This is a genomic window from Cohaesibacter haloalkalitolerans (assembly GCF_003574655.1).
Classification (GTDB): Bacteria; Pseudomonadota; Alphaproteobacteria; order Rhizobiales; family Cohaesibacteraceae; genus Cohaesibacter; species Cohaesibacter haloalkalitolerans.
Map to the genome: position 1 here is coordinate 1 of NZ_QNUM01000013.1, position 57,150 is coordinate 57,150.

Genomic DNA, 57,150 nt, shown 5'->3' on the forward strand with positions numbered 1-57,150 from the left:
ATTCATCGTGCATCGCTGGTACGACATCTCGCTCAACGGTCTGGCCAAGTTCCACACCCGCAACCTGCCGCGTTTCGAGAGTGCAATGGCTGCCACCGGCAAGGCGCCGCGCTGCATGAGCCTGTCGCTGGCCGCCTGGCTTGCCTTCTACACCGGCGCCTTTGCGGGTAGTGCCGAGCTGCCGCCGCGGGATGCCGAGGACGTGATTGCGACCATGGCAAGGATCGGTGCGCTGAAGGACAGTGATGGTGTTGCCGCGATGGTCAAGGCCTATCTCGCCGAAGAGAGCATCTGGGGCAAGTCCCTTGCGTCCGACACCCTCGTTGCCGCCGTGGCCGACGCCTATGAATTCCTGACCGGCGAACCATTCGTGATGGATCGTCTGGTGCAATGGATTGAAGAATAACGATCAAGATAAGGAGTCTCTATGATGATAGAACAATTTGATCTTACTGGAAAAATTGCAATCGTAACCGGCTGTGATACCGGCCTTGGCCAGGGAATGGCCGTCGGGCTTGCCAAGGCAGGCTGCGATATTGCTGGCGTCAACATCGTTGAGCCAACTGACACCAAGGAAATGATCGAAGGTCTGGGCCGCAAGTTTCTCGACATCCGCGCCAACCTGATGAAAATGGACGACATTCCCGACATCGTTGCCAAGACGGTTGCCGAATATGGCCGCATCGACATTCTTGTCAACAATGCTGGCATCATCCGCCGCGAAGACGCAATCCAGTTCTCCGAGAAGGACTGGGACGACGTGATGAACATCAACATCAAGTCGGTCTTCTTCCTGTCTCAGGCTGTTGCCAAGCAGTTCATTGCTCAGGGCCGCGGCGGCAACATCGTCAACGTTGCATCCATGCTGTCCTTCCAGGGCGGTATCCGCGTTCCGTCCTACACCGCTTCCAAGTCTGGTGTGATGGGTGTAACCCGCCTGCTGGCCAATGAATGGGCCAAGCATGACATCAACGTCAATGCCATTGCTCCGGGCTACATGGCCACCAACAACACCCAGGCTTTGCGTGAAGATGCTGCCCGCAGCAAGGAAATTCTCGACCGCATTCCTGCCGGCCGTTGGGGGCTGCCATCCGACCTTGCCGGGCCGGTTGTCTTCCTTTGCTCGCCTGCTTCTGCCTATATCAACGGCTATACCATTGCTGTTGATGGCGGCTGGCTGGCACGCTAGGATTCTTTGAAGGAAAAGTTATCGGTTTCGCCAAGAAAAGAGTCGCGAAATCATAAACTTTAGTCTAGTTCTTGTCCTGCAAGAACCAGACATGGTCTGGAGGTCGCGTCATGTGCGTACGCGACCTCTTTGTGCCAATGCCTGAGCCGCTTTCTCGCTTGAGGCAGAGAGCTGCATCCATTGAAACAAGGTGTGATCCCGCCACCTGCAGCATGCTCACGGCCGTTTGGCTGCGATCGTGTCCGGATCTGCCCGAGAATTGCCTGACTGGCTTTCAAGTCGCAGGCGGTGCGCGGGCATCGAAGGGGCGCGGAGACGCTCAAGGGGGCCCGGATTCCCTCCGGCGCTTATGTATGACGAAAACTGTCAGTATCGCCTGCATTGGCGAATGTATGATTGAATTGGCGCCCGCCGGTGACGGTCTGTTCAAACAGGGATTTGCCGGGGACACCTTCAATACGGCTGCTTATCTGAGCCGGCAATTCTCTCCGGAAATCGAGGTTTCCTATATTACCGGTCTGGGTGTCGACCCGATGAGTCAGGGCATTCGCAAGGCTCTGGAAGCCGAAGACATCCTGACGGATTCCGTCACTGTGGTGAAAGACAAGAACCCCGGTCTCTACATGATCGAGAATGACGAGACGGGCGAGCGCTTCTTCACCTACTGGCGCAACGATGCTGCTGCCAGGAAGATGTTTGCCGGTTGGTCTGCCGATCAGATCGCAGAGCTTCTCAAAAAGTTCGATGTCATCTATTTTTCCGGCATTACACTGGCTATTCTTGATGATGCTCAACGCCAGGCGCTGTTTGATGCTCTAGAGAAGGTCAAGGGGACGGTGAAGGTGGGATTCGATCCCAACTACCGTCCGAAACTGTGGCCCGATTCCGATGTTTGCCGCGCAGCGTTCGAGCGTGCCGCCGCATTGAGTGATTTCGCTCTGGTGACCGCCGATGATCATGTCGCGCTGTGGGGTGATGCGGACGGTCTTGCCATTGCCAGGCAGTGGAAAGGCTATGGGGCCAGCGAAGTGGTGGTCAAGGAAGGGGCATCGAGCTGCCTTCTGGTCACCGGAGAAGAGGTAAGAAATGTTCCTCCTGCGGCGAAGCTGAAGCCGAAGGATACGACGGGGGCAGGGGATTCCTTTGCTGCCGGCTATCTGGGTGCGCGCGCTTTGGGAGCCACACAGGAAGAAGCCGCAAGAACGGCGCACGGTGTCGCGGGGCAGGTCATCATGCATCCGGGCGCCATCATCGATAAATCAGTTTGGACCCGCGTTAAATAAGAAGGATCGATCATGCGTGATCTGGTTTCCAGCATCTGTAAAGGTGCTAAAGTCATCCCCGTCGTCGTCATCGAAAATGTCGAGGACGCTGTGCCACTGGCTCGTTGCCTCGTCGAAAGCGGACTGCCTGCCGTTGAAGTAACCCTGCGCACGGCTGCCGCCCTTGACTCCATCAAGGCGATCGCTGCCGAAGTCAAGGATTGCGTGATCGGGGTTGGCTCCATCCTCTGCGAAGAGCAGCTGAAGGCTTCGATCGAGGCTGGCGGGCATTTCGGTGTGTCTCCGGGCACCTCGGCTACGCTGCTCAGCGCTCTCAAGGCAACCGACTGGCCGTTCCTGCCCGGTTCAGGCACCATCAGCGAAATGATGACCCTGCGGGAAGCCGGCTTCAAGGAACTGAAGATGTTCCCGGCCAATATCGTTGGCGGCGTTGGCATGCTCAAGGCTGTTGCCGGTCCGGTCAGTGATATCAGCTTCTGCCCAACTGGCGGTGTGAAACCTGAGAATGCCGAGGAATTCCTCTCCCAGAAAAACTGCTTCGCGGTTGGCGGCACCTGGATTGCTCCTGTTGCCGACGTCAATGCCAAGAATTGGGATGTTATCGCCGAGCGCGCCAAGGCCGCTGCCAAGCTTGGGCAGGCATAAAAACCCTTTCATTATCAGACAGTTCATTTTTGGCCATCCGGATACAATTATTCCGGGTGGCCTTTTTTGTTTCATTTTGTAACAAACGCCGGTGCTCGGCTTGAGCTCCAATTTAATTCGTGGTACGAAAAAATTACCGAATTGGTCTGGTCCTGGAAAGGGTCAAGGAATGTGCATGTCTGCTATGTGCGCCATATTTGTGCATGTAATGGGCCGCATATAATTTCGGAAACAGCATTTATGTGCCTGGCTCTCGCCCGATTTGTGGAGTGACATGACAAATGACATGGGTCTTTGGTTCGGTATATTCTTGTAAAATTCCGCTATTTCGGTCCTGTGGCTTTTCTGTCGAAATAGAAGATCGCGGATAGCTTCCGGCTTTTAGAAAAAATGCCCTTAATTCATTGGATGTATATCAGTCTTGACTGTCCGGCTTTGATGGTTGCTTTGAAATCGGACCTTGAAGGAGGATTAACTGACGGCTGCGCAATAATACTATTGGCTGCTTGACTTTAGGACTAGGTAGTCGGTCGACTGTGTAAAAAGTTGCTGCGCAGGAGGAAAGGGAGAGAAAAGCTGAATAATCCATATTTTTGACTAAATGCCGCCTTTCCAAAATTGGCATTTCAAGGAAATATGGTCCACGGAGGATTGAAGGAGTCCAGATTGCTGTTAGGGGCGTCTGGTTTGGGAGGAGACTTGGTGCGCTTGCGCCGGGTGCGGGTTTTTATTGCCCAAATTTTTATAGGGCAACCCTAGGCTGCTATTCCCATCTACTTGCATTTCTATTGCGCGCTTTGATCCGCTCAGTTTGCGTTCCGTTCAACACGGGCGCGATATTGCACCATACGTGTATTCAAGCAAGGGAGGACAACATGCTTGGACTTGGTAAACTCTTCAACACAGTAACGATGGGGGCCATGGCTTTGGCTCTTGGCGCTTCGTTCGCCGCTTCCCCTTCGGTTGCTGCCGATAAGGGTTTTGTTGGTATTGCTATGCCTACTCAGTCATCAGCTCGCTGGATTACTGACGGCAACAGCATGAAAGAACAGTTTGAAGCCGCTGGCTATCAGACCGATTTGCAGTATGCAGAAGACGATATTGCTAACCAGCTGCGTCAGATCGAGACCATGATCCTGAAGGGCGTCAACGTTCTCGTTATCGCTTCCATCGATGGTACGACCCTTTCGGGCGCTCTGCAGCTGGCCGCTGACTCCGACATCAAGGTTATTGCCTATGACCGTCTGATCCGTGACTCCGGCAACGTCGACTATTATGCAACCTTCGATAACTTCCAGGTTGGCGTGCAGCAGGCTTCCAGTCTCGTACAGGGCCTCAAGGAACGCTTCCCGGATGCAAAGCCATGGAATGTTGAGCTGTTTGGTGGCTCTCCGGACGACAACAACGCCTACTTCTTCTACAATGGCGCCATGTCTGTTCTGCAGCCGATGATCGATGCTGGTGAAGTTGCTGTTCCTTCCGAACAGTTCGGCATGGACAAGGTCGGTACCCTGCGTTGGGACGGTGCTGTTGCACAGGCCCGCATGGACAACCTGCTCTCTGCTTTCTACACCGACAAGACTGTCCATGGCGTATTGGCTCCGTATGACGGCCTGTCCATTGGTATCCTGTCTTCGCTCAAGGGCGTTGGCTACGGCTCCGGCGACATGAAAATGCCGATCGTGACCGGTCAGGACGCTGAAGTCCAGTCCATCAAATCCATTCTGGCTGGCGAACAGTATTCCACCATCTTCAAGGACACCCGTGAGCTTGCTCGTGTGACCGTAGGCATGGTGAACGCTCTGCTCGAAGGCGGAACCCCTGAAATCAACGACACCAAAACCTATGATAACGGTGTCAAGGTTGTTCCTTCCTATCTGCTGAAACCAGTTCCTGTCGATGCTTCCAACTGGGAAAAAATCGTGATCGGCAGCGGTTACTACACAATGGATCAGGTCAAGTAAGGGTCCTCCCGGGGGAGGGACGTGGAGCATTCCACCCCCTCCATCCCGTTCTTCAAGAACAATAATGACTGTTTGCTTGAGGCTGACATGAACACCATCTTAGAAATGCGAGGAATCACCAAGACCTTTCCGGGTGTAAAGGCCTTGAGTGATGTGAACCTGACTGTCGGCGAGGGTGAAATTCATGCCTTGGTCGGTGAGAATGGCGCTGGCAAGTCCACTCTGATGAAGGTTCTCTCGGGCGTTTATCCTCACGGTACATACGAAGGGGACATCGTCTACAAGGGAGAGGTCCAGAGCTTCGCCGGGATTCCCGACAGCGAAGAAAAAGGCATCATCATCATTCACCAGGAACTGGCTCTGGTTCCGCTTCTGTCTATTGCCGAGAATATTTTCCTTGGGAACGAACGAGCCAAGAAGGGCGTCATCAATTGGCGGGTGGCTCATTCCGAAGCTGAAATGCTGCTCAAGATCGTCGGGCTCAACAAGCCAACCGGTACTCTGGTGACGAACCTCGGTACTGGTCAGCAGCAGCTCGTGGAAATTGCCAAGGCGCTTTCCAAGGAAGTGAAACTGCTGATCCTTGACGAACCGACGTCGTCCCTGAACGAGAAAGACAGTGAGGCTCTGCTGGAGCTGTTGCTGGAGTTCAAGAGCAAGGGCATCTCCTCGATCCTGATCTCTCACAAGCTCAACGAGGTTGTGAAGGTTGCGGACAAGATCACGGTCCTGCGCGACGGTCAGACCGTCAGCACTCTGGACTGCGACAAGACCGAGGAAATGGAAAACAGGATCATCAAGGACATGGTCGGTCGCGAGCTGACCAATCGTTTCCCCCAGCGGACCCCCAACATTGGCGACATGCTGCTCGAGGTGAAGGGCTGGAACGTCTATCACCAGATCCATGCAGATCGTCATCTGATCCGCAATGTCAATTTCAATGTGCGCGCAGGCGAGATCGTCGGGATTTCCGGCTTGATGGGAGCCGGGCGAACCGAGCTTGCGATGAGCATCTTCGGTCGGGCCTATGGCCAGAAGATCTCGGGCGAAGTTCAGTTGCGCGGTCAGCCGATCGACGTCAGCACGATCAACAAGGCAGTTGCAAACGGCCTTGCCTATGTGACCGAAGACCGCAAGGAATACGGTCTGGTGCTCGAAAACAGCATCAAGGTCAACACCACGCTCTCCAATCTTGAGGGGGTGTCGAAGGGTATCGTGATTGACGACAATGCGGAAACCCGCGTCGGTCTGGAATACAAACAGAAGCTTAATACCAAATGCTCCGGTTTGATGCAGCAGGTGGTCAACCTGTCTGGTGGCAATCAGCAGAAGGTCGTCTTGAGCAAATGGCTGTTTGCCAACCCGGATGTTCTCATCCTCGATGAGCCGACGCGCGGCATCGATGTGAACGCCAAATACGAAATCTACACGATCATCAATCAGCTTGCCCAAGAGGGCAAGGGTATCATTTTCATTTCTTCGGAATTGCCCGAGTTGCTGGGTATGACGGATCGAATCTACGTCATGAACGAGGGCAGAATCGTTGGTGAAATGCCGACACAGGAAGCTTCGCAAGAGAAAATCATGCGGATGATCATCAAGGACAAAGGCTGATACAATGTCACAGGTGGAAAACCCGTCTCCGGCACATTCTGACGAAGGCCCTCAAGTTGCCAGCGTCGCCAGTTATCTGAAGTCTAACGTACGTGAATATGGCCTTTTGATTGCGCTGATCGTCGTTATGGTCTTCTTCCAGGTTGTTACCGACGGTATTCTGATGAAACCGCTCAACCTGACAAACCTCATTCTCCAGAACAGCTACATCGTCATCATGGCGATTGGCATGCTGCTCGTCATCGTGGCCGGTCACATCGATCTGTCGGTCGGTTCGGTCATGGGCTTCGTTGGCGCCCTCGCGGCGGTGATGATCGTCAATTACGAGATGAACTACGTCGTCACGATCATCATCTGCCTGATCGTTGGTGTTGCCATCGGTGCGCTGCAAGGGTTCTGGGTTGCCTACTACAAGATCCCGGCCTTCATCGTGACGCTGGCCGGCATGTTGAGCTTCCGCGGTCTTACGCTGGCTTTGCTCAATGGTCAGTCCATCGGGCCATTTCCGACCGGCTTCCAGAAGCTCAGCTCGGGCTTCATTCCGGACCTGTTCGGTGTTGGTCGTCCGCATATGCTGACCATCGTTCTGGGTGTCGTTCTCAGCATTTTCCTGCTCTATGCCAGCTGGAAGGACCGCACGGAGCGCGACAAGTTCGGCAACCTTGAAGAACCATTCTCTTTCTTCGTGCTGAAGAACCTGCTCATCGTGTTCGCCATCAACTACCTGTCCTACATCATGGCAGGTTACAGAGGCTACCCGAACGTTCTGATCGTGATGGCCGTGTTGGTCGCTGCCTATGGCTTCCTGACCTCCTCGACCACGGTTGGCCGTCGAATCTACGCTCTGGGTGGCAACGTCAAGGCTGCCAAACTCTCTGGTGTCAACACCGAACGGCTGACCTTCCTGACCTTTGCCAACATGGGCCTGCTTGCCGCCTTCGCCGGTCTGGTCTTTGCAGCTCGCCTCAATACGGCTACCCCGAAAGCCGGTTATGGTTACGAACTTGACGTTATCGCCGCCGTCTTCATCGGTGGTGCGTCGACCACGGGTGGTGTCGGTACTGTGACCGGTGCGATCATCGGCGCCTTCCTGATGGGTGTGATGAACAACGGTATGTCCATTCTGTCCATCGGCATCGACTGGCAGCAGGTCATCAAGGGTGTCGTTCTGCTCGCAGCCGTTATCTTCGACGTCTACAACAAGAAGAAGGCCGGTTAGTTTCCGGCGACCAAGTATCGAGTGGGCCTTGCAAGGCCCACTCCCTCCCGGACGCAGCAGTGCCCGGGTTTGCAGATCGGGCGGCACGAGATGAGCTGGAAGGCAGATTGGATCTGCACCGTATCTGACAAGCGTTTTGATCATGTCCGTTCGCAGTCGAAAAGTGCTTGTAGCAAGCAATCACATTGGTGATGCGGATAGCAAAATAATCCATAAGTACAACCTTATAGGCTCTAACTGCTCTCGGTATATCTGTCCATATTTTGGATGGCTTCTGACGCGAGAGCGAGAAGGCCAACGGGACGGTTATACGCAGAAATGGACTGGAAGCCTTGCGATTGTGAGCGGCTAGGCGCGATCGGGGCGGTTGAGGAGGATATTCAGATGCTGAAAGAATTGAGAGAAGAAGTTTTCCGTGCGAATATCGAGCTGAATGATCGCGGTGTTGTCATCTACACTTGGGGCAATGTTAGTGCGATCGACCGCGAAAAAGGGCTGGTTGTCATCAAACCGTCCGGTGTGCCCTATGATGCCATGACTGCCGATGACATGGTGGTGGTGGATCTGGACAACAATGTTGTCTGGGGCAGCAAGAAGCCGTCTTCCGATACCAAGACCCATACTACACTCTACAAGGCTTTCCCGCAGATCGGCGGTGTGGTGCATACCCATTCCCGTCATGCTGTCGCCTGGGCTCAGGCGCGCCGGGAAATTCCATGTCTTGGCACAACGCAAGCCGATTATTGTGCCGGTCCGGTGCCTTGCACAAAGCCACTGAGCGAAGAGCAGGTCAATCGCGATTACGAAACAACGACTGGCGAGGCCATTGTCGAACGCTTCAAGGGGCTTGATCCCGTGGCGGTTCCGATGGTTCTGGTTGCTGGTCATGGTCCTTTTGCCTGGGGCAAGAATGCCGACGACGCCGTGCACAATGCTGTTGTGCTGGAAGAGGTCGCCCACATGGCAACCATCACAGCCACTATTTCCAATCCCATACCGCCGCTGGAGCAGTATGTGCTCGATTATCACTATGAGCGCAAACATGGCAAAAACGCCTGGTATGGCCAGAAATAGTCAAGTCTTGCGGTTCCGAGGGGGGAATGCCTAAGCATCTCGGAACCGCTTTTTTGCGCAAAGGGGAGGGACCTTGGCTTTGCATCCTTGGCGCAAACATATCCAGACCATATGCGCGAAAACGCCGGTCGAAAATTGAAAGGGCATGGAAATGTTTGGTTTGAAACCGTTGAAATTCTGGTTTGTGTGCGGCTCGCAGCACCTCTACGGCCCGGAAACTCTGGCCGAAGTTGCAGACGACGCACGCAAGGTTGTTGAAGGGCTTACAAAAGACGGACGCCTGGTGCTGCCTATCGAGTTTGCGACCGTTGCCACCACCGGTGAGGAAATTGCCGATGTCTGCCGTCGCGCCTCTGCTGACCCCGAGTGCGGTGGTCTGATCCTGTGGATGCACACATTCTCGCCCGCCAAGATGTGGATCCGTGGTCTCAATGCGCTGACCAAGCCGATGTTGCATCTGCATACTCAGCTCAATGCAGCCCTGCCATGGGACTCCATTGATATGGACTACATGAACCTGCACCAGTCCGCCCATGGCGACCGTGAAGCAGGCTTCCTGCATACCCGCATGCGCATTGGCCGCAAGGTTGTGGTCGGTCACTGGAGTGATCCCGCCGTTCAGGACCGGATTGACAGCTGGATGCGTGCTGCTCGCGCCTGGGACGACTGGCAGGGCGCAGGGATCTGCCGTTTCGGCGACAATATGCGCAATGTTGCCGTGACCGATGGCGACAAGGTCTCTGCCGAAATGGCCTTTGGCTTCAAGGTTGATTACTGGCCGGTTGGCGATCTGGTTGCCAAGATGGCCGAATTCTCGGATGCTGAAGTGGAGGCGCTGGCAGCTTCCTACGACGACCAGTATGAACTGGTGCCTGAGCTTCAGGCTGGTGGCGCCAAACGAGCCTCCCTGTTGGATGCTGCGCGGCAGGAACTGGCGATTTCCGCATTCCTCAAGGAAGGTGGCTACAAAGGTTTCACTCATACCTTTGAAGACCTGCATGGCCTGCAGCAACTGCCCGGCTTTGCTCCTCAGAGGATGATGGAGCAGGGTTTCGGCTTCGCAGGTGAAGGCGACTGGAAAACCCCGGCGCTCGTGCGTGCCATGAAGGTCATGGGCCATGGCAAGAGTGGCGCCTGTTCCTTTATGGAAGACTATACCTATGATGTTTCCAAGCCGGGCGAAGAACTGGTTCTTGGGGCTCATATGCTTGAAGTTTGCCCGACTATTGCCGAGAACAAGCCGCGCATCGAAATTCATGAGCTGGGTATTGGTGGCAAGGCCGATCCTGTTCGCATGGTCTTCAATTCTGTCAAGGGTAACGCAGTCAACGCCTGCCTCGTCGACATGGGCAATCGCTTCCGTCTGATCGCCAATGCCGTAACGGCTGTTGATCATCCGGATCTGCCAAAGCTGCCGGTGGCGCGGGCTGTGTGGCAGTGCAAGCCGGACTTCAAGACCGCCTGTGAGGCCTGGATTCTGGCCGGTGGCGCCCATCATACCGCTTACAGCTATGACGTGACCGCTGAAATGCTGGAAGACTTTGCAACCATCGCCGGTATCGAACTGGCCCTGATTGACGATGATACCAAGATTTCCGACTTCAAGCAGTCTCTGCGCATGAATGAAGTCTACTGGCATCTGGCCAAAGGTATCCGCGTCTAGGACGGAGCCGAAGGTCAAATAAAACCTTGCCCGGCCAGGAAACTGGTCGGGTTTTTTGTGTCTGTTTTTGCGGCGATCAAGGGGGGCAGCCTTGGGGCAAGGCTGCGCCTGATTGGGAATGGCTAGAGCCCTGAGCTTTTGGGCAGAGGCACCTCGGCGGCAAAGACCGCAGTTGCCTTGTCCAGTGCATCGTCGATCTTTTCGCCCTCGGAGCGGACGATCATTGACAGGCTGCGTTCGCGGAAGGTGCGCGGGCTCATGTTGGTATGGCGCCGGAAAACGCGGGAGAAATAGAGCGGGTCATCGTAGCCGACCATCTGGGAGAGGGCCTTGATGGGCACGTTGGAAACGCGCAGAACCTGCATGGCATACTGGATGCGCTGACCGTCGCGCCACTGGACGATGCCGGTGCCGATATATTTGCGGAACAGATGCGACAGGCGCGAAGGCGAAAGGCAGACGTGATTGGCGATCTCGTTGACTGTCAGCGGTTTGTCCAGATTGTTGGAAATCAGCGTACAGGCGGCGAGAACGCGCTCGTCGATCTCGATGTTGGACTTCTTTTCCGCTCTGTTCATCCTTGCGCAAAATAGCAGGATATGTTCCAGTCGGTTGAAGGCAAGGTCGGCTGACAGGCTGTCGGAAAGGCCTGCCCATTTCTCCACTTCCACGAACAGACGGAACAGCTCGCTGAAGCGGCTTTCGTCCTTGTGGCGCATGATATAGACGCCATTGACCGCCTCGTCCCACTCCAGCCATGGCTTCCAGAAGGCGCGCGGCTGGAAGTAGATCCAGCGGTGCCACCATTTGTCGGCATCGGGGTTGCGGCCATAGAAATGCTGGGCGTCCGGCGGGAAGAGCGCAAGGTCTCCGGGGCTCAGAATCGTTGTATTCTTGCCATCGAACAGCTTTCCCTGACCGTCGACGGTCAGGTTGATGATCCAGCCATGCATGCCATTGGGTCGGTCTATATGGAAGTCGAGCGGACCTCCCTTCTCGATCGGGGTGATCCCGGCGACCAGACGGATACCGAACTCGAATCCCGGAAACAGGGCGGCGACTTCCTTGTCGTAGTTCTTGATGGAACTGCGATAGGAAAGCTTGTTGAATATTCTCTGGACCTGCGGATCTTGGGCAGGATCGAAATAAGAGTGATCGTCCATGTCTCTAGCCTGATGCTGCATTGTGGAATATCAGGATCGTCCATATTGTAGACGAAATCTACAGAAATGAAAAGCTGTGTTATGGGTGAGTTTGAGGAGAATTATCCATAGGGACAGCGTTTTACACGCGTTGGCGCTAGAATGACAGGGAGGACAAACGAATGAGTGCAACCGGTGACAACTGTGTTCTTGGTCTCGACTTTGGATCGGATAGTGTGCGGGCCGTGGTTGTTCGGGTCGCTGATGGGGAAGAGCTTTCCTCCGCCGTTGCCAATTACCCCCGTTGGGCTGAGGGGAAATTCTGCGATCCTGCTCGCCAGCAGTTTCGCCAGCATCCTTCAGACTATCTTGAATCGATGGTGTCTGCCGTGCGCGAAGCGGTCGCTGCACTGGACAAGCAGCCGAATGTGATCGGTATTGGTGTCGATACCACCGGCTCTTCGCCAATGCCGGTAACGGCAGACGGAACTGCGCTGGCGCTGAAGGACGGATTTTCCACCGACCCGGACGCCATGTGCATTCTCTGGAAGGACCATACCTCAGTTGGCGAGGCGCAGGAGATCAATGATCTCTGCCATTCCGGCAAGTTCCCCGACTATACCAAATATGTTGGCGGCATCTATTCGTCCGAATGGTACTGGGCCAAGATCCTCAATGTCGGTCGTCGCAACCCGACCGTTTTCCGCGCTGCTGCCAACTGGGTCGAACTGTGCGACTGGGTGCCAGCCGTGCTGTCCGGCGTGACGGATGCTGCCAAAATCGTGCGCTCGCGCTGCGCCGCTGGCCACAAGGCGCTGTGGCATCCCGAATTTGGTGGACTGCCGAGCCGCGAGTGGCTGCAGGCCCTTGATCCATGCCTTGGCAATCTGACCACGCCGCTTTATAGCGAAACCAAGACCAGCGATCAGGTCGCCGGTACGCTGTCGTCCGATTGGGCTGGCCGGTTCGGTCTCAACGCGGGCATTCCGATTGCCGTTGGTGCCTTTGACTGCCACATGGGTGCTGTGGGGGCTGGTATCGAGCCTTATTCGCTGGTGCGCGTGATGGGCACCTCGACCTGCGACATTCTTGTGGCGCCACCGGAAGAGGTTCAGGACACCCTTGTTCAGGGGATCTGCGGTCAGGTGCCGGGTAGCGTTTTGCCTGATTTCATCGGTTTTGAAGCCGGCCAATCCTCGTTTGGCGACGTGTTTGCATGGTTCGAGCGTCTGCTGCAGTGGGGGCGCAATGGCCGCGGCAAGGCCGGGTCGCTGCTGCCTGAGCTGGAAAAGGAAGCTTCCGAACTGCCGCCGGGTGGTTATGGCGAGCGGGCGCTTGACTGGCTCAATGGCCGTCGCACGCCGGATGCCGACCAGACGGTTAAGGCCATATTGGCCGGCCTGCATCTGGGCTCGACGGCTCCCTCGATCTATCGGGCGCTCATCGAGGCAACGGCCTATGGCTCCCGTGCCATCGTTGAGCGGTTCGAGGAGCAGGGCGTTCAGGTCAAGAGCATTGTCGCCATTGGCGGCATCGCTCGCAAATCAAACTTCATTTCCCAGGTTTGTGCCGATGTCATGAACCGTCAGGTTGATGTGGTGCTGTCCGATCAGGCCTGCGCCCGTGGAGCGGCCATTTTTGCCGCAACCGCTGCCGGTGCCTATGAAGACATTCACAAGGCCAAGGCCGCCATGCTGAGCCCGATCGAGAAGAGCTTTGTTCCCGATCCCGAAAAGCACAAGCTCTACAATGCGATTTATGAAGACTACAAGCGCATTGGTGCCTTTGCCGGTGATCTGGCCAAGGGATGATCGGTGTTTCCTGCCGATTTGTCTGAAATTGAAAAGCCCGGATGGTTTTCTGTCCGGGCTTTTTCATTTTTCGTTTTTTTCCGACAATATGCTCTAGGCATTTTTTGCGAAATGCTGCTAAAGATAGCGCGAATTTGTAATCCCATGGAGGCCCCCATGAGTTCGAACTCCCGCTCAACCGATTTCATTGTTCGCCGTCCTGATGACTGGCATCTGCATCTGCGCGATGGTGCGATGCTCAAGGCTGTTCTGCCGCATACCAGCGCCCATTTCGGGCGTGCGATCATCATGCCCAATCTGGTGCCGCCGGTGGTCAAGACGGCCGATGCCGAGGCCTATCGGGCACGGATCATGGCGGCGCTGCCTGAAGGGCATGATTTCGAGCCGCTGATGACGCTTTATCTGACTGAAGGCACGGACCCTGCTGATGTGGAACTCGGAGCCAAATACGGTCTCATCAAGGCGCTGAAGCTCTATCCGGCCGGGGCAACGACCAACTCCGACAGCGGCGTCCGCTCCATCGAGGCGGTCTATCCGGTGCTGGAGAAAATGAGTGAACTCGATGTGCCGTTGCTGGTGCATGGTGAGGTTACCGACGCTGACATCGACATTTTCGACCGTGAGGCTGTCTTTATCGATCGGGTGCTTTCGCCGATCCGCGAGCGCTTCCCGTCCTTGCGCATTGTGATGGAACACGTGACCACGGAAGACGGGGTCAACTTCGTCAAGGGGGCCGGAGACAGGACTGCCGCCACCATCACGACCCATCATCTGATCATCAATCGCAACACCATTCTGGTCGGCGGCATCAAACCGCACTATTTCTGCCTGCCGGTGGCCAAGCGTGAAAAGCACCGTCTCGCCCTGCGGGCTGCGGCCACCTCAGGCGATGCGCGCTTCTTCCTGGGCACCGACTCCGCTCCGCACATGAAGTCTGCCAAGGAATGCGCCTGTGGCTGCGCCGGTGTCTTCAATGCGAGCAATACGGTGAATTGTCTTGCCCATGTCTTCGAACAGGACGGGGCGCTCGACAAGCTTGAGGCCTTCATGTCCCTCAATGGCCCCGCCTTCTATGGCCTTGCGGCCAATGAGGCCCGTATCCGTCTGTTCAAAGGCGATGACCCCTTGTCCTATGAGACGCGGGTCTCCGTCGACGGGGACGAAGTGGTTGTCTTCGATCCCGGTTTTCCCCTGTTCTGGCGCTATGAAGCCGTTAACGCTTGAGCCGCTGGGTCGGTTCGCACCTCTCAAAGGATGTCCTGATGATTACTTCTTCTTTTCCTGATCGCGCGCTGATGGCCGAACTGACGGCCAAGATGTTGCTGGAAGTCAAGGCTGTGCATTTTCGCACCGACGAGCCCTTCAAGCTGGCCTCGGGCATTGCCAGCCCGACCTATATCGATTGCCGCAAGCTGATTTCCTATCCGCGTGTTCGCAATACGCTGATGGAATTCTGTGCGGCAACCATCATGCGCGACATCGGCTTCGAAAAGGTTGATGTGGTTGTCGGTGGTGAAACTGCGGGCATTCCCTTTGCAGCCTGGATTGCCGACAAGCTGGCCTTGCCGATGAACTATGTGCGTAAGAAACCGAAGGGCTATGGCCGCGATGCCCAGATCGAAGGGGCTCCCATCGCAGGCAAGCGGGCGCTGCTGGTGGAAGACCTGACCACGGATGGTGGCAGCAAGATCAATTTCGTTGAAGCCATGCGCAAGGCCGAGGCCGAGGTGAATGATACCATCGTGCTCTTCTACTATGACATTTTCCCCGAAGCGCTGGAAAACATGAAGAAGATCAATCTCAACCTGCATTATCTGGCCACTTGGCGCGATGTGCTGGCAGTTGCCAAGGCGGAGAATTACTTCGACACCAAGACCCTTGAAGGGGTGGAACGGTTCCTTGACGAGCCGCTCAAATGGTCTGGCGAACATGGTGGTGTCACCGAGATCACGGCGGTTCCCCAAAAGGGCTGAGACGTCAAATGGATTGATCTAGGACTTGAGGGCAGGAGCGGGCAACCGGCTTCTGCCCTTTTCCTTTGGTGTCAAAGCTGCGCGCTGGATTGAACTCTGGCTTGGATGTGAGGAAAGATCAGCAGCTCGCGCGCCAGCGGATCTTGGTGCCCAGCACAACCTTTTTGGCAAAGCTGCGACCGGCGATGCGTTCAAGCAGCAGGTCCACGGCGGTGCGGCCGATTTCCTCGGCGGGGATGGCAACGGTCGTCAGGCCCGGTTCGATGAGACCGGCGGCCGGGATATCGTTGAAACCGACGATGCGGATATCGTCCGGCACCTTCAGGTCAAAGCTGTTGGCGGCTTGAATGGCGCCAATGGCCATGGTGTCGTTGGCGGCGATGATGATCTCGGGGCGGTCGCTGGCGTCAAGCAACTGTCGGGCCAGTTCAAAGCCGCTGATCGGGGTCAGGCGCTCGAAGCGCACATTGGCCGGGGCGTCCAGCCCGCGTTCGCGAAACCAGCTCATGAAGGTGCGGCTGCGCAGGTCCGGGTAGGGGCGGCGCGGGTTTTCCTCTCCCGATGAGGCGCCGATGAAGCCGAACTTCCTGTATCCCTTTTCCCACAGCGCGTTGAGGATATCGGCAGTTGCCTGTTCCAGATCCGGATAGACGCAGTCGATGTCCTTGCGATCGGGTGGAAAATCGACACAGACCAGCGGGGTTCCAAGATCGGCCAGTGCGTCGATGGTCTTGCGGCCATGGGGGCCGACCACCAGAATGGCGCTATCCTTGCGCGGGAAATCCTCCGGCAGGTCGCCGAGCAGGCTGAAGCGGTTGTCGATCCGCAATCCGGCTTCGGACAGGCGCTTCTCGATGCTGTGGCGGATGGTGATGAAATAGGGATCGGCAAGCTCTTCGGTGGGGTCGAGCGTGTGCAACAGGGTGATGGTTGCCTGCCGGGTGCCGCTGAGGCGCTTTTTCTTGCCGCGCATGCGAGGCGGGGCATAGTTGAGATCCTGGGCGGTCTCGATGATCTGGCGGCGCTTGCTTTCGGAGACGGACAGGCTGCTGTCATAGTTGAGGACGCGGGAGACTGTGGTCGGAGAAACGCCCACGCGTTCCGCTATGTCCTTGATGGTGGCCATGTCTCGACTTCCTGTTGTGTCGCTCCGATGAGTGCTTTCAAGCACAAGAACCGCCCGTTGAAAAGAGGGGAGCTGTGATATGGTGCCAAACGCGGGGATTGTTCCTACGATGCTGTTAGTATGCTGAAGATAATTTTGTAGTAAATATTTACTAATGTCAAATTGTGCGTTAGGCTATGATATCTGTGAGGACTATGGTTTAACGACGAGCATTGAGCCATTTTGATTGACGGCCGGTCGCAAAGGCGGGCCACTTGCGGGGAACTGGGATATGAAGCGAAAAGTTTTGGTGTGCGGTGGGGCTGGCTATATCGGGTCTCATATGGTTCAGGTTTTGCTGGAAGCTGGCCATGATGTCGTTGTTTTCGACAATTTGTCCTCCGGTCATGTGGAGGCCGTCAAGGGCGTGACGCTGGAGCGGGGCGATCTGCTGAACCCGGAGGATCTGGACGCGACCTTCAAGAAGCACAAGGTGGATGCGGTCATTCACTTTGCGGCGCTGATCTCCGTCGGGGAATCGGTCGAACTGCCGGATCTCTACTATCGCAACAATGTGACGGGCACGCTCAATCTGCTTGACGCCATGCGCAAGGCGGGGGTTGATCGGATCGTCTTTTCCTCCACGGCTGCCGTGTTCGGCAATCCGCAGCATGCCCTGATCGATGAGGCCCACCCGCTGGGACCGATCAATCCCTATGGCTGGTCCAAGCGCATGGTCGAGCAGATCCTCTCCGACATGGCAGTGGCCTATGGTCTGCGCTCGGTTGCCTTGCGCTATTTCAATGCGGCAGGGGCGCATCCGAACGGGTTGATCGGCGAGGCGCACAGCCCCGAGACCCATCTGGTGCCGCTGGTGCTGCTGACGGCGCTTGGCATTCGCGAAAAGCTGTCGGTGTTTGGCAGCGACTATGAAACCCGCGACGGCACCTGCATCCGCGATTATATCCATGTGCTCGATCTTGCCTCGGCGCATCTGCTGGCGCTTGATTACATGGACAGTCACGAGGGGGCCCATCGCTTCAATCTGGGTAACGGCAATGGCTTTACCAACCTTGAGGTCATCAAGACCGCCAAGCGGCTGACCAATCGCGACATTCCTTATGAAATGGCGCCGCGGCGGGCGGGTGACTCGGCCTCTCTGGTGGCCGACAGCAGTCTGGCCAAATCGGAACTGGGCTGGAAGCCGAAGTTTGATGCGCTTGAAACCATCATCGAAACCGCATGGCGCTGGCATCACGATCCCAAATATGGACCCTTTGCAGGAAAATGACGAGGAGCCTGTTCATGGCTGAAGAAACTGTTTCCACCGATGCACCGCATCGTCGCTATAATCCGCTGAAGGGCGAGTGGGTGCTTGTCTCTCCGCATCGGAACAAGCGTCCCTGGCAGGGGCAGCAGGAAAAGCTGGTCGTCGAGGAAAAGCCGCAGCACGATCCGGGCTGTTATCTCTGCGCGGGCAACACGCGCAACTCCGGCGCGACCAATCCCGACTACAAGGGGCCGTTCGTTTTCCCGAACGACTTCCCGGCGCTTCTGGAAGACACCCCGCATGGGGGAACCACCGGGGATCCCCTGTTCCGGGCCAATAATGTGCGTGGCACCGCGCGGGTGATGTGCTTTTCCGAGCGCCATGACCTGACCCTGCCGGAGCTTGACGTTTCTGACCTTCGCAAGGTGGTGGATACCTGGGCCGAGCAGATCACTGATCTCGGGGCGCGCTATGACTGGGTTGCGGTGTTCGAGAACAAGGGGGCGGTCATGGGCTGTTCCCAGCCCCATCCGCATGGCCAGATCTGGGCGTCGGACTTCCTGCCCAACGAAGTGGCGACAGAAGACGCCCATCAGGCGCGGTTTCTTGCCGAAACGGGCGAAGTTCTGCTGGTGCGTTATGCTGCTTCCGAAGCAGAGAAGCGCGAGCGGGTGGTTGTCGAGAATGACGAATGGATTGCCGTTGTGCCCTGGTGGGCGACATGGCCGTTCGAGACTCTGCTGATGCCGAAGCGCCATGTGCTGCGTCTGCCGGACCTCACTGACCCTGAGCGGAACGGCCTCGCCGATGCGCTCAAGCGGCTCTGTACCAAATATGACAATCTGTTTGAGACCGAATTTCCCTACACGATGGGCTGGCATGGTGCGCCAACCCGGGCAGGCTCATTCGATCACTGGCAGCTGCATGCGCATTTCTACCCACCGCTTCTGCGCTCGGCGACAGTGCGCAAATTCATGGTCGGCTATGAAATGCTCTCGGAAGCGCAGCGGGATCTGACGGCGGAAACAGCGGCGGAACGACTGCGGTCGCTGTCGGACATACACTACAAGGCGAAATAACAGGGGAGGGGCGCATGACAACAGACCATGAGACGGCTTCCGTCAAGGCGGCGTTTGAGAAACATTTCGGCGCGGCGCCTGATGTCGTTGCCTATTCGCCGGGGCGGGTGAACTTGCTGGGCGAACACACCGATTACAACGGCGGCTTTGTGCTGCCCATGGCCCTGAGGGGGCTCGGGGTTTCCATAGCCCTCGGCAAGGGTGACAAGCCCGGTGTCATCGAGGCTTATTCGGATACCTTCGACCAAACCGAGGTCCGAAAGATCACCGACAGCCGCGAAGGGCGCTGGTCCGACTATCTGCTGGGCTGCCTCAAGGCTGTGGCCGAGGCGGAAGTGGCTGCTACCGGGCTTCGGGTTGCGCTTGAAACGACATTGCCGATGGGGGCGGGGCTTTCCAGCTCCGCAGCGCTGGAGGTGGTGTCCATCAAGGCGGCTCTGGCGCTTTATGGCCGGGAGATGAGTTCGGTTGATGTGGCCGTCAAGGCGCGGGCGGTCGAGAATGACTTTGTCGGCATGCCCTGTGGCATCATGGATCAGTTTGCCTCATCAGTAGGTGATCCGGGGGTGGCGATGTTTCTCAACACCCACACACTCGCCTATGAATTGGTGGAGACCTCGCCGGATTATGCCTTTGTCATCATCGCATCGGGTGTCAGCCATCAGCTGACCGAGGGCGGTGAAGACGGCTATGCCACCCGCGTGGCCGAGTGTCAGGCCGCCTGCAAGGCGCTTTCCATCGACATGATCAGCGATCTCGGGGTGGACGACCTGGGGCGCATCAAGGATCTGCCGTCGCCGCTTGACCGGAGGGTTCGCCATGTGGTGACGGACAACCAGCGGGTTCTTGATGGTGTGGTCGCCTTGCGTGATGGTGACATGGTACGCTTTGGCGAGCTGATGGTGGATAGCCACCGTTCGCAGAAGGAAGACTATCAGATCACGGTGGCTGAAACCGACGCTCTGGTTGAGGCCTGCCTCTCCTATGGTGCGCTCGGTGCACGCCAGACCGGCGGCGGCTGGGGTGGCTCCGTGGTGGCTCTGGTCGAGTCGGGGGCTGTAGAAGCCTTCAGCCAGCGGGTGCTTGCCGACTTTGCAAAGACCTCCATTCTGGCCGTGACATAAGCACCGCAAGTCTTTCTCTTCAATCTCTGGGCATCCGGTGATCATCACCGGGTGCCTTTTGCATTTTCAGTCTATTAGCCTTCCGGACAAGGCGCATGGCCGTTCCCGCAGATCCGCTGAAATAGTTTTGAGGATAGGCAATCTGTCGGTTTGCTGATGGCTTGCGCCCATGGTTGTTCCGTGGAACTATGCAGAACATGGCAGAGATTGATGATCCCCTTGTTGTTATTGCAAACCGTTCGCTTGAGTGCCTCGCCGGGCTTGATTGCGGCCGGTTGAAGCCCGTGCTGTCCGACCATACGGAGCTGGCTGATGCGGCTCTGCTGGACATGTTCCATCAGCCTCTGATCAGTTCGGGGCGCTTGTTGATCGGCACTGAGGGACGATTGCTGCTGCTGGACCGCAATGGCGCGCAGAAGGAGCAGAAAGGCCCTGTCGAGGGTGGGCCCGTCAGGGAGCTGCCCAAGGGGGATGTGCGCAAGGCGCTCAAGGATCTGTCTGATCTCAGGGCTCTGATGCCGCTCTGCCGCTTTCGCTTCCGCTCGGTCCAGATGGCTCTCACGGATGACGATGGCAAGATCCATCTCAAGGTCCGGTTTCTTGAAGTGCAGATGGTCGGTGGCGAGATTGGGCTGATTGCCTTTTTGCGTCCGGTGCGTGGCTATGACAGGGCGCTGGAGATGATGCGGGAGTCGCTTTATGCTCTTGGTGGCAATCATGATCTTGTCGGCTTCCTTTCCGGGCTGTGCCTGTCCTTCCCCGTCGGGGTGATCAAGCCCGCCATCGTGATCGGCGAGGAGGAAAGCGCCTTCGCCGTGGCGACCGACATCATGGCCGCCTATCTGCCTGCCGCGCGGGTAAACGAGAAGGGCATCGTCAACGATCTCGACACCGAATTCCTGCATGACTACCGGATCGCCCTGCGCAAGATCCGATCCGTGCTCAGCCTGTTCAAGGGGGTCTATTCCGATGAGGTGACTGCGGATCTCAAGCGGCGGTTTTCCCGGCTGATGGCCAAGACCGGAAAGTTGCGGGATCTTGATGTCTATCTTCTTGAAAAGCAGAAATTCTTCGATTTGATCCCGGCGCCGCTGCATGATGGACTTGAACAGATGTTCGCCTTGTTTCTGCGTGATCGGGAGGAGGCTGCCGTGCGGCTCGCAGACCACCTGATCAGCGATAGCTATCAGAAGGAAATGCAGGAGCTGTCCGACCTGTTGGCCACGCCCGAGCACTTGCAGAAGGGGCCAAGTGCCGAGCAGGGGGCGCATGACTATGCCTGCCATCTCATCTGGAAGCGTTACCGCAAGATCTGCAAGACGGCGGTCTCGATCAATGAGACCAGCAAGAACAACGATGTGCATGCGTTGCGCATTCATTGCAAGAAGCTGCGCTATCTGATGGAATTCTTCGCGCCACTGTTCCCCGATGAGGCCATCCGGTCGCTGATCAAGCCAATGAAGCGGCTTCAGGACAATCTGGGTCGGTTCAATGACTGCTCGGTGCAGATCGATGCGCTGTCCGGTTTTCTCTCCGGGCGCAAGTTTCGTGACAAGCCCTCCCAGATGAAGATTGCCCAGAGCGTGGGGGCGTTGATTGCCATTTTGCACCAGCGGCAGGCAGCCGAACGCATGCTCGTGGCCGAGAATTTTGCCCGCTTTGACAGCGAGGAAACGCAACAGACATTCAAGACTCTGTTCCAGTTGCGGGAGGAAAGTGAATGAAGATCATCGCCTGCTATTCCAACAAGGGAGGCGTTGGCAAGACCGCAACTTCCGTCAATCTGGCCTATGCTCTGGCCGAGGCGGGCAAGCGGGTGCTGCTCTGTGATCTTGACCCGCAGGGGGCCTCGAGCTTCTATTTTCGGGTCAAGCCGTCCAGGAAGCTGACGGACGAGCAGTTTTTCAAGGATGAGGACCGCTTCGTCAAATCCATCCGTGGCAGCAATTATGATGATCTGGACATTCTGCCGGCCAATATGAGCTTTCGCAATTTCGATGTCTTCCTGTCTCGAATGAAGAACAGCCGGTCGCGCCTGAAAAAGTCGCTGAAGGCCGTCAAGAAGGACTATGACGTCATTCTGCTCGACTGCCCGCCGAATATTTCGACCCTGTCGGAGAGCGTGTTCAAGGCGTCCGATGTGGTGCTGGTGCCGGTCATTCCCACGACCCTGTCGCAGCGGACCTTCGAGCAACTGGTCGATTTCTTCAAGGCCAACGATATTCCGCTCAAGAAGCTGGCCGCCTTTTTCTCGATGGTCCAGAATGTCAAGTCGCTGCATGGCGAGTTGATGGATGAGATGACGAGCCAGTACAAGAAGCAGTTCCTTTCCGCCTATGTGCCCTTCACGTCCGATGTCGAGCGCATGGGCGTGCATCGGGCGCCGGTGCTGGCCAGCGCGCCGGGCTGTGCCGCTTCCAAGGCCTATCAGGATCTCTATCGCGAGATGCGCAAGAAGGTGGCCCTGAAATGAGCGTTGCCGAGCCGAAGACGGAAAGCGTTGAAATCGAACGCAAGTTCCTGTTGCGCGCCCTGCCGGATCTGGCTCCCCTCAAAGCCGGGGATGTCGCGCAGGGCTATCTGACTTCCGCCACGGATTCCGTTGAAATGCGGGTGCGCCGGAAGGGCTGTGGTGCGGACGCTGCCCATTTCATGACGTTGAAGTCCGATGGCAGCCTGTCGCGCAAGGAAATCGAGGTGCCGATTTCTGCGGCCCAGTTCAACAGCTTCTGGCCCGCAACCAAGGGCCGCCGGGTCGAGAAGACGCGCTATGTGGGGACTCTTTCGGACGGTCTCCGTTTCGAGCTTGATATATTCCATGGTGGTCTGGACGGATTGAAATTGGTCGAGGTGGAATTTGCCTCGGTCGAGGCGGCGTCGCGGTTTGTTGCGCCGGACTGGTTCGGCGAGGACGTGACCGGCAACAAGGGCTACAAGAACAAGTCTCTAGCGGTGAATGGATTGCCCTGATCCGGTTTGCTGCGCGGGGTCTTCTGTTGTTTGCGGGTGCCTCGGGTGAGGGAAGCTGCGAGATGGGAAGCGGTTGCTTCCGGCAAGGAAGGCGGATTTGATATGCCTGTCAAACCCGCCTCATTCACGCTGTATCGTGCCTTATGGCACGGCTGTCATGTGTCCTGATCCCGGGAGACCCCTTACGGGCGTTCGACACAGAGGGCAACGCCCATGCCGCCGCCGATGCAGAGGGTGGCAAGGCCCTTTTTGGCGTTGCGGCGTTTCATTTCGAACAGCAGGGTGTTGAGGATGCGGCAGCCGGAAGCGCCGATCGGATGGCCGATGGCGATGGCTCCGCCGTTGACGTTGACAATCTCCGGGTCCCAGCCCATTTCCGAGTTCACGGCGCAGGCCTGGGCGGCGAAGGCTTCGTTGGCTTCAACCAGATCGAGATCGTCCGCTTTCCAGCCAGCCTTTTCAAGAGCCAGACGGGACGCATAGACCGGCCCCATGCCCATGACTTTCGGGTCAAGACCGACTGTTGCGTAGGAAACGATGCGGGCAAGCGGTTCAATGCCGCGTTTTTCGGCGTCTTCCGCGGTCATGCACAGGGTTACGGCTGCGCCGTCGTTGATGCCCGATGCGTTGCCTGCGGTGACGGTGCCGTCCTTGATGAAGGCCGGGCGCAGTTTCTGCAGGGTTTCGATCGTGGTGCCCGGGCGGATGAACTCGTCCTTGTCAACGATGCTGTCGCCCTTGCGGCTTTTGACTGTGAAAGGCACGATCTCGTCCACAAAGCGACCGGCATTCTGGGCCTCTTCCGCCTTGTTCTGGGATCGCAGGGCCAGAGCGTCCTGCATCTCACGGGTGATTTGCCATTGTTCGGCAACATTTTCAGCGGTTTGTCCCATGTGATAGCCATTGAATGCCTCCCACAGACCATCGCGGATCATGGTGTCGATCATTTTCAGATCACCCATTTTCTGGCCCTGACGAATATAGGCGATATGGGGTGCCTGTGACATGCTTTCCTGCCCGCCAGCAGCGACAATTTTTGCATCGCCTAACATGATATGCTGCGCTGCAAGGGCGACCGCACGCAAGCCCGACCCGCACACCTGGTTGATGCCCCATGCGGCGCTCTCGAGCGGGAAGCCTGCGTTGATGTGAGCCTGACGGGCAGGGTTCTGGCCCTGACCCGCATTGAGCACCTGGCCCAGAATGGTTTCCGATACTTCGGCCGGATCAATGCCCGCGCGGTCCACAACAGCCTTCAATACAGCTGCACCCAGATCATGGGCGGGAACATTGGTAAAAGAACCTAAAAAACTACCCACAGCGGTACGTGCTGCGGACGCAATTACGACATTGGTCATGTTGGAAGCTCCTCCGACTTATTTCCACTGTGGCGATTTGGACTGTTGCAGCCTTGGCTTTTTGTATCGCATTGCGGCTCTTTCGAATTGCAATGTGATCAAATCGCTCAGGCAGTCCCCCTGCCAAATCGCCTTTTTGCCATGCCAGTTTGGGTCTTGAGCGGCGATATTAGTGTGGCTGAAAATTTATCGGTATTGGGCCTTCTGGTATTAGGCCTTCGTCTTCATAGACCTTTGCATTAAAAAAGCCCTCTGCGATGAGAGGGCTTTTTGAGGTCTTGTAGCGGGCTGTTGTGCCGCATAATTGCTGCGCCGCATCATGCGCTTCTCGTCATGCGTTTCTTGATATGGGCTGCGGTCTTGCGCAGGGCTACCTCAATTTCGGCCTTCTTGCCCGGATAGCGGCTTGACGGCACCGGCACGGAAATGGCGTGCAGGTCGCCAAACCAGTCACGGAAGGCAAAACCGATGACCGAGATGCCGGGTGTGTGGTGGTCTTCGTCAAAGGCCAGTCCCTCGGACCGGATCTTGCCGAGGTCGGCCATCATTGCCTCCATGTCGCCTTTCACGCCCCACTGGTTCCACTCGCTCAGCACCAGCTGTTGGGCCTTGTATTCTTCCATCAGGCTCAGACAGGCGCGCCCGTTTGCCGTGCTGGAAAGCGGGAAGGCCTCCCCTACGGCCGATACCGTGCGCAGGCGATGGGTGCCCGGAACCTGATCCAGACAGATCATGGCATCCCTGCGGAACACCGACAAGTCGGAGGTCTCTCCGGTGGACTGGGTCAATTCGGTCAGCAAGAGGCGGCAATATTCAACGATATTATAGCGTGTTGCTTCTGCCAGAGCGTTCAGTTCCGGGCCGAGGCGCAGGCCACCGCCCTGAGAATCCGTGATGATGAAATTTTCTTGCTGAAGCGCGTTGACGATACGCTGAACGGTGGACCGGGGCAGATTAACCCGCTGGGCAATCTGCCCGAGGCTCATGCCGGACTGGCTTGTCTTGAGTGTGCGCAGGATGTCTGCGGCTCTTGCTATGACCTGAATGCCGCCACGTGAATGCTTTTCTTTCTCATTGGTGGGCATGATATTTCCGTTGGATTTGTTTCGCTTTTCAAGTGAATAACAAGACGTGGAGAATATCAACCCGCAATGCGATACAAGCCGTATCATCTTGTGATTTCAAGGGGATTTGTGGCAGAATGCCAAGAAAAATACGAGTATTTACGGACGGTTTCCCGCTTGATGCAGGGCAGTTTCATCGCCTCCTGAGGGGATCAGGAGGCGATTTTTGTTCGTATACAGATCGCATTCTTGAAGATGAATGCCACGTCAGTCCAGCGTTTCTTCGGACTCAAGCTTGTCTATGATGTCCAGAAGCTCAATGGGGCGAGTGATCCGGTAGTCCGGTTTTTCCAGCTCGTCCTTTGGCTCCTTGTCATGACGCGGCGCCCAGTCGATCCAGACGGTGGTCATGCCCAGGGCATTGGCACCGCGAATGTCTCGGGAGAGATTGTCGCCCAGCATGATCATTCTTTCGGTATCATCCTTGCGCAGCCCCAGTTGCATCATGGCTTCGATGAAGATACGCGGGCTTGGCTTGGTGATGCCGCAGTTCTCCGAAATGGAGACGACGTCGAAATAGTCCCAGAAGCCGTTCTTCTTCAGCACATTGTGAAAGCTCTGCTCGAGGCCATCGCCAATGAGGGCGAGCAGGTAATTGCGCTCCTTGAGGCCATCGAGCAGTTGGCGGCTGGTCTCAATTGGCTTGGCCGACAGGATGAGATTTTCCCTGTCTTCGCTGTAGATGCGGGTGCCTTCATCGATGAGCGTATCGCCGGAATCCAGAAAGACCGCCTTGATGCCGCGCTTGTTCTTGCGCAGTTCCTCGGTCTGGTCGCGCAGAAGGCGTGGAATGAGGGTCTCCAGCTCGTTCCAGCTGACAAACGGCACCTTGGAAAGGTCGAAGCTCTTCTCGAAGCTGTAGCTGGGCTGGAAGCGTTTCTTGCGCAGATAATCGCAGGCCAGAAAATGGTCATAGGGGGAGAGAAACGACAGATGAGCCTTGAAGGCATCAGGGATCTGGAAGCCGTAGATCTGCTCGCAGCCGGAACAGGCTTCATCCAGCCAGGCGCGCTTTTCGATGATCTCTGCCGATGTTGGTGCCAGGGCGTGTTTGCCCGGTTCGCAGAACAGTCTGATCTGGCGATCCTGCCAGTTGGACTGGCTGATATTGATCATCTCGCCGTGGGCGCTGGCTGTGATGTGGATCGGGCTGTTGTTCTCGTTGAGATAAATCCAGACGTGATCCAGTTCATAGAGATGCTGGATGTCGCCGTTCCACCAGATGGCATATTCCAGCACACTGTTGGTTCGGTTGGGCGCGCGGGTGAACGGGTTCTTGTGATGAAAGCTGGGCGAGGGCTCACCCCGTTTCAGGTGGGAGATGCCGATCACGACCGGTTCGAATGGTTCGTTCTTGTCACAGAGGAGGATGGGGGCGAGCTGCCTTGCGAGCAACGCTGTTGCGGCGTCAATTCTTTCAGGAAGCGGAGCAGGGTTGGTGCCCGGGTCGGTCATTGTCTTGCTATCCTGATTGTTCATCTTCTATCTCTTCCGGTTTTGTTCGTGTCATTCATGGAAGTGCTTGCCAACCATCAACGGGCTTTGCTGGCGTTTTGCCAAATGGCCGAAGCTTAAGGGAGCTGATGGGTCTTGTCCGCGTTCCCTCGATGCCCGTCATGGCAATGACAGAGCAGCATTGGTCGATTGTCTGGCAAGCTGGGCGCTGTCTTTCCGGGCGCAAGTGCATCGGCGGTGTTGGGGACGTTGCTCCGCACTGAGGCTGGTTGCTGCATGCTTCCGGACTGGCATTTTAGAACAGTATTAAACTCTCAAGTTGGCTACAAGAAAAGGCAAGGGTCTTCATTTTATGGTGATCATCCTCTTATTGACAAGATTTGTCCAAAATTTCTTTTCCCTTTGGCGATTTTGGCGGACAAAAGTGGTGGTTTCTTGCTCCGGTGGCTGCGTGATGCAATTTGCCATTGTATCCTGTGGTGGCTATGATCGGCAGCCCGCTGTGGCAGGCGGTGCGGTGGGAGACGATAAAGGGGGATGGAATGCAGGATCAGACAACCATGGTGAGCGGTAAAGGGCGATTTGATGTTGGGGATCTTGTGGCCTTTGCGCGTAGGGCGCTTGAGGGCGTCGGCCTCTCCCCACGCCTCAGCCCGGCGGTGGCGGAGATCCTCGTAGAGGGGGATCTTCTGGGGCACGATACCCATGGCCTTGCCCTGCTGCCGGCTTATCTGGCGTCAGCAAAGGCGGGCAACATGGCGCTTGAGGGCGAGCCGCGAGTGCTCAATGAACGGCCTGTTACCGCCCTCTGGGATGGCTGCAAGCTGCCCGGGCCGTGGCTGGTGAGCCGCGGACTTGAGCTGGCGATGGACAAGGCCGAGGAATTTGGCAGTTATACGCTTTCCATCCGCAATAGCCACCACACGGCGGGGCTGGTTTCCTATCTGAAACCGGCGGTGGATCGCGGGCTTGTGGTGCTGCTGATGGTCTCCGACCCGACGGAACGATGTGTTGCGCCCTTCGGCGGGCGTCAGCCGGTGCTGTCCACCAATCCCTTTGCCATCGGCTATCCGACGCCTGATGGCGCCGTGCTGCTCGACATGAGCACGTCGGTGACGACCAACGGCATGGTGAACCGGCTTTACAAGCAGAAGCAGCCATTTGCCCACGACTGGCTGATCGATGCCGAGGGGCGCCCGAGCCGGGATCCTGCTGTGCGGTTTGCCGAACCACCCGGTGCGATCATGCCGCTCGGAGGCCTTGCCTCCGGCCACAAGGGCACCGGGCTTGGCATGACCGTGGAAGCGCTGACCCATGGCCTGTCTGGCAACGGGCGCCATGTGGTCAAGCCGCAGGGCTGGGTCAACAATGTCTTTTTGCAGGTGCTCGATCCGTCAGGGTTTGGCGGGTTGGAGAGCTTTGTTGCGGAGACCGGATATCTGGGTGACGCCATTCGCAGTTGTCTCCCCATCGATGCGTCAGGGCCTGCGCCGCGTGTGCCGGGCGAACGGGCGCTGCGCTTGCGGGCCGAGCGGCTGGCGCAAGGGGTTCCCTTGTCGGATGCTGTGCTGGGCGGGCTTTGCGAATGGGCCGAGACCCTCGGTCTTGCCATGCCGGTTGCGCGATGATGGCCACATGCTGCCAACGGGGCGAAGCGGGACGGCCTTTATGGTTCGGAGCGGGAGGGAGTGACGCATGAGGCGGATTCTGTTGACGGGGGCGGCCGGAATGGTCGGCACGGTCCTTGCGGATCTGGTGCCACGGGAAGGCGAGGTTTGGCGGCTCAGCGACATGCGCCCGATCGAACGGCCTGATAGCGAGGCGTTTGAGGTCGTGATGGGCGATCTGTCCGACCCGGACTTTGCCATGGCGCTCTGCACGGATGTGGATGCCATCATTCATATGGCCGCCGTGGCGCGGGAGAAGGACTGGGACGAATTGATCGGCCCCAATCTCGTTGGTTCGATCAATCTCTGGCAGGCCGCCGTGGCGAACAGGGTGGATCGGATCATCTATGGCAGTTCCAACCATGCGCAGGGCATGTATCCGGTCGGGATGACGGTCAGGACCGGTGATGGCTATCGCCCCGATTCCCGCTATGGCCTGACCAAGATGTTCGGCGAGGGGCTGGCGCGGCTTCATGCCGACAAGAATGGTGTGAAGGCCTTTGTTATCCGCATCGGCTCTTTTCTGCCCCGCCCGACCAGCGAGCGCCATCTGCGGATGTGGATTTCCCATCGCGACATGGGGGCTCTGGTGCGGTTGGGGCTTGAGGCTGACTATCATTGCGAGACGGTGTTTGGTATTTCAGCCAACGGTCGGGCCTGCTATGACAACAGCCGTGCCCATGCGCTGGGCTACCGCCCTCAGGACAATGCCGAGGCCTATGCCGATGAGATTGCTCGCGAGGCGGTTGATCCGGCCAATCCGGTTGAAGTGCTGCAGGGCGGCCATGCTTGTGGGCGCGACTTCACCGGCAGTCTTGCCCGTTTGCTGGAAGACATCCTGCCAGAGAGATCGTGAACCGGAGAGATCATGAAGAAGACACTTATCTGCTGCAACACCAACGGGCTGGACCTGCGTCTGTTTCGGTTGGATACCGAATGCTGGACAGTTGCCGAGACCTCTCGCTATCCCTTGCAGGGGGTGGCCGGTTCATCCATGGCGATGCCTGCGGCTGCTGTCGGCGACATGATCTATGTGGCGTTTCGCGGCGAGTCTCCGGCACTCATCAGCCTGCGGCTCACCGGGGACCGGACGGGTGTCCAGCAGGTCGGTCATCTGGCTATCGAGGAGAGTTGCCCCTATCTCTCCCTTTCCGGCAATGGTCGCTTTCTGCTGGCTGCAGGAGGCACCAACGCGCTTGCCGTGCGGATCGGCAAGGACGGTGTGCTTGACCGTGTTGTCTCACGCATGCCGCTCGGTGAACTGGCCCACTGTGTAGTCGAACGGGGTGGCTCCGTTTACGGAACGGCCTGTCGCGATGACCTGTTGCGGCGCTATCGTCTGGATCTGGAAACTGGCGCTCTGGAGGAAACGGCACAGGTCGCTTTTCCCAAGGGCAGTGGTCCCCGGCATATGGCTTTTTCGCCTGATGGTCGTTTGCTTTATGTGATTACCGAGAATGCCGGGACAATTGTCACCCTGTCGCTTGCGGGTGATGGAGAGGATGCGGCCCAACCGCGCATGCTTGGGACGGTGCCGCTGCTGGCCGGTGAGGGGCGGCGCTGGTCAGGCGATCTGGCTCTCAGCGACGATGGCGCGTGGCTGTTTGCTTCCGAACGGGCGAGTGATCAACTGGTCAGTCTGCGTCTTGATGCTTCCGGCCAGACGATGGCGGCCAGCAGCAAGGTGGCCTCACCGGAGCATGTGCGCTCGCTTCATCTCGACCCGGATAGGGGATACCTCGTTGCAGTTGGCAATTTCGGCCAGAGCGGCGAGGTTTATGCGGTGGAGACGGATGGTCGGTTGACGCGGAAGGTAACGTTTGTGGCTGGCGATGGGCCAAGCTGGGTGCTCTGCATTTGACAAGAACTCTTCAGAGCAAAAGAAATCCGGCGCAGGCAGGCTTCTGTCTCGTGTCTTTCTTGCATTTAAAGGGCAAGCGCGGCCTTCAGGGCCTTCACCTTTTGCGCGTCGGTCCGCCGATCTGAAGGCAGGACAAAACCGAGATCGGCGACCTTGCCTGCGCAGGCTTGCGGGCTTGAGCAGGAGGCATGGATCTCCCTGATCCCCAGTTTGAGGAAGGGCGCAACGGTGTCGGCGGTGATGCCGCCACCGGGCATGATGGAGAGCCTGTCGCTCGCCTGTTCGATGAGGCGTTGCAAGACCTCGATGCCTGCAAGGGCGGTGGGCGCGCCGCCGGAGGTCAGGACCCGCCGGATGCCGAGCGAGAATGCCTGTTCAAGCGCCTCGGTGAAATCGGGCACCATGTCGAAGGCCCGATGCAGGGTGATGTCCAGAGGGCCTGCTGCTTGCATCAGGGCCTTGAGGGCGGAGAGATCAAGGCGACCGTCTTCTCTTGATACGCCAATGACGACACCGGCAAGTCCGGCGTCGCGTGCAGCCTCGCTGTCATGCTGCATGAGGACGATTTCCTCGTCAGAAAAGACAAAGTCGCCACTGCGTGGCCTGATGAGCGCATGAACCGGGATGGGGCTCGTGCGAGCGGCCAGCGCCATAAACCCTTGCGAAGGCGTCACCCCACCCGTCGCCAGCGCTGAACATAGCTCGATCCTGTCTGCACCTGCCTCTATTGCTGTCTTAAGACCCTCAGGCGTGTCCACGCACACCTCAAGGAGAGGGCAGTTATGGGCATGATGGGCGGGGCCGGGCTGAGCCATGGCACGGTCTTTCCTTTCCGTTCGGCTGCTGGTCTTGTCAGGTGATCTGACGCAATCCGAGGATGGTAGCACCAACGAGTCCGGGTTCAAGACGGTTCTGGGCAGGCACGACGAGCGGAGTTTCCGGGTCGACCAGCATCTGGCCGCGTACCGCCTTATCGATCGCAGCGATCAGCGCCGGAACGTTCGAAAGCCCGCCGCCAACCGGGATGATGGTTGCTGCGGTGGTGTTGACGATCATGGCAAGCGGTGCAGAGAGAATGTCGAGGAAGACATCAATGGTGCGGCTGGCTAAAGGGTCCTGTTCGAGCCAAAGACTGAGAATGTCTTCTGCCGAAAGATCCTTGTTATGGATGTGCTTGTGGATTTTCTCGAGGCCGCGTGCGCCGCAGGTGGCGTCGAGACAGCCATCAAGGCCGCAGCCGCAATGGAACCGGGGCAGGGAGACGGGCGGGTTGCCTGCCTGAGTGGCCGCGACTGGGCCATGGCCCCACTCGCCAGCATAGCCGCCTCTTGAGTTGATCAATTGCCCGTCGATGACGAGCCCGCCGCCGACACCGGTGCCCAGAATGATGCCGAAGACAACGTGGTGACCCTTACCGGCGCCGCATTCGGCTTCCGCTATGGCAAAACAATCGGCATCATTGGCGATGATGACCGGCAGTCCCAGTGCTGCCACCAGATCCTTTTGCATGGGTCTGCCATGCAGGCAGGGGATATTTGCCACCACGCCAAGGCCAGTTCTGGGGTGCTGAAATCCGGCGATCGAAATGGAAACGCAACGGACCGCTTCGGGGGATTGGTCAATGACGCTCTTGAGGGCCGCGACAAAGGCATCAAAGTCATTGGCTGGCGTGGGAATGCGCGGCACTGGCGTTATGTGTTGCGGGTCTTCGGCCAGAGCGCCCTTGATCGTGGTGCCGCCGATGTCGAAGCAGACGATCATCGCGGAGCCCCCTTGTTGTCATTGCTGTGTGCACACTGGCCAGCGATGAAGGTGGCGCGCAGGGAAAGGCCCTTGTCCAAAGCCACGAAATCTGCGTCAAAACCGGGCTTGAGTTGGCCTTTGCTGCTGGCTCCGATGGCTTCGGAGGGATAGCGGGAGGCCATCTTGAGCACTTCTTCCTGCGATAGCGGCAGGGTGTCGAGCGCCTTGCGCACCATGGAAACCATGTCGATATCGGCCCCGGCCAAGGTGCCGTCTGCGAGAGCCAGGCGGCCTTCGCGCCGGAAGGTCTGGCGACCGCCGAGGATGAATTCGGTGACATCGGTTCCGGTTGGTGACATGGCATCGGTGACAAAGAAGATGCGCCCCGGCCCCTGCTTGGCACGAAGGGCAACGCGCATGTTGGCATTGGCGATGTGATAACCGTCGGCAATCATGCCGCAATAGGCGGTATCGGTTGTCAGAACCGCGCCGACCAGCCCCGGCTCGCGATTGCGCATCTGGCTCATGGCGTTGAACAGGTGGGTTGCCATGGAGGCTCCCGCCTCGAAATAGCGAAAGGCTGTTTCGGCGTCGCAGTCCGTGTGGCCAAGGCTGACGTGCCAGCCTCCGGCGACCAGTGCCCGGACCTGCTCAACGGTGACATTTTCCGGTGCGATGGTGATGAGGCTCTTGCCGAAGCTGCCCGCTGCTGCAAGCAGCACCGAGAGGTCGCTGTCCTCCATCGGGCGGATGAAATCGGCGACATGCACACCCTTGCGCGGTACCGACAGATGCGGGCCTTCCAGATGCAGGCCGAGGAACCCCGGCACCCTCGCTGCCGCGGCTTCCTTGCCCGCAGCAAGGGCCCGGTCGCGTACTTCGGGACCATCGGTGATGAGGGTTGTCATCAGGGCGGTGGTGCCAAAGCGGGCATGCGCTCGGCAAATGGTCTCGATGCCGTCTTTTGTCGGCGTTTCATTGAGCAATGCCCCGCCGCCACCGTTCACCTGCAGGTCGACGAACCCCGGCACGATCATCGCCGTTCCATCGCTATGCTGAGCATAATCGGCGGGAATCTCGGTTTGCGGCACAATCGCGACGACTGTGTCGCCCTCGACCAGCAGGGCTGTGTATTCGTGAAACCGGGTGCCGTCGAAAATCCGATCGGCTGGGAAGGCTGTTTTGTTCATCGCGTTACCGTCACTTTCTTGAGAGCCGCTGGCTTGTCCGGGTCCAGTCCACGGTGCAGCGAAAGCTGCTCCACAAACCGATAGAATGGCACGATCAGGGCGAGGGCATCGGTCAGGGGATGTCCTGTGGCGATGAAGGGCAGCTGGATTGCATCAGCGGATTTGTCTGATGAAATATAGCAATGGGGATTCTTGGGAATGACCCCGTTGATGATCTCCACAATCGAATCTTCGGCCGCGTCGCGGGCGGCAAAGGCAATGACCGGGAAGTCGCGGTTGACCAGCGAGACCGGGCCATGCAGCATTTCTGCCGAAGAATAGGCTTCGGCGTGCAACACGCTGGTTTCCTTGCATTTGAGCGCTGCCTCGGCGGCAATTGCCATGGTTGGACCACGCCCGAGGGTGTAGAGCGACTGGGCGTTGGACACGGTCTCCAGCATGAAGGACCAGTCGAGCGCCTCGGCCTTTTCCAGCTGTTCGGGCAGGTTGGCAAGGGCGGTTTTCAAGGGCTTGTCATTGGCCCAGTAGGCGATGAGTGAAAGCCCGGCAACGATGGAATTGACGTAGGATTTGGTGGCGGCAACGGCCTGCTCCTCACCGGCTGCGATATCAAGCGTATAGGCACAGCTGTCGGCAAGCGGAGACGGTACGGTGTTGACAAGGGCTGCTGTCAGGGCCCCGCCTGCGCGGGCGGTTTTGGCCATGGCCACGATGTCGGCGCTGGCACCCGATTGGGAGACGGCGAGCGCGGCGGCGTGCCCCATCTTCATGGGTGCACCAAAGATGGAGGCAATGGAGGGGCCTTGCGAGGCGACCGGCAAGCCCAGAACCAGCTCGATGGCATATTTTAGGAAATAGGCGGCGTGGTCGGACGAGCCGCGCGCGATGGTCACGACAACATGGGGATCAAAGGCCCGGAAGGCTGCGGCCACGGGCGCGATCGTTTCGGGGGCTGAGGAAAGCAGGCGTGCAACCGCTGCCGGGATTTCTTCGGTTTCTTGCCGCATCAGGGTCATGGCAAACAGCTTTCTTTCTGGCTTTGCTTTTGCTTTCTGGGGCGCATCTGGATCTGCTGGTCCGGCGCATTGCTGAAGGCGTCGATGCTGGCGCCCGGCGATGCAGTCGCCCTATCTTGGAAAACTCATTTCCGCGACGAAGTCGTAGGTGTCGCCGCGATAAAGGGATCTGGTGAATTCGATGGCCCGCCCGCTCTGGACGTAGGAAATGCGCTGAATGCTGAGACCGGCGATGCCGGGTGCTACACCCAGCAACTCCGCCTGTGGAGCCTGCAGGTTGACGGCTGAAATCTTCTGCACGGCGCGAACCGGCCGGTTGCCGCTGCGTTCCAGGATTTCATAGAGCGAGCTTTTCACTGCCTCCGGGTCCGGCAGGATGTCCACTGGCAGAACTGCCCTTTCCAGCGCCATCGGCTGGCCGTTTGCCTCGCGCAGGCGATGCAGGCAGGAAACATGGCCGCTGGCGGACAGGCCTAGGGTCAGGATCTCTTCCGGCGAGGGGCGACGGATTTCCCGCTCCAGCCAGTTGGACGAGGTCTTGAGGCCGCGGGCCAGCATGTCCTCGGTGAAGGAGGTGAGGTGGGAGAGCGACTGTTCCACCTTGTTGGCTTGTTCGCGGACGAATGAGCCCGAGCCCTGCCGCTGCTCGATGACGCCTTTCTTGACGAGTTCCTGAATGGCCTTGCGTACGGTGACGCGGGACAGTTCGGCCAGTTCGGCGATTTCCCGTTCGGCGGGCAGCGAGTGACCCGGCAGCAGAAGCCCCTGTTCGATCCCTTTCTCAATGCGACGGCTGAGGACGGCATAAAGCGGTCCTGTCTTCTTGCTCAGCCAGTCGCCGGATCGAAGGAAGTCTTCCACATTCATCTGGGGCATCCCCGCATCACTCTTTGAGCCTCGTCCGATTTGCCTTATGAAAAGGGGCAATATCCGTTGCAACAGGATGGTTGCCAGTCTTTCCGCTGTCTCCTTTTTTCATACCCCAATGATGGCAAGAAAGAAAGACCAAAACAATACCAAATTTCTGGCTGCTTAAAATTTTTGCCCACAATGCATGAAATTGCACCACAATAAGCGATAGACATTTGGTACTTGATAGGTATTATATTGAAATGTCGAAATAGGGGGACGGTCGTGGTCAGTATCACTGAAAAGCTGCACGCCAATGCTATTGGCCTTGATGCGCGCGAGCCGCTGGAAATTGCGGCTCTGCTCGTAGAAAGTCAGGCCGATGCGGCGCGTGTGGTGGCTGACGTCCTGCCGGAATTGTGCGTGGGAGCGGAGTATATGGCCGCTTCGATGCATGCCAGGGGCTCCCTGATTTATGCGGCAGCTGGTTCTTCTGCCCTGATGATGCTGGCTGACGCGCTGGAGCTTGGCGGCACCTTCGGTATCGAGCCCGGGGCCGTGCGGGTTCTGATGGCCGGTGGCATTCCAAGCAATTTCCAGATGCCCGGGGATACCGAGGACGAAACGGCCTCCCTCAAGGATGCCCTTGCCGATGTTTCCGCAAGGGATACGCTGGTGGCCGTATCAGCCAGTGGTAGCACGCCCTACACTCTGGAGGCGGCCCGTATCGCCAAGGAGAAGGGCGCGCGGATCATTGCCATTGCCAACAATCCCGATACGCCACTGCTTGCGCTGGGTGACTGTTCGATCCTCTTGCACACCGCGCCGGAAGTTGTTTCCGGTTCGACGCGCATGGGGGCAGCAACGGCGCAGAAGATTGTCATGAACACGATGTCCACCCTGATGGCCATCCGTCTTGGTCATGTCCATGACGGGATGATGGTGAATCTCAAGGCGGATAATCACAAGCTGAAGAAGCGGGCGAGCCAGATCGTGCAGATAATTGCCGATGTGCCCGAGAATGCAGCAGATGAAGCATTGTTGCTGACCGGTGACAATGTCAAGCTTGCCAGTCTCATTGCAGGTGGCAGGGTTGGGCTTGAGGAGGCGCGTCGTCTGCTGGACACGGAAAAAGGAAATTTGCGCGGCGCCCTGACGCGGCTCGCAAGCACGTACCAGTTTCAAGAATAACAATTCGGAACAACCGAGGATCGAGCAACCCTTAACAGCGAGGTTCAACGTAATCATGAAGTTCACTCCATTTGCTCTTTTGGCTGCAACATTGCTCAGCAGCGCCGCTTATGCGGAAGACGTTACCCTGACGATCGAAAGCTGGCGTAACGACGACCTGAAACTCTGGCAGGAAAAGATCATTCCGGCCTTTGAAGCCAGCAATCCTGGCATCAAGCTGAAATTTGCCCCGATGGCTCCGACCGAATATAACTCGGCCATCAACTCCAAGCTGGGTGCCGGTTCTGCCGGTGACATCATCAGCTGCCGTCCGTTCGATGCCTCTCTTGCCCTGTACAAGGCAGGCTATCTGGCCGATCTGACCAGTATGGACGCCATGGGCAACTTCTCTGACGTTGCCAAGGCTGCCTGGCAGACCGACGATGCCGCGCACACCTTCTGCGTGCCGATGGCTTCGGTGATCCATGGCTTCATCTACAACAAGGACGCCTTTGACGAGCTGGGCCTTGCTGTTCCTGAAACCGAAGACGAATTCTTCTCCGTTCTCGACAAGATCAAGGCAGACGGTACCTATATTCCGATGGCCATGGGCACCAATGACCAGTGGGAAGCAGCCACCATGGGTTACCAGAATATCGGCCCGACCTACTGGAAGGGTGAAGAAGGCCGTCTGGCTCTGATCAAGGGCGAGCAGAAGCTGACCGACCCGCAATGGACCGAGCCTTATGCGGTTCTGCACAAGTGGGCTCCGTATCTGGGTGATGGCTATGAAGCTCAGACCTATCCGGACAGCCAGAACCTGTTCACGCTCGGCCGCGCCGCTATCTATCCGGCTGGCTCGTGGGAAATCTCCGGCTTCAACGAACAGGCCGACTTCAAGATGGGTGCCTTCAAGCCTCCTGTAAAAGCCAAGGGCGATACCTGCTACATTTCCGACCATGTTGATATCGGTATCGGCATGAACACCAAGACGCCAAATCCGGAAGCGGCAAAGACCTTCCTTGCATGGGTTGCTTCGCCAGCCTTTGCCGAGATCTTTGGCAACGCCCTGCCGGGCTTCTTCCCGCTCAGCAAGACGCCGGTTGATATCAAGGATCCGCTGGCTCAGGAATTCGTAAGCTGGCGCGGCGATTGCGAAACCACGATCCGGTCCACCTACCAGATCCTGTCTCGCGGCACGCCAAACCTTGAAAACGAAACCTGGGGTGCGTCTGTTGCTGCCATCAAGGGCACGTCCACACCGGAAGAGCTTGGCAAGAAACTGCAGGAAGGCCTCGACAGCTGGTATAAACCCGGCATGTAAGCCAATCTGAACAGACCAGGTCGGTCGGGCGGGACACTCCGCCTGACCGATGCTGTTGACGGGTTGGCCTAGCGCCTTGAGACCTCATTGAGAAAGCACCCGTCGACCCCTTCAGAGCCCTCGCGCCTATGGCCTGTGCAGCCTTTGCGGCGTTTTGGAAACCGGGTTCCGCTACTGGAGAACGCGATGCAAGCTTCCCGCTTCCGATGGCATATCGTCATTTTTCTGGCGCCTGCGGTCATTGTCTATACGGCGGTCATGATTTTCCCGCTGTTCAATACCTTGCGTCTTGCGCTCTATACCGATGTTGATCAGGTCCGCACCTTTATCGGTCTGGGCAATTTCAACCGGCTGTTCGGCGACCCGCGCTGGTCGGAACAGTTCTGGAACGCGCTTGGCAACAATTTCAAATTCTTCTTCATCCATATGCTGGTGCAGAACCCGATCGGGATTGCACTGGCGGCGATGCTCAGCCATCCGCGCCTGCGCTTTGCTGCGCTCTATCGGTCGGCCATCTTCATTCCCACCATTCTCAGCTTCGTGATCGTCGGCTTTGCCTGGAAGCTGATCCTGTCGCCGATCTGGGGCATCGCCCCCTCGATGCTGGATGCGGTAGGCCTCAAATCGTTGTTTGCGCCATGGCTCGGCAAGGAAGCCTACGCGCTGGTGACGCTGTCGCTGGTCTCGGTCTGGCAGTTCGTCGGCATTCCGATGATGCTGATCTATGCGGCGCTGCTGTCGATCCCGGAAGAAATTCTGGAGGCAGGCGAGATTGACGGTATCACGGGCATCAATGCCTTCTGGAAGATCAAGCTGCCGCTCATCCTGCCGTCCATCGGCATCATTTCGATCCTGACCTTCGTGGGCAACTTCAATGCGTTCGACCTGATCTATGCGGCGCAAGGGGCGCTGGCGGGTCCGAATTTCTCGACGGACATTCTGGGCACTTTCCTCTATCGCACCTTCTTCGGCTTCCAGCTGCAGTTGGGTGATCCCTATATGGGGTCTGCGGTGGCGGGGACGATGTTTGCCATCATCCTTGTCGGTGTCTGCATCTATCTGTTCGGCATCCAGACGCGCATGCGGCGCTATCAGCTCTAGGAGGCGGTTTCATGAACAAGGCAAGGACCAATCCAGTCAGCGCTGCCGCCATGCATGGCGCGCTCATTCTCTACACGCTGATCGCGCTGTTTCCGGTGTTTGTCATCCTGATCAACAGCTTCAAGACCCGCAAGGCGATCTTTCGCGAGCCGTTGTCGCTGCCCAGCAGCGACAGTTTCTCGATGATTGGCTATGAGACGGTGATGAAGCAGGGGGACTTTTTCCTCTATTTTCAGAATTCGATGATCGTCACCGTGGCGTCGCTGTTCTTCATCCTGCTGTTTGGCTCCATGGCAGCCTTCGCGCTCAGCGAATATCGCTTCAAGGGCAATCTGGTCATGGGGCTCTATCTGGCGCTCGGCATCATGATCCCGATCCGCATCGGCACGGTGGCCATTCTGGAAATGATGGTCGCAACGGGGCTGGTCAATACGCTGTGGTCGCTGATCCTTGTCTATACGGCGCAAGGGCTGCCGCTGGCGGTGTTCATCCTCAGCGAATTCATGCGGCAGGTCTCCGACGATCTCAAGGATGCCGGTCGGGTTGACGGGCTCAGCGAATACACCATTTTCGCCCGCATTGTCGTGCCACTGGTACGGCCCGCCATGGCGACGGTTGCGGTGTTCAACATGATCCCGATCTGGAACGATCTGTGGTTCCCGTTGATCCTTGCTCCGGCTGAGGAAACCAAAACACTGACTCTCGGCAGTCAGGTCTTCATCGGTCAGTTTGTCACGGACTGGAACGCGGTGCTGTCCGCATTGTCCATGGCGATCCTGCCGGTTCTCATTCTCTATGTCATCTTCTCGCGGCAATTGATCCGCGGTATCACGTCGGGGGCAGTCAAATGATCCGGACACTTGTCGCAGGGCTGGGTAACATGGGCTATGCCCACGCTTTGGCCCACCATCATCATCCAGACTCTGAAATCGTCGCTCTGGTCAATCGCACCGGAGAGGTGCCGGAAGGGCCTCTGCAGGACTATCCGGTGTTTGCCGATTTCCATGAGGCTCTGACCGTCAGCAAACCCGATCTTGTGGCCATCGCTACCTACACCGATACGCATGTGGATTTTGCCTGCGCCGCGATGGAGGCCGGGGCGCATGTGTTTGTCGAAAAGCCACTGTCGATGACCGTGGAGGGCGCCAAACGGGTTGTCGAGACCGCCAAGCGTACCGGGCGCAAGCTGGTGGTCGGTTATATCCTGCGCCACCATCCCTCGTGGATCCGCTTCGTTGCTGAAGCCCGCGCTCTTGGGGGGCCTTATGTCTTCCGGCTCAACCTCAACCAGCAGTCCAGTGGCCACGAATGGGAGACCCACAAGGCGCTGATGCAGACCACGAGCCCGATTGTCGATTGCGGTGTGCATTATGTGGATGTGATGTGCCAGATCACCGACGCAAAACCGCTGCGGGTCAACGGCATTGGCCTGCGTCTCTCCGATGAAATCGGGCCGGACATGTATAACTATGGCCAGTTGCAGGTGACCTTTGCCGATGGCTCGGTCGGCTGGTACGAAGCCGGATGGGGGCCGATGATGTCTGAAACGGCCTTCTTCGTCAAAGATATCGTGTCACCGAACGGCGCCGTGTCGATTGTCGATGGCAACAAGGGTGCCAGTGCCGATGTTGACGGGCACACCAAGGTCGGTGGCATCCTCGTGCACCGGCCGGATGGTGACCGGCATATCGATCTGACCGGAGAGCCCGGTCACAACGAATTGTGCGCTGCCGAGCAGGACTTCATTCTTGCGGCCATCCGTGACGACATCGATCTTTCCCGCCATATGGAGGATGCCGTTCAGTCGCTGGCGATCTGCCTTGCCGCTGATGAAAGCATCCGGACCGGCAAGACTGTCATTCTTGAGGAAACTGCCTAATGAGTGCACTGACGCTGAAAAATGTTTTCAAGACCTTCGGGACCACCGAGGTGCTCAGGGATATCAGTATCGAGGTGGAGAAGGGGGAGTTCGTCGTTTTCGTCGGGCCTTCTGGCTGTGGCAAGTCAACCCTGCTGCGGGTCATCGCGGGACTTGAGGACGCCTCCGCCGGTGAGGTTTATATTGATGGTAATCTGGTCAACAGCGTGCCGCCGTCCAAGCGCGGCATCGCGATGGTGTTCCAGTCCTATGCACTCTATCCCCACCTCAATGTTGCCAACAACATGTCGCTGGCACTGAAGCAGGAAGGGGTTTCCAAGGCGGAGATCGCCGAACGTGTTCAGGAAGCGAGCCGGATGCTGCAACTCGATGACTACCTCAAGCGCTATCCGTCCGAGCTTTCGGGCGGGCAGCGGCAGCGGGTGGCCATCGGTCGGGCTGTCGTGCGTCAGCCCAAGCTGTTCCTGCTCGACGAGCCACTGTCCAATCTCGATGCGGCCTTGCGTGTCAGCACCCGGCTGGAGATTGCCAATCTGCACAAGCAGCTGGATGCCACCATGATCTATGTGACCCACGACCAGACCGAGGCGATGACGCTGGCGGACAAGATTGTCGTCCTGCGTGACGGGCGGGTGGAACAGGTCGGTAGTCCGATGGAGCTTTACAACAAGCCCGCCAACAAATTCGTGGCCGGGTTCCTTGGTTCGCCTGCGATGAACTTCCTGCCCGCTTCGCTGCTTGAGGCTGGCGACACCCGCACCATCGGCATCCGGCCGGAAGATCTCTATCTGGCCGACGACGGGCCGCTTGCCGCGACCGTTCAGCATGTGGAGCATCTTGGTGGCGATACCAATGTCATCGCTTTTGTGGGTGAGCATCAGGTAACCGTCCGTCTGTTCGGGCAGCATGACATCAGGCCGCGTCAGGAACTCAAGCTCGGGTTTGACGCGCAGAAACGGCATTATTTCAACGAGTAGCGTTGCAAAATGGCTCGGTGTCCAGGGAACGAGGCAACCATTTCGTCCTGCTGCGCGTCAACAGGGGGCAGCGGCTCAGCCTGCCACCTTGTAGGGATGGCCGAAGGCGCCGAATATGGTGCAGGTTTTTGCGGCGAAGGTTGCTGCCTGATCAAGGGCCTCTTCGACAGAATTGCCCATCAAGACGCTTGAAATGTAACCGGCGATGAATGAATCGCCAGCGCCAAGGGTATCGATCACCGTAGTAGGCTTGATGCCCTGCCGATAACGTTTGCCATTGGCCATCCAGAAGGCGCCATCGGAGCCCCGCGTCACGCCAATTGTCGAAACGCCAAGGCCAGCAACCGTTTCGATGAGATCGTCAATGCCAGCATCATCAAGGGCCGAACCGGAGAAGAAGGCGGTCGTGATGAAGGGCGCAATGCTCTTCACATAGTCCATCTCGTGGCGCCATGAAAAGTCGAAGGAAACGGATTTTGCCCGGTCGCGGATTTTGGGCAGTTCGTGCTCGAGGTTGCTGAACAGCGAGCTGTGCACGTGGCCAAAACGCTCGACAGCCTCGAGGTCAGCCTCTTCCAGACGCAGGCCCAGTCTTTTCTGGATGCCGCCCTTGTTGGAGCGCAGGAAGACGCGGTCGCCCTTGTCGTCCAGATGGACAATGGCCTTGCCGTTTTCGCCATAGGCCTGCCGGACGCGGCCCGACCAGACCTTCTCTTCGGCCAGACAGTTGAGGACGTGATTGCCTTCTGCATCATTGCCGATGATGCCGATGTAGCCTGTATCAGTGAGGCCGAACTGCTTGGCCAGAACCGCAACATTGAGGGCATTTCCGCCGGGGAAGAACTCGTTCCTGTCCAGATAGAAATCGACAACATTATCACCAATGCCGAGCAGGGCTGCCGGGTGGGAGGAAATGGTCATGCCGAGGCCTCTTGATGCGCTTTGGTGCGGATGGATTGGGTGGGGGACTGAAAGTGAAACTGGCAGATGGCGCAAGCGCCATCTGCCAGATGTCGATTAGTATTCCATGCGCCACATGTAGCGACGAACGCTCAGCGGATGGCCGCGGGAGTCGCTGAGGGCTACGGCGTAGGTGCGCAGCAGGGCCGTGAACATGATCGGCACCAGATATTCGGCAGCTTCACCGGCAACTTCCTCAACACCGAATTCCTGAGCATCCAGAACCAGCAGGCGCTTGGAGTATTTCTCGGCAAATGCCAGAGCGCGTTCGTCCATCTTGCGGGAATTTGCAAGGGTCTTGAGGATGATGAACGGGGTGTCGAAATCGGTGATTTCGAAAGGACCGTGGAAGTATTCGCCGGAATGAATGGCCGCGGAGTTGACCCACTGCATTTCCTGCAGAAGACAGATGGCGAAGGAATAGGCGATGGAGTAGCAGGAGCCGGAGCTCATCGTGTAGATGACCGGTTCGCGCTTGTAGGATTCAGCCCAGGCCTTTGCACCGTCTGCATGGGCAGCCTTGACTTTTTCTGCCTTGTCATGAAGCGTCGGGATTGCCTTTTTGGCGAGGTCGAACTTGGTGTTGCCCTCGAGCTCTTTCAGGGAGCCCAGAACCAGCTGAACCAGCAGGATGGCATTGTGCTTTTCGCCAACGCTCAGCGGATCGAATTCATAGTAGATGGACTGTTCGGCTGCTTCGTCCAGTTCGGATTCCGGTTTGTGGGTGAAGGCAATGGTCAGGGCGCCAGCTTCACGGGCATAACGGGTTGCTGCGATGGTTTCCGGGGTGTTGCCGGAATGGGAGCAGGTCACAACGACGGAGTTCTTGCCAAGACGAACCGGCGCGCGAGCGAGGAATTCTGCGGAGCTGTAGGAGTAGGCTGCAATGCCTTTTGCTTCGCGGTCCATGATGTACTGACCCTGCATCAGCAGGGCGTTGGAACCGCCGCAGGCGACGAAATAGAATTCAGTGACCTTTTCGCGTGCGGCGACGGCGGCGATTGCCTCTTCGAGGCCTGTTTTTTTTACTTGATCATTCATGGCGGGATCCTTATGACGTTATATGACGTCCTATTATTTATTCCGTTGTCGACGGATGAGTCAACATGGGTTTTGTGTTTGTCGCCGGAAAAAGCCGAAAAAAGAGCCGCACGGTTTCGTGATGGCTTTCCATTCGGTTAATCTGGTGGGTAATGTGATCGCGGCGTCAGTCAGGGCAGGCGGATTGCCTGATGCCCCGTGCCGTGCGATCAGAAGGTGCGGTGCCTGAACAGGGGCCGACAGAATGAGAGCCACGGCTTCAGACAGCCGAAAGTGAGAGTTAAGCGATTGTCCGAGAATTCCAATCCACTTGCCAAGAATGCAGCGGCCCCGCTTTACGAACAGCTCAAGTTCGCGATCAAGGAAATGATTTCCTCGCGTGCGCTGGGGCCGGGTGATGCCATTCCCACAGAAACGGAACTGTGCAAGCAATATGACGTCAGCCGCATCACCGTGCGCCGGGCGATCACGGAACTGGAAGCCGAAGGCGTTCTTGAGAAGCGGCATGGCAAGGGCACTTTCGTCACGCTGCCCAAGATGGAAACCAGCCTGCTCAATCTGGGGGGCTTTTCGGAGAGCTTTGCGTTGCGGCGCTATCGCGTCGAAAAGACGATACTCGAAATGAGCGAGGAAGCGGCGGACGAGGATCTTGGCGAAAGGCTTGGCATTGCGCCATTGGCAGCCGTGCTGCATATCAGCCGCCTGATCACGACCGACGGGACACCGATGACGATCGAAAGCTCCTATTTCTCGCTGGATCTGTTTCCCGGCTTGATGAATGAAATTCATGATGACACGTCGCTCTACAGCCTGTTGCAGACCAGATATGGTCGCGAGGTGAAACATGCCAAACGGGTTATCAATTGCCGGGTGGCGACGCCGAAGGAATGTGGCATCTTCCGCTGTGCCAGCGGAGACATCATGTTCGAGGTTGAAAAGACGGTGTATGGCGAAGACCGGTCGGTGCCGTTGCAATATTCGAAGCTGCTGACGCCGAGTGCGCGGATGAATCTGGTTATCGAGATCTGACAAGCAGCCATGCTAACGGGGACGCGGAAGCGGACGGATGTCTGCTTTTGCGGTCGCGCATTTGCACCTGTGGCAGGTCTCTTGAAGCGGATCATTTCCGGTCCTGTCAATTTTTGATCTGATGTCTGTCCTGACCGCAATTCGGCAAGGCTTGCTGCCCGTCGCCCGACTGGTGCCTGCCGGATGTCCGGCAGAGCGCGCAGTGCGGGCTTCTTCTGCACCGGGCTTGCGGGCACCCGCTGCAGAAGGATCTCGTCGAAATGCAAAAAAGGTGGGATCTCCAGCCGGGGCCAGAGATCCCGAGGCTGCTGCTTATTCGGAGAAGCTGTAAACCTGTTTTGCAAAGTCCGGGGTGATGCGGTCTTCGGCGATGTCCCGCTCGATGGCTTCCCTGGTGCGCTTGGACGGATCGCCATAGCCGCCACCACCCGGGGTGACGATCTCGACGATCTGGCCCGGCTTGAGATCAGCCATGCCCTTGAACTCGGTGCGACCGTCGCCAAAGTCGAGATGGGTCATCTGGCCAGCCTCGCCACCTTCCAGACCCCATGCGCAGGAACTGACGCGGGAGGCTTCGACCGAGAAGCGGCAGGGCCGTTCTACGCGATAAACGCGCCGAATGCCCATGCCGCCCCGGTACTGCCCACCACCGGCAGATCCGTCAACCAGCTCGTAGCGCAGAAGAGTGAGCGGGTATTCCAGCTCAAGTGCCTCTACGGGCAGGTTGGATGTGTTGGTCAGATGCACCTGAATACCGGACAGGCCGTCCTTGGACGGGCGGGCGCCGCCGCCACCGCCGATGGTTTCCAGATAGACCCAGATGGAGCCGTCTTCACGGATGCCATTGAAGATGGCGCCGGTGCAGCAGCCGTTGCCCGCTGCGGCAACCTTGCCCGGAATGGCCTTGGCGAGGGCACCCTGAATGATGTCGGCAACACGCTGGCAGGCGGCAATTCGGCCTTCAACGGCAGCAGGATGCTTGCAGTTGAGGATCGAGCCTTCTGGTGCGGTGACCGTCAGCGGACGGGCAAGACCGGCATTGGGAAGGATCGTCGGATCAACGACCGCCTTGACCGCATAGTAGCAGGAGGCCAGAAGCGAGGTGTAGATCATGTTGAGACCACTGCGGACCTGCGGTGGGCCATCAAAGGCGAGGGTCATTTCGTCCCCGGTGACGGTGATGTCGACCGAGAATTCCATGCGCTCTTTCCACTGGTTGCTGTCGAAGATGTCCGAGAAGGAATAGGTTCCGTCCGGAATAGCGGCGATACCGGCGCGCATCTTGCGTTCGGCATAGTCCTGCAGCTCTTCGCCAGCGGCCAGAACCTTGTCCGTGCCGTATTTGGCGCAAAGGTCCTGCATGCGCTGGACGCAGAGGCGGTTGGCTGACATCTGGGCGCGCAGGTCGGAGATGCGTTCATGTGGCACCTGACAGTTGAGCAGGAACAGGTTCTGGATGTCCTGCTGCAGCTCGCCTGCCTTGTAGAGGCGGACCGGCGGAATGCGGATGCCTTCCTGATAGATGTGCTCGTGGCCAAGGTCGGCGAAGTCGGAATGGTGAGCGGTATTGACCGCCCAGGCGATCAGCTTGCCGTCAACGAAGATCGGCTCGGCCATCACGATATCGGGCAGGTGGGTGGCGCCACCCTCATAGGCATCGTTGCCCATGAACACGTCACCGGGCTTGATGTCCGCAAGGTCGAAGCGCTTCATGATGTTCGGCAGGATGCCGATGAAGCTGCCCAGATGCATCGGGATATGCTCGGCCTGACACAGGGTGTTGCCCTTGTTGTCGAACAGGGCGGTCGAGCAGTCGCGACGTTCCTTGATGTTGGTCGAATAGGAGGCGCGAACGAGGGCTTCCCCCATCTCTTCCACGATGGAAGAGAGCGCGGAACCGATGACTTCTACGGTGATTGGATCGATCGTTGTCATTGGGCGATCTCCACAATAAGGTTGAGATAGGCGTCCACGGTGGCGGTCATGTCGGGCAGGATGACGCTGGTCGTATCCATCTGCTCGATGATGGCCGGTCCGGAGATCTGGTTGCCATGTTTGAGGAGTTTGCGGTCATAAACCGGGCAGGTGACAAAATCGCCCTCCGATTTCATCCAGACACCCCGTTCATCAATCTTGGCAGCATCTGGCGAGGTGCCTTCCTTTGGATAGGACTGGAGCTGGGCCTTCTTGACTTCACCAATGGCTTCTAGCCTCAGGGTGACAAGCTGGATCTTTTCGCCTTTGGCGATGAAGCCAAAGCGCTGTTTGTGGACGGCTTCAAAGCCTTCTTCCAGCTTCTTGAAGGTGTCCAGAGTGATCGGTCCGGCGGGGACTGTGACTGAAAGCTCGTAGTTCTGGCCTGCGTAGCGCATGTCTACGGTGCGGATTTCCTTGCGGCGGTCTTCCGGAATGTTGTCGGTTGCAAACCAGTCAAGGGCCTGAACAGACAGTTCCTCGAAGCCGGCTTCAACCGCAGCAAGCGATTCTTCGGTCAGTTCGGTGAGGCGGGAGATGGCGAAGTCGGCGCGCAGATCGGTCAGCAGCAGGCCAAGAGCGCAAAGGGCACCCGGCGTCAGCGGAATGATCATGCGGGAGATGTCGAGCTCATGGGCAAGACGGGCCGCGTGAAGCGGTCCGGCACCGCCAAAGGCCATCAGGGTATAATCGCGCGGGTCATGACCACGCTGCACGGAAATCACGCGAATGGCCTTGGCCATGTTGGCGGTGACCACCTGCAGGATGCCGTCTGCGGTTTCCATGACGCCGAGGCCGAGCTGGTCGGCAAGGCGCTGCACGGCTGCAAGGGCCAGATCGCGGCGGACCTTCATGCGGCCGCCAAGGATCTCGACAGGATTGAGGGTCTGCAGCACGATGTTGGCGTCGGTGACCGTCGGTTCTTCGTTGCCATTGCCATAGCAGACTGGGCCGGGGTAGGCGCCAGCGGAACGCGGGCCGACCTTCAGCAGGCCGCCGCTGTCGACATGGGCGATGGAGCCGCCACCGGCACCCACGGTGTGAATGTCGAGCATCGGTGCCTTGATCGGATAGCCATGGACATCGGCTTCACCGGTCAGGTTGCAGATGCCGTTCTGCAGCAGGGCAACGTCGGAGGAGGTGCCGCCCACGTCGAAGGTAATGATATTGGGGAAGCCAGCCATCTTGCCGATTTCCTGCGCGGCAACTACGCCGGTTGACGGACCGGAGAGCACGGTGCGAACCGGAAGGTTGGCTGCTGCGTCAAAACCGATCACGCCGCCGTTGGACTGTGTGAGCTGCGGAGCGACCTTGAGCCCGACCTCATCCAGACGCTCGCGCAGCTTCTGGATATAGCGCTTCATGACCGGGCCGAGATAGGCGTTGACAACAGTGGTCGAGAGCCGTTCGAACTCGCGGAATTCAGGGGCGACTTCATGGCTGGTGGAGACGAAGACGTCCGGCAGCATTTCCGAGACGACCTTCTTGGCCAGCGCTTCATGCTCGGTGTTGAGGAAGCCATAGAGGAAGCAGATGGCGACGGACTTGACGTCCTGTTCACCCAGCAGTTGGACTTCCTTTTTCAGGGCCTCGACATCGAGCGGCAGGTCGACGGTGCCGTCTGATTTCAGACGCTCGGGAACCTGACGGCGCAGGTCGCGGGTGACGAGCTGCTCGGGCTTGTCGACATTCATGTCATAGAGGCTCGGGCGCTTCTGGCGGCCCAGTTCCAGCAGATCACGGAAGCCGTCGGAAATCAGCAGGCCGGTCTTGACGCCGCGCAGCTCGATCAGTGCGTTGGTGGCAACGGTCGTTCCATGGCCCAGAAAGCCGAGATCGCCAGCTGTTGCATCCACCTGCTCCAAACCTTCCACGACGCCTTGTGCAATGGCGCGGGAGGGATCATCGGGAGAGGATGACAGCTTCCAGATTTCCAGTCGTCCGGTTTCTTCTTCAAACAAGCAGATGTCGGTGAAGGTGCCACCAGAATCCACTCCAATTCTCCAAACCATTGTATTCTCTCTCTTATATGGAACTATGCTGCCTCTTGCAGCTTTGGTGATTGGGTTTTGCCAAACCGGTCGAAACGGAACGGTTTGGGATCCACCGCTGGTTTTACGCCCCTTACGATCTCGGCAATCAGTTCCCCGGCGCCGGGGCCTATGCCGAAGCCGTGGCCGGAGAAGCCGGATGCAATGTGCAGGCCGGGAACCTGCTCGATGGGGCCAATGGCGGGGACGGCGTCGGGGGTCGTGTCGATGATGCCTGCCCAGTTATGTGTGATGCGGGCCGGGGCAAAATTCGGGAAAGCCGTTCTGAGGGTCGCAAGGGCGCGGATGTTGAAGGGCATATGCGGCGCCGGGTCGAGAATGCGCATCTTCTCGAAAGGCGTTTCCTCATTGAGCGACCAGGAACGGGGCACCTTGAGTTCCGAGAAGAACAGGCCGGTCAGGCGCACGTTCAACTCCCGCCAGCTCTTCATGAGGACGGGCAGATAATCAAGGAACAGGCGGAAATGATCCGGCGTCAGCGGTGCGATATTGTAGTTTCTCAAGGCAACATAGAAGGCGCCGTCCAGTGTTTCGCGGAAGGCGAAGTCGCCGCCGCCAACAGGCATGGTCGGCACGTTGGCAACATCCTCGACGCGGGCGGCGGTGCCCAGCACCTTCAGCTGCGGGAAGTTGAGGCCCATGTTGCCAAGGAACAGGCGGCTCCATGCTCCGGCGGCGACAATGGTAGCGGAGGTTCTGATCGTTCCATGCTCGGTGACAACCGACGAGACCCGGCCAGCCGTGGTCTCGATGCCGCGCACGGCACAGTGTTCAAGAAAAGTTGCGCCGAGTTTCTGGGCGGCTCTGGCGATGGCCGGTGCGGCCTTGCCCGGTTCGGCACGACCGTCATCGGCGGTATAGAGCCCCATCCGGAAACGCGGGGCGATGCCGGGAAGAAGTGCCTCAAGCTCGGCTGGACCAAGAACGCGGCTGTTGAGATTGGCTGCCTTGCCGATCTTGCTCCAGTCGGTCAGTTCCCTTTCCTCGGCGCGGGTGCGGGCGACATAGGTGATACCGGTCTCACGAAAGCCCGTGTCAATGCCGTATTTGGCATCCAAATGCCGCCACAGCGTGAGTGACCGCATGGTAAGGGGCAGTTCGGCCTGATCGCGGCCCATCTGGCGCACCCAGCCCCAGTTGCGGCTCGACTGTTCTGCGCCAACCAGCCCTTTTTCGCAGACAACCACCTTCAGCCCTGCTTCGGCAAGGTTGAGGGCTGCTGATACCCCGGCAATGCCCGCGCCGATGATGACCACGTCGGCGCTCTTTGGCTGGAGGGTGTCGGCGGTGATGCGTTCTAAAAGGGGGACTGGCATGATCGTTTCCTCGCTAAAGCATGTCTTCCAGTCGACAATTGACAAGCATTTCAGCCATTGCCGCGTTGTTGGGAAGCTCGATTGCCGTGCGAACAAGGTGGGCGATGGTCTCCGGCTGGGTCATTTCTTCGGGGGTGACCTTGGAGGTGTAGGCACTCATGTCGGTGTGGACGAAGCCGGGACAGATTGCCGTCGTGCGTATCCCCTGATCCCAGGTGGCATGTCGGGTGGTGTGGGTCAGTCCCATGGCTGCGAATTTTGACAGGTTGTAGCCAACGAATGCGTTGCGCACCCGCTTGCCAGACAGGGAGACGATATTGATGATACGCCCGTGTCCTGTCTTTGCGAGGTGAGGTATGCACAGTCTGGTCAGCCGCAGCGGAGCCTTGACATTGACTGTCAGAAGCTCATCCAGCGCCTCTTCGTCATCATCCATGAGGCTGACCTGATTGCCATTGCCGGCATTGTTGACCAGAGCATCGATGCGACCGAAGTGGTTCACTGCAGAAGCGACCCATTCTTTGGTGCTCTCTTTGTCAAATGCGTCAAATCTACCAAAATGCATCGTCGAATCTGGCTTGCCGTGAACTTTTTCGAGCATGCCGACATCGCGAGCGCCCAAGGACACGCAATAGCCGTGCGACCGTAGATTGCGCGCAATTTCTGCGCCTATCCCTCGGTTTGCGCCGCTGATCAGAGCAATTCTGGCCTTTTTATCGCTGCTCATCGGTGTCACGCCTCGTGATGGAATTGGTAATCGTTGGAAGGATATATCCAGAAAGCTTGCGCAGTAAACCGAAATTCTATCATTTTCTATCGTAACCCACCGCGAAAACGAGCAAACGCTGCGTGTTTTTTGAGCATTTGGAGATATTTTTAGCAATTAGTCGGATTTTGGTACCGGTGTCTATTCGACGTCTTGACAATATTTGGAATTTTATGGCTGCATGTGGGAGAAATGGGAAGACACCTTTCATTTTGCTCTTAACAGAGAGCCAGAAGCGGAACCACTGGGCGAATGCCGATTGGAGGATTACATGACGATTTCAAGGCGCGACCTTCTTAAATATTCAACCATTCTTGGTGCTGCCACACTGGTTGGCACCCCCGCCTTTTCTGCTGGCGTGAAATGGGATCTGGCTGACGAATATGGCAGTCAGTCTCTGACCGGTCAGGCCTGCAAATTCTTTATCGATGAACTGAAGAAGAAAGTTGGCGATGCCCTGCAGATCACCTATCAGGGTGGCGGGGCGCTCGGGTACAAGTCGGCTGACCATTTCGACGCTGTTGAAGACGGAGCTGTGCAGATCGCCATCACGCTGATGACCCAGTTGGGCGGCATCGATCCGCTGTTCAACCTGACGTCTCTTCCTTTCATGGCCCGCTCCCCCGAAGAAGCCATGCTGCTCTGGAAGACCGCGAAACCTGAATATTCCAAGATTTTTGAAGATCACGACATGAAGCTGCTGTGGGCGATGCCAAACGCTCCGTCGGGCATTCATGCCAAGATGCCGATCACTTCCGTCGAGGCCATCAAAGGCCTGCGAATCCGCACCTATGACGTCAACGGCACCCAGACGCTGGTGAACGCCGGTGCGTCTCCGTTGCAGATCGCATGGGGCGACCTCATTCCGCAGTTGTCGACCGGCGGTATCGATGCCGTGCTGACCTCTGCCGATGGTGGCATGCAGCTTTCCATCTGGGACTATGTTTCCGACTTCACCGAGATCAACTATGCCATGGGCCTGTTCGTCTGCCACGTCAACAAGCCGGCCTTCGATGCCCTGCCAGCCGACGTACAGGCCGCCATCATGGACATCTGCGATGCCTGCGACGCCTATGCATGGAAGATCGTCGTTGAGTCCATCGAGAAATCCTACAAGGTCATGAGCGAGCATGGCATGACCATCACCCATGACGATGATGTGCCGGATGAAGTCTTCAAGCTGCTTCAGGATGCGGGCAAGAAAGTGCGTGACGAGTGGCTTGCCCAGGCTGGAGAAAAAGGAGAGACGGTTCTCAAAGCCTTTGAAGCACAGAAATCTAGCTAATATGATGTCCGGTGCCTGATTGATTTCAGGTGCCGGACTTTTTTAAGGTCACGACTCTATGTCAACGAAAACTGGGTTTGGGTCATCGGAAGATGAGGTTGCTTCCGAAGAGTCTCCGTTCAAATTTCCCTCTCATCCCGATGATCCGGCATGGCTGGCTTTCATCAGCCGGATTTCGAGCGCGCTCAATCTGCTGTGCGCTGTGATCTCTGCCGTTCTCATTGCCTTGATGACGCTGCTGATCATTGTCGAGATCTGTTTGCGCTTTTTCTCGCTTTCGACCTTCATGGCTGACACGCTGGTCGGATACGGGGTGGCGGCAACGACCTTTCTGGCGGCGGCCTGGGCACTGGAACATGGCGCCATGATCCGTGTAACGGCGTTGACCGGTGTTCTGCCATCCTTTGGCAAGTGGATTGCTGAAGTGTTCTGTCTGGTTGCGACCGAAGCCATTCTGCTGTTTCTGGTTCAATATCAGTGGAACACCGTCTTCAAATACTGGGCGCGTGGCACGGTCGGCCAGCACTATATCAAGATCCCACTCTGGATTCCGGAAAGCTTTTTTCTCATCGGTCTGGTCCTGCTTGCCTTGCAGGTGCTCGTGAGGCTGCTGCGCCTGTTCGCGGTAGGGCACACGTCCGAGCGTTCGCTCAAAATCTGAGTGGTGAAAGGGTAAAATAATGTCTGTTGCTCTTGCTTCAGTTCTGCTTTTGGCGCTTCTGGCCCTGTTTCTCGGCGCCGGAACCTGGATCTTTGCCGGTCTCCTGCTGTCCGGCGCAGGCGCCATGTGGCTCATTCTCGATTTTCCCTGGGTTCGCATCGGAGCGATCGCCACGAAAGTCATCTCGTCTTCCGCCGTGTCATGGGAGCTGGCCGCCATTCCCATTTTCATCTGGATGGGCGACATCATCTTCCGGACCGACATTTCCGAGCGCCTGTTCCGCGGGCTTGCGCCACTGGTTGCCAAGATTCCGGGCGGCCTCCTGCACACCAACGTGTTTGGCTGCACCCTGTTTGCTGCGATCTCCGGTTCCTCGACGGCGACCACTGCAACGGTCGGCAAAATCACCGTGCCGGAGCTCAAAAAGCGTGATTACAGCATGTCGCTGGCCGCCGGTTCGCTGGCCGGAGCTGGTAGCTTCGGGCTGCTGATCCCGCCATCGATTGCGATGATCATCTATGGCGTGCTGGCTGAGGTTTCCATTGCCAAGCTGTTCATTGCCGGCATTCTGCCCGGGATCATGATGGCCGCGCTCTACTCGGGTTATATCGCCATCATGTCGATGGCCTTTCCGCATATGGCGCCCAAATATGAAGGGGAGGTCTCTGCCCGTGCGATCCTGAAAGGGCTTGGGGAACTGGTGCCGATCGGGGCGCTGATGTTTGTCGTGCTAGGATCGATCTACTCGGGTCTGGCGACACCATCCGAGGCGGCAGCGGTCGGTGTTTTCTGCGCCGTCGTGATCACCATTGCCACCGGTCAGTTCAGCGTCAGGCTGATCGTCGAAAGTCTGATGAACACCCTGCGCATTTCCTCCATGATCTGCATGCTGATCGCCTCTTCGGCCTTCCTGTCAGCGGCCATTGCCTATATGCACCTGCCGACCATGATCACGGAAATGATTGCCGGTCTGAACCTGCCTCCTTATGGCGTGCTGCTGATCCTTGCTGCACTCTATATCGTGCTCGGCATGTTCCTTGACGGGACGTCGATGACAGTGATGACGGTTCCGATTGCGGTGCCGCTGATCATTCAGGCAGGCTATGAGCCTCTCTGGTTCGGCATCTATCTGGTGATCATGATCGAGATGAGCACGATCACGCCGCCGATCGGTCTCAACCTCTATATTCTTCAGGCCCTGACCGAGCGAAGTCTGGGAGCTACCATTTTAGCGGCCGCCCCCTTCTTCCTTCTGCTGTGCCTTGGTACTGCGCTTCTGGCTGCGTTCCCGCAAATTGTTCTGTGGCTGCCATCAGCATTATAGTCGGATTTGGTCTGGATTTTATATAATCATCCATTCCCCCGTTCCTGGTTTTCGGTATAGGTTCAAGTCAGGGTTGTTGCGTTGTGTCTGATCAGATGGCACACCCTTCACCCCTGGCAGACCTGAAACAACTGGAGTTCACCTTGGTCGAAACACCTGTATCCCCTGCAGAAGAGCTGTTGCCTGCTGAGCGACGACAACAACTGATTCAGTGGTTTCAAACCAATGTGTCCGGCACGAATCAGGAGCTGGCACGGATGTTCAACATTTCCGTCTCGACCGTGAGGCGGGATCTCGACTCGCTCGCCGCTGAAGGCATCGTCCGGCGCACCCACGGGGGCGCGGTGCGCATCCGTTCCCGGACCAATTTCGAGCCCTCGACCGACCTTGCCCGCCGCACTGCGGTCGAGGAGAAAAGCTCCATCGTGCGGCACACGTTGCAGATGATCGAGCCCAAGCAGAGCATCATCATCGATTCCGGCGCCGTGATTGCCCACATGCTGGCAGAGGAACTTGCGGCCAATACCATTCCCCTGACGGTCATCACCAACGACCTCTATGTGGCCACGACCCTGACCTACAAGGAGCATATCAAGCTGATTGTTCCTGGCGGTTCCTGCCGCTTCGGGTCCTATGGTCTGCTGGGCCAGCCGGGGCTCGACTTTCTGGTTGATATCCGCTGTGACTGCTTCTTCATGTCGGCTCAGGCACTCGACATGGAATGCGCGTCCGAGACCTTGCTGGATGTCATGCTGATGAAGCGGGCGATGATCGAGGCATCGGAACGGACGGTCCTGATGCTCGACAGCAGTCGCTTTTTTGATCGTGCCCTTTATCGCACGGTGCCGATTGAAACCTTCGACACCATCATCACTGATGATGGTCTCAGCGAAGAGGCCATTGAGAAAATCCGCCTGCGCGGAATCAATCTCGAGATCGCCAAGCTCTAGGACATAGGGTTTGAGGGCGCTCGGAGCATCTGGATGCTGCTGGCAACTGGCAATGGCCGTGCTTTTTTATAAAGCGCTGGGGCCGTCATCCATCCATTCTGTGCAATCCCATTGGGGCAAGGCCCGGTATCACTGTGCCGGGCTTTGCCTTTGTGCGCCTTGCACAATATGCCTTGCACAATGCGCATGCGAGCAATGCCTGAATGAAATTTGCAAGTTTATTGACATGTAATTCTTTTTGATAGAAAACTGTCATATTGATACTTGAGAGACTTGCATGACCGTTCCTCTTTCCCTGCATGATCGCCTTTCAGAAGCGACGAAGTCCGGCTCTCGCTCGCATTGCGCCATTGCGAGCTTCATGCTGGCGCGCTTCAAGGACCTGCCGTTTGAAACGGCGGCGACCCTGGCCGAGAAGGTGCAGGTGAGTGAGGCCAGCGTCGGGCGGTTCTGCCGGGCCATCGGTTATGCCAATTTCAAGGATCTCAAGGAGCATCTGAAAGACGACATGGGCGATCAACCGTGGTTGATCAAGGACCGGCTCGATGCCTTGCGCAGTGCCGACAGCCAGCGCGACGAGCGGTTGCGGCAGGGGCTGGAAGCCGAGATGTCCGGACTGGTAGGGGTCTATGAACTGGCGCAAACGGCAGAATGGGAGCGGGTCGTTGCCCGCCTTGCAACGTCTCCGAAGATCTTCGTGACCGGTTTTCAGACCGAGCGCGGTCTGGGCCAGTATTTTGCCAGCCAGATGCAATATGTCCGGACCGGGGTGCATCTCATCGATCTTGCTGCGGGCAATTTCTCGGAAGTTCTGATCGAGCAGGGGGATTGTTGTCTGGTGATCTTCGAGGCGCGGAACTATTCCCGTCAGGCGCTGGTGCTGGCGCGTGAGGCACGCAAGGCCGGTATCCCGGTTACCCTTGTTACCGACCATTTCTGTGACTGGGGCAAAGAGTTTGTCGACGAACTGTTCATGGTCGCCACGCAATTCAACCAGTTCTGGGATTCCACGGCACATATGGCCATTCTCAGCAACCTGCTGATCAACGATATTTTCCTGTCGCTTGGCGAGGGTGCCGAGGCGCGACTCAATCAGGTCGCCCGCCTCTATGGTGCCTTTACCGGCCATGTCGGCAATCCGCTTACGTCCGTATCCGAATAGAGCAAGATCCAACGATAAAATCACTTCCAAACCAAGACCATTAGCAATATCCAACCACCACCAAAGGGAACACAATGAAGAAACTTGCAAAGATTATTGGCGCAGCCGTGCTGTTCGCCGGTCTCGCCACGAGCGCTTATGCTGAAAAACTGCGGCTTGGCACGGAGGGTGCCTATCCTCCGTTCAACTATGTCACCTCCGAGGGCAAGATCGAGGGTTTCGATATTGATATCGGGCTTGAGCTCTGCAAGCGCATCGGCGCCGAGTGCGAAGTCGTGGCACAGGATTGGGACGGCATCATTCCGGGCCTTTTGGCTGACAAGTATGATTTCATCATCGCCTCGATGTTCATCACCAACGAGCGCAAGAAGCAGGTCAATTTCACGGACCCCTACTACAAGGCTGCCATGACCCATGTTGTGGCCAAGGAGTCCGGTATCACCGAATTCACCAATGACGCCCTCAAGGGCATGGCAATCGGCGCCCAGTCCGGCACCACCCAGGCTGACTATGCGCTGGCCAAATATCCGGACGCCGATATCCGCCTCTATCCGACCCAGGACGAAGCCAACCTCGACATGGCCTCTGGCCGTATCGACGTGATGGTCGGCGACATGCTGCCGCTTCTGGACTTCGTTGAAAAGACCGAAGATGGCAAATGCTGCAAGATTGCTGGCGAACCGATCACCGATCCGGAATTCGTCGGCGATGGCGTCGGTATCGCCCTGCGCAAGGAAGACACCGATCTTCAGGCACGTCTCAACAAGGCTCTGGCTGAAATCCGCGCCGATG

At 57.7% G+C, this 57,150-nt stretch carries 50 protein-coding genes (1 of these 50 only partly in view); 34 read left to right on the forward strand and 16 right to left on the reverse strand.

Going from position 1 to position 57,150, the window contains the following annotated elements; translation table 11 throughout:
• The 9 genes from DSL70_RS20945 to araA all read left to right on the forward strand — a co-directional run.
• The coding region (locus tag DSL70_RS20945) for a mannitol dehydrogenase family protein (RefSeq protein ID WP_205563445.1) at positions 1-406 on the forward strand (406 nt) is incomplete at its 5' end.
• Between the two features lie 24 nt (positions 407-430).
• Positions 431-1,189, forward strand: a complete 759-nt coding sequence (kduD, locus tag DSL70_RS20950; protein WP_280955369.1) for a 2-dehydro-3-deoxy-D-gluconate 5-dehydrogenase KduD — start codon at positions 431-433, stop codon at positions 1,187-1,189.
• Between the two features lie 353 nt (positions 1,190-1,542).
• The gene (locus DSL70_RS20955) at positions 1,543-2,472 is read left to right on the forward strand and encodes a sugar kinase (RefSeq protein ID WP_119309937.1); all 930 of its coding nucleotides are present in this window, start codon (positions 1,543-1,545) and stop codon (positions 2,470-2,472) included.
• 12 nt (positions 2,473-2,484) lie between these two features.
• The gene (gene eda / locus DSL70_RS20960; protein WP_119309938.1) at positions 2,485-3,117 is read left to right on the forward strand and encodes a bifunctional 4-hydroxy-2-oxoglutarate aldolase/2-dehydro-3-deoxy-phosphogluconate aldolase; all 633 of its coding nucleotides are present in this window, start codon (positions 2,485-2,487) and stop codon (positions 3,115-3,117) included.
• Between the two features lie 911 nt (positions 3,118-4,028).
• Positions 4,029-5,081 (forward strand): multiple monosaccharide ABC transporter substrate-binding protein, encoded by a 1,053-nt coding sequence (chvE, locus tag DSL70_RS20965; RefSeq protein ID WP_119309988.1) that lies wholly within the window; start codon positions 4,029-4,031, stop codon positions 5,079-5,081.
• An 87-nt stretch (positions 5,082-5,168) separates the two neighbouring features.
• The gene (mmsA, locus tag DSL70_RS20970; protein WP_119309989.1) at positions 5,169-6,695 is read left to right on the forward strand and encodes a multiple monosaccharide ABC transporter ATP-binding protein; all 1,527 of its coding nucleotides are present in this window, start codon (positions 5,169-5,171) and stop codon (positions 6,693-6,695) included.
• Positions 6,696-6,699: 4 nt separating this feature from the next.
• Entirely contained in the window at positions 6,700-7,914 is a 1,215-nt protein-coding gene (mmsB, locus tag DSL70_RS20975) for a multiple monosaccharide ABC transporter permease (protein WP_119309939.1), read from the forward strand.
• Between the two features lie 384 nt (positions 7,915-8,298).
• Positions 8,299-8,988 (forward strand): L-ribulose-5-phosphate 4-epimerase AraD, encoded by a 690-nt coding sequence (gene araD / locus DSL70_RS20980; protein ID WP_119309940.1) that lies wholly within the window; start codon positions 8,299-8,301, stop codon positions 8,986-8,988.
• 151 nt (positions 8,989-9,139) lie between these two features.
• The gene (araA, locus tag DSL70_RS20985; RefSeq protein WP_119309990.1) at positions 9,140-10,651 is read left to right on the forward strand and encodes an L-arabinose isomerase; all 1,512 of its coding nucleotides are present in this window, start codon (positions 9,140-9,142) and stop codon (positions 10,649-10,651) included.
• Between the two features lie 122 nt (positions 10,652-10,773).
• Here araA and araC read toward each other — a convergent pair whose 3' ends face one another.
• Entirely contained in the window at positions 10,774-11,814 is a 1,041-nt protein-coding gene (gene araC / locus DSL70_RS20990) for an arabinose operon transcriptional regulator AraC (protein WP_162916970.1), read from the reverse strand.
• Positions 11,815-11,975: 161 nt separating this feature from the next.
• On the opposite strand from araC, the gene DSL70_RS20995 reads away from it, so the two are divergent.
• The 3 genes from DSL70_RS20995 (at position 11,976) to DSL70_RS21005 (ending at position 15,577) form a co-directional block, all read left to right on the forward strand.
• Entirely contained in the window at positions 11,976-13,604 is a 1,629-nt protein-coding gene (locus tag DSL70_RS20995; protein ID WP_119309942.1) for a ribulokinase, read from the forward strand.
• A 156-nt stretch (positions 13,605-13,760) separates the two neighbouring features.
• Positions 13,761-14,828 carry a dihydroorotase gene (gene pyrC, locus DSL70_RS21000; protein WP_119309943.1) on the forward strand — a complete coding sequence of 356 codons (1,068 nt, stop codon included), beginning with the start codon at positions 13,761-13,763 and terminating at the stop codon, positions 14,826-14,828.
• Between the two features lie 38 nt (positions 14,829-14,866).
• Positions 14,867-15,577, forward strand: a complete 711-nt coding sequence (locus DSL70_RS21005; protein ID WP_119309991.1) for an orotate phosphoribosyltransferase — start codon at positions 14,867-14,869, stop codon at positions 15,575-15,577.
• 118 nt (positions 15,578-15,695) lie between these two features.
• Here DSL70_RS21005 and DSL70_RS21010 read toward each other — a convergent pair whose 3' ends face one another.
• Positions 15,696-16,703, reverse strand: coding sequence for a LacI family DNA-binding transcriptional regulator (locus tag DSL70_RS21010; RefSeq protein ID WP_119309944.1), 1,008 nt, complete (start codon positions 16,701-16,703; stop codon positions 15,696-15,698).
• A gap of 271 nt (positions 16,704-16,974) precedes the next feature.
• On the opposite strand from DSL70_RS21010, the gene galE reads away from it, so the two are divergent.
• The 6 genes from galE to DSL70_RS21040 all read left to right on the forward strand — a co-directional run bounded on the left by galE (position 16,975) and on the right by DSL70_RS21040 (position 23,125).
• Positions 16,975-17,973 (forward strand): UDP-glucose 4-epimerase GalE, encoded by a 999-nt coding sequence (galE, locus tag DSL70_RS21015; protein WP_119309945.1) that lies wholly within the window; start codon positions 16,975-16,977, stop codon positions 17,971-17,973.
• A 14-nt stretch (positions 17,974-17,987) separates the two neighbouring features.
• The gene (locus DSL70_RS21020) at positions 17,988-19,031 is read left to right on the forward strand and encodes a UDP-glucose--hexose-1-phosphate uridylyltransferase (protein WP_119309992.1); all 1,044 of its coding nucleotides are present in this window, start codon (positions 17,988-17,990) and stop codon (positions 19,029-19,031) included.
• Positions 19,032-19,045: 14 nt separating this feature from the next.
• Positions 19,046-20,155, forward strand: a complete 1,110-nt coding sequence (gene galK, locus DSL70_RS21025; RefSeq protein ID WP_119309946.1) for a galactokinase — start codon at positions 19,046-19,048, stop codon at positions 20,153-20,155.
• Positions 20,156-20,352: 197 nt separating this feature from the next.
• On the forward strand, positions 20,353-21,879 hold the full coding sequence (locus DSL70_RS21030) for a CHAD domain-containing protein (RefSeq protein ID WP_162916971.1): 1,527 nt from the start codon (positions 20,353-20,355) through the stop codon (positions 21,877-21,879).
• Entirely contained in the window at positions 21,876-22,628 is a 753-nt protein-coding gene (locus DSL70_RS21035) for a ParA family protein (protein WP_119309948.1), read from the forward strand. The genes DSL70_RS21030 and DSL70_RS21035 overlap by 4 nt, the downstream gene beginning before the upstream one ends.
• Positions 22,625-23,125, forward strand: coding sequence for a CYTH domain-containing protein (locus tag DSL70_RS21040; RefSeq protein ID WP_119309949.1), 501 nt, complete (start codon positions 22,625-22,627; stop codon positions 23,123-23,125). The genes DSL70_RS21035 and DSL70_RS21040 overlap by 4 nt, the downstream gene beginning before the upstream one ends.
• Positions 23,126-23,307: 182 nt before the next feature.
• Here DSL70_RS21040 and DSL70_RS21045 read toward each other — a convergent pair whose 3' ends face one another.
• The 3 genes from DSL70_RS21045 to DSL70_RS21055 all read right to left on the reverse strand — a co-directional run bounded on the left by DSL70_RS21045 (position 23,308) and on the right by DSL70_RS21055 (position 27,086).
• Positions 23,308-24,483, reverse strand: a complete 1,176-nt coding sequence (locus tag DSL70_RS21045) for an acetyl-CoA C-acetyltransferase (protein ID WP_119309950.1) — start codon at positions 24,481-24,483, stop codon at positions 23,308-23,310.
• 317 nt (positions 24,484-24,800) lie between these two features.
• Positions 24,801-25,568 (reverse strand): IclR family transcriptional regulator, encoded by a 768-nt coding sequence (locus tag DSL70_RS21050; RefSeq protein ID WP_162916972.1) that lies wholly within the window; start codon positions 25,566-25,568, stop codon positions 24,801-24,803.
• Positions 25,569-25,814: 246 nt separating this feature from the next.
• Positions 25,815-27,086, reverse strand: coding sequence for an HAD family hydrolase (locus DSL70_RS21055; RefSeq protein ID WP_119309952.1), 1,272 nt, complete (start codon positions 27,084-27,086; stop codon positions 25,815-25,817).
• A 518-nt stretch (positions 27,087-27,604) separates the two neighbouring features.
• Here DSL70_RS21055 and DSL70_RS21060 point away from each other — a divergent pair.
• The 3 genes from DSL70_RS21060 (at position 27,605) to DSL70_RS21070 (ending at position 30,590) form a co-directional block, all read left to right on the forward strand.
• Positions 27,605-28,690, forward strand: coding sequence for an Ldh family oxidoreductase (locus tag DSL70_RS21060; RefSeq protein WP_205563449.1), 1,086 nt, complete (start codon positions 27,605-27,607; stop codon positions 28,688-28,690).
• Positions 28,691-28,757: 67 nt separating this feature from the next.
• Positions 28,758-29,585 (forward strand): NAD-dependent epimerase/dehydratase family protein, encoded by an 828-nt coding sequence (locus tag DSL70_RS21065; protein ID WP_119309953.1) that lies wholly within the window; start codon positions 28,758-28,760, stop codon positions 29,583-29,585.
• A 12-nt stretch (positions 29,586-29,597) separates the two neighbouring features.
• A complete protein-coding gene (locus tag DSL70_RS21070) occupies positions 29,598-30,590 on the forward strand; it encodes a lactonase family protein (RefSeq protein ID WP_119309954.1) in 993 nt (330 codons plus the stop codon).
• Between the two features lie 65 nt (positions 30,591-30,655).
• On the opposite strand, the gene DSL70_RS21075 is transcribed toward DSL70_RS21070, so the two are convergent.
• The 5 genes from DSL70_RS21075 to DSL70_RS21095 form a co-directional block, all read right to left on the reverse strand.
• Entirely contained in the window at positions 30,656-31,405 is a 750-nt protein-coding gene (locus tag DSL70_RS21075; RefSeq protein WP_119309955.1) for a copper homeostasis protein CutC, read from the reverse strand.
• Positions 31,406-31,442: 37 nt separating this feature from the next.
• Entirely contained in the window at positions 31,443-32,351 is a 909-nt protein-coding gene (locus tag DSL70_RS21080; RefSeq protein ID WP_119309956.1) for an ROK family protein, read from the reverse strand.
• Positions 32,348-33,523, reverse strand: coding sequence for an N-acetylglucosamine-6-phosphate deacetylase (gene nagA, locus DSL70_RS21085; RefSeq protein WP_119309957.1), 1,176 nt, complete (start codon positions 33,521-33,523; stop codon positions 32,348-32,350). Before nagA ends, DSL70_RS21080 begins: the two co-directional genes overlap by 4 nt.
• Positions 33,520-34,539, reverse strand: coding sequence for an SIS domain-containing protein (locus tag DSL70_RS21090; RefSeq protein ID WP_119309958.1), 1,020 nt, complete (start codon positions 34,537-34,539; stop codon positions 33,520-33,522). Before DSL70_RS21090 ends, nagA begins: the two co-directional genes overlap by 4 nt.
• A 111-nt stretch (positions 34,540-34,650) precedes the next feature.
• Positions 34,651-35,406 carry a GntR family transcriptional regulator gene (locus DSL70_RS21095; protein WP_119309994.1) on the reverse strand — a complete coding sequence of 252 codons (756 nt, stop codon included), beginning with the start codon at positions 35,404-35,406 and terminating at the stop codon, positions 34,651-34,653.
• A gap of 267 nt (positions 35,407-35,673) precedes the next feature.
• Here DSL70_RS21095 and DSL70_RS21100 point away from each other — a divergent pair, with 267 nt between their 5' ends.
• The 6 genes from DSL70_RS21100 (at position 35,674) to DSL70_RS21125 (ending at position 41,839) form a co-directional block, all read left to right on the forward strand.
• Positions 35,674-36,579 (forward strand): N-acetylmuramic acid 6-phosphate etherase, encoded by a 906-nt coding sequence (locus tag DSL70_RS21100; protein ID WP_205563451.1) that lies wholly within the window; start codon positions 35,674-35,676, stop codon positions 36,577-36,579.
• A gap of 55 nt (positions 36,580-36,634) precedes the next feature.
• On the forward strand, positions 36,635-37,882 hold the full coding sequence (locus DSL70_RS21105; RefSeq protein ID WP_119309959.1) for an ABC transporter substrate-binding protein: 1,248 nt from the start codon (positions 36,635-36,637) through the stop codon (positions 37,880-37,882).
• A 186-nt stretch (positions 37,883-38,068) separates the two neighbouring features.
• Positions 38,069-38,983, forward strand: coding sequence for a carbohydrate ABC transporter permease (locus tag DSL70_RS21110; RefSeq protein ID WP_119309960.1), 915 nt, complete (start codon positions 38,069-38,071; stop codon positions 38,981-38,983).
• Positions 38,984-38,994: 11 nt separating this feature from the next.
• Entirely contained in the window at positions 38,995-39,834 is an 840-nt protein-coding gene (locus DSL70_RS21115) for a carbohydrate ABC transporter permease (protein WP_119309961.1), read from the forward strand.
• Positions 39,831-40,862 carry a Gfo/Idh/MocA family protein gene (locus tag DSL70_RS21120; RefSeq protein WP_205563453.1) on the forward strand — a complete coding sequence of 344 codons (1,032 nt, stop codon included), beginning with the start codon at positions 39,831-39,833 and terminating at the stop codon, positions 40,860-40,862. The genes DSL70_RS21115 and DSL70_RS21120 overlap by 4 nt, the downstream gene beginning before the upstream one ends.
• Complete coding sequence (locus tag DSL70_RS21125; RefSeq protein WP_119309962.1) at positions 40,862-41,839, forward strand: ABC transporter ATP-binding protein; 978 nt, start codon at positions 40,862-40,864, stop codon at positions 41,837-41,839. The genes DSL70_RS21120 and DSL70_RS21125 overlap by 1 nt, the downstream gene beginning before the upstream one ends.
• Positions 41,840-41,914: 75 nt before the next feature.
• Here the strand turns inward: DSL70_RS21125 and DSL70_RS21130 are convergent, their stop codons facing one another.
• Together DSL70_RS21130 and DSL70_RS21135 are read right to left on the reverse strand one after the other, a co-directional pair.
• Entirely contained in the window at positions 41,915-42,760 is an 846-nt protein-coding gene (locus DSL70_RS21130) for a PfkB family carbohydrate kinase (protein ID WP_119309963.1), read from the reverse strand.
• Positions 42,761-42,856: 96 nt separating this feature from the next.
• On the reverse strand, positions 42,857-43,840 hold the full coding sequence (locus DSL70_RS21135; RefSeq protein ID WP_119309964.1) for an SIS domain-containing protein: 984 nt from the start codon (positions 43,838-43,840) through the stop codon (positions 42,857-42,859).
• 288 nt (positions 43,841-44,128) lie between these two features.
• Between DSL70_RS21135 and DSL70_RS21140 the strand changes: the two genes are divergently transcribed.
• Positions 44,129-44,869 (forward strand): GntR family transcriptional regulator, encoded by a 741-nt coding sequence (locus DSL70_RS21140; protein WP_119309965.1) that lies wholly within the window; start codon positions 44,129-44,131, stop codon positions 44,867-44,869.
• Positions 44,870-45,181: 312 nt separating this feature from the next.
• Here DSL70_RS21140 and DSL70_RS21145 read toward each other — a convergent pair whose 3' ends face one another.
• Genes DSL70_RS21145 through DSL70_RS21160 form a run of 4 tightly spaced genes read right to left on the reverse strand, consistent with a single transcriptional unit; the run spans position 45,182 to position 50,937 of the window.
• Complete coding sequence (locus DSL70_RS21145; protein WP_119309966.1) at positions 45,182-46,804, reverse strand: hydantoinase B/oxoprolinase family protein; 1,623 nt, start codon at positions 46,802-46,804, stop codon at positions 45,182-45,184.
• Complete coding sequence (locus tag DSL70_RS21150) at positions 46,801-48,855, reverse strand: hydantoinase/oxoprolinase family protein (protein WP_119309967.1); 2,055 nt, start codon at positions 48,853-48,855, stop codon at positions 46,801-46,803. The genes DSL70_RS21145 and DSL70_RS21150 overlap by 4 nt, the downstream gene beginning before the upstream one ends.
• Before the next feature lie 23 nt (positions 48,856-48,878).
• Positions 48,879-50,210 (reverse strand): NAD(P)/FAD-dependent oxidoreductase, encoded by a 1,332-nt coding sequence (locus tag DSL70_RS21155; RefSeq protein ID WP_119309968.1) that lies wholly within the window; start codon positions 50,208-50,210, stop codon positions 48,879-48,881.
• A gap of 13 nt (positions 50,211-50,223) precedes the next feature.
• On the reverse strand, positions 50,224-50,937 hold the full coding sequence (locus tag DSL70_RS21160) for an SDR family NAD(P)-dependent oxidoreductase (protein WP_119309969.1): 714 nt from the start codon (positions 50,935-50,937) through the stop codon (positions 50,224-50,226).
• Between the two features lie 310 nt (positions 50,938-51,247).
• Between DSL70_RS21160 and DSL70_RS21165 the strand changes: the two genes are divergently transcribed.
• The 6 genes from DSL70_RS21165 to DSL70_RS21190 all read left to right on the forward strand — a co-directional run.
• Positions 51,248-52,261, forward strand: coding sequence for a TRAP transporter substrate-binding protein (locus DSL70_RS21165; RefSeq protein WP_119309970.1), 1,014 nt, complete (start codon positions 51,248-51,250; stop codon positions 52,259-52,261).
• Between the two features lie 58 nt (positions 52,262-52,319).
• On the forward strand, positions 52,320-52,922 hold the full coding sequence (locus DSL70_RS21170; protein ID WP_119309971.1) for a TRAP transporter small permease: 603 nt from the start codon (positions 52,320-52,322) through the stop codon (positions 52,920-52,922).
• Between the two features lie 19 nt (positions 52,923-52,941).
• Positions 52,942-54,246 (forward strand): TRAP transporter large permease, encoded by a 1,305-nt coding sequence (locus tag DSL70_RS21175; RefSeq protein ID WP_119309972.1) that lies wholly within the window; start codon positions 52,942-52,944, stop codon positions 54,244-54,246.
• 179 nt (positions 54,247-54,425) lie between these two features.
• The gene (locus DSL70_RS21180; RefSeq protein WP_245418310.1) at positions 54,426-55,196 is read left to right on the forward strand and encodes a DeoR/GlpR family DNA-binding transcription regulator; all 771 of its coding nucleotides are present in this window, start codon (positions 54,426-54,428) and stop codon (positions 55,194-55,196) included.
• A gap of 277 nt (positions 55,197-55,473) precedes the next feature.
• Positions 55,474-56,358 (forward strand): MurR/RpiR family transcriptional regulator, encoded by an 885-nt coding sequence (locus DSL70_RS21185; RefSeq protein WP_119309974.1) that lies wholly within the window; start codon positions 55,474-55,476, stop codon positions 56,356-56,358.
• Positions 56,359-56,432: 74 nt separating this feature from the next.
• Positions 56,433-57,150, forward strand: partial view of an ABC transporter substrate-binding protein gene (locus DSL70_RS21190; protein ID WP_119309975.1) — the 5' portion only. 59 nt of this gene lie beyond the right edge of the window; the window shows 718 of its 777 coding nt (coding positions 1-718); it begins with the start codon at positions 56,433-56,435; the stop codon falls past the right edge of the window.

What these genes read in the sequence shown, in the direction of transcription:
- kduD (WP_280955369.1), top strand. Translation starts at nt 431, where the DNA reads ATGATAGAACAATTTGATCTTACTGGAAAAATTGCAATCGTAACCGGC.
- DSL70_RS20955 (WP_119309937.1), top strand. Translation starts at nt 1,543, where the DNA reads ATGACGAAAACTGTCAGTATCGCCTGCATTGGCGAATGTATGATTGAA.
- eda (WP_119309938.1), top strand. Translation starts at nt 2,485, where the DNA reads ATGCGTGATCTGGTTTCCAGCATCTGTAAAGGTGCTAAAGTCATCCCC.
- chvE (WP_119309988.1), top strand. Translation starts at nt 4,029, where the DNA reads ATGGGGGCCATGGCTTTGGCTCTTGGCGCTTCGTTCGCCGCTTCCCCT.
- mmsA (WP_119309989.1), top strand. Translation starts at nt 5,169, where the DNA reads ATGAACACCATCTTAGAAATGCGAGGAATCACCAAGACCTTTCCGGGT.
- mmsB (WP_119309939.1), top strand. Translation starts at nt 6,700, where the DNA reads ATGTCACAGGTGGAAAACCCGTCTCCGGCACATTCTGACGAAGGCCCT.
- araD (WP_119309940.1), top strand. Translation starts at nt 8,299, where the DNA reads ATGCTGAAAGAATTGAGAGAAGAAGTTTTCCGTGCGAATATCGAGCTG.
- araA (WP_119309990.1), top strand. Translation starts at nt 9,140, where the DNA reads ATGTTTGGTTTGAAACCGTTGAAATTCTGGTTTGTGTGCGGCTCGCAG.
- araC (WP_162916970.1), bottom strand. Translation starts at nt 11,814, where the DNA reads ATGGACGATCACTCTTATTTCGATCCTGCCCAAGATCCGCAGGTCCAG.
- DSL70_RS20995 (WP_119309942.1), top strand. Translation starts at nt 11,976, where the DNA reads ATGAGTGCAACCGGTGACAACTGTGTTCTTGGTCTCGACTTTGGATCG.
- pyrC (WP_119309943.1), top strand. Translation starts at nt 13,761, where the DNA reads ATGAGTTCGAACTCCCGCTCAACCGATTTCATTGTTCGCCGTCCTGAT.
- DSL70_RS21005 (WP_119309991.1), top strand. Translation starts at nt 14,867, where the DNA reads ATGATTACTTCTTCTTTTCCTGATCGCGCGCTGATGGCCGAACTGACG.
- DSL70_RS21010 (WP_119309944.1), bottom strand. Translation starts at nt 16,703, where the DNA reads ATGGCCACCATCAAGGACATAGCGGAACGCGTGGGCGTTTCTCCGACC.
- galE (WP_119309945.1), top strand. Translation starts at nt 16,975, where the DNA reads ATGAAGCGAAAAGTTTTGGTGTGCGGTGGGGCTGGCTATATCGGGTCT.
- DSL70_RS21020 (WP_119309992.1), top strand. Translation starts at nt 17,988, where the DNA reads ATGGCTGAAGAAACTGTTTCCACCGATGCACCGCATCGTCGCTATAAT.
- galK (WP_119309946.1), top strand. Translation starts at nt 19,046, where the DNA reads ATGACAACAGACCATGAGACGGCTTCCGTCAAGGCGGCGTTTGAGAAA.
- DSL70_RS21030 (WP_162916971.1), top strand. Translation starts at nt 20,353, where the DNA reads ATGGCAGAGATTGATGATCCCCTTGTTGTTATTGCAAACCGTTCGCTT.
- DSL70_RS21035 (WP_119309948.1), top strand. Translation starts at nt 21,876, where the DNA reads ATGAAGATCATCGCCTGCTATTCCAACAAGGGAGGCGTTGGCAAGACC.
- DSL70_RS21040 (WP_119309949.1), top strand. Translation starts at nt 22,625, where the DNA reads ATGAGCGTTGCCGAGCCGAAGACGGAAAGCGTTGAAATCGAACGCAAG.
- DSL70_RS21045 (WP_119309950.1), bottom strand. Translation starts at nt 24,483, where the DNA reads ATGACCAATGTCGTAATTGCGTCCGCAGCACGTACCGCTGTGGGTAGT.
- DSL70_RS21050 (WP_162916972.1), bottom strand. Translation starts at nt 25,568, where the DNA reads ATGCCCACCAATGAGAAAGAAAAGCATTCACGTGGCGGCATTCAGGTC.
- DSL70_RS21055 (WP_119309952.1), bottom strand. Translation starts at nt 27,086, where the DNA reads ATGAACAATCAGGATAGCAAGACAATGACCGACCCGGGCACCAACCCT.
- DSL70_RS21060 (WP_205563449.1), top strand. Translation starts at nt 27,605, where the DNA reads ATGCAGGATCAGACAACCATGGTGAGCGGTAAAGGGCGATTTGATGTT.
- DSL70_RS21065 (WP_119309953.1), top strand. Translation starts at nt 28,758, where the DNA reads ATGAGGCGGATTCTGTTGACGGGGGCGGCCGGAATGGTCGGCACGGTC.
- DSL70_RS21070 (WP_119309954.1), top strand. Translation starts at nt 29,598, where the DNA reads ATGAAGAAGACACTTATCTGCTGCAACACCAACGGGCTGGACCTGCGT.
- DSL70_RS21075 (WP_119309955.1), bottom strand. Translation starts at nt 31,405, where the DNA reads ATGGCTCAGCCCGGCCCCGCCCATCATGCCCATAACTGCCCTCTCCTT.
- DSL70_RS21080 (WP_119309956.1), bottom strand. Translation starts at nt 32,351, where the DNA reads ATGATCGTCTGCTTCGACATCGGCGGCACCACGATCAAGGGCGCTCTG.
- nagA (WP_119309957.1), bottom strand. Translation starts at nt 33,523, where the DNA reads ATGAACAAAACAGCCTTCCCAGCCGATCGGATTTTCGACGGCACCCGG.
- DSL70_RS21090 (WP_119309958.1), bottom strand. Translation starts at nt 34,539, where the DNA reads ATGACCCTGATGCGGCAAGAAACCGAAGAAATCCCGGCAGCGGTTGCA.
- DSL70_RS21095 (WP_119309994.1), bottom strand. Translation starts at nt 35,406, where the DNA reads ATGAATGTGGAAGACTTCCTTCGATCCGGCGACTGGCTGAGCAAGAAG.
- DSL70_RS21105 (WP_119309959.1), top strand. Translation starts at nt 36,635, where the DNA reads ATGAAGTTCACTCCATTTGCTCTTTTGGCTGCAACATTGCTCAGCAGC.
- DSL70_RS21110 (WP_119309960.1), top strand. Translation starts at nt 38,069, where the DNA reads ATGCAAGCTTCCCGCTTCCGATGGCATATCGTCATTTTTCTGGCGCCT.
- DSL70_RS21115 (WP_119309961.1), top strand. Translation starts at nt 38,995, where the DNA reads ATGAACAAGGCAAGGACCAATCCAGTCAGCGCTGCCGCCATGCATGGC.
- DSL70_RS21120 (WP_205563453.1), top strand. Translation starts at nt 39,831, where the DNA reads ATGATCCGGACACTTGTCGCAGGGCTGGGTAACATGGGCTATGCCCAC.
- DSL70_RS21125 (WP_119309962.1), top strand. Translation starts at nt 40,862, where the DNA reads ATGAGTGCACTGACGCTGAAAAATGTTTTCAAGACCTTCGGGACCACC.
- DSL70_RS21130 (WP_119309963.1), bottom strand. Translation starts at nt 42,760, where the DNA reads ATGACCATTTCCTCCCACCCGGCAGCCCTGCTCGGCATTGGTGATAAT.
- DSL70_RS21135 (WP_119309964.1), bottom strand. Translation starts at nt 43,840, where the DNA reads ATGAATGATCAAGTAAAAAAAACAGGCCTCGAAGAGGCAATCGCCGCC.
- DSL70_RS21145 (WP_119309966.1), bottom strand. Translation starts at nt 46,804, where the DNA reads ATGACAACGATCGATCCAATCACCGTAGAAGTCATCGGTTCCGCGCTC.
- DSL70_RS21150 (WP_119309967.1), bottom strand. Translation starts at nt 48,855, where the DNA reads ATGGTTTGGAGAATTGGAGTGGATTCTGGTGGCACCTTCACCGACATC.
- DSL70_RS21155 (WP_119309968.1), bottom strand. Translation starts at nt 50,210, where the DNA reads ATGCCAGTCCCCCTTTTAGAACGCATCACCGCCGACACCCTCCAGCCA.
- DSL70_RS21160 (WP_119309969.1), bottom strand. Translation starts at nt 50,937, where the DNA reads ATGAGCAGCGATAAAAAGGCCAGAATTGCTCTGATCAGCGGCGCAAAC.
- DSL70_RS21165 (WP_119309970.1), top strand. Translation starts at nt 51,248, where the DNA reads ATGACGATTTCAAGGCGCGACCTTCTTAAATATTCAACCATTCTTGGT.
- DSL70_RS21170 (WP_119309971.1), top strand. Translation starts at nt 52,320, where the DNA reads ATGTCAACGAAAACTGGGTTTGGGTCATCGGAAGATGAGGTTGCTTCC.
- DSL70_RS21175 (WP_119309972.1), top strand. Translation starts at nt 52,942, where the DNA reads ATGTCTGTTGCTCTTGCTTCAGTTCTGCTTTTGGCGCTTCTGGCCCTG.
- DSL70_RS21185 (WP_119309974.1), top strand. Translation starts at nt 55,474, where the DNA reads ATGACCGTTCCTCTTTCCCTGCATGATCGCCTTTCAGAAGCGACGAAG.